The sequence below is a fragment of the Micromonospora sp. DT44 genome, from assembly GCF_049841635.1.
Lineage (GTDB): Bacteria > Actinomycetota > Actinomycetes > Mycobacteriales > Micromonosporaceae > Micromonospora.
Genome location: NZ_JBNCKS010000032.1, coordinates 38759 through 84072, shown reverse-complemented (window position 1 = coordinate 84072; position 45314 = coordinate 38759). Strand labels below are relative to the sequence as shown.

Genomic DNA, 45314 nt, shown 5'->3' with positions numbered 1-45314 from the left:
TCATCGACGCCGAACCTAGCGGCAACCAGCCGAACCGATCACCACGTACATAGAAGCGTCTTGCACTTTCTGTCGCGGTATAGGCCGCAAAAGTGACGTATCGGCAACCGAAAGCGCAAGATCGGCGGGGCTGGGCACGAGGGGCCGTTTCGCGTTGTCCGACAGGCGTGAGAGTTGCGACGTTGGAGTTGTGGGTGAGCCGGGAATGCGGGCCCACGTGCGAGACTAGGTAACCATGAGCGACCCACGGATCACCTCGTCGATCTTCACCCGCGGCGCGGTCGACCTCAGCACGCTGCGTGGCCCCGCACCAGCCAGTACCCGCCCCGGCACACCCCCGCAGGGCGGCCCGTCCGCCGGCACGCCGGGCGCACCGACCGCCGACAACGCCTCCATCGTCGACGTCACCGAAGCGACCATCCAGTCCGCGGTGCTCGAGCAGTCGATGGCACTGCCCGTCATCGTCTTCTTCGGCGCGGCCGGCTTCCCCGAGAGCGACGAGTTCGCCCCGGTGCTCGAGCGGCTGGCAGCCGAGGGCGGTGGCGCCTGGGTGCTGGCCCGGGTCGACGCGCAGGAAAACCCGCGGATCGCCCAGATGTTCCGGGTCCAGGGCATCCCGACGGTCTACGCCGTCGTCGGCGGCCAGCCGATCGACGCCTTCTCCGGTGTGGTGCCCGAGGCCCAGCTCCGCCAGTGGATCCAGGCCGTTCTCAAGGCCGGCGGCGTGACCGTCGCCGAGCCGGAGGACCCGCGCCTCGACGAGGCGGACGACGCGCTCATGAGCGGCGACCTGGACGCCGCCGAGCAGGCGTACCGCAAGATTCTCGCCGATGCCCCCGCGGACGCCGCGGCTACGGCGGGCCTCGCCCAGGTCGGCGTGGCACGCCGGGTGGCGGGCGCCGACCCGGCCGCCGCGCTGGCCGCCGCCGAGAGCGCCCCCGACGACGTCGCGGCCCAACTGCTGGCCGCCGACATCGAGGTGCTCAGCGGGCTGGCCGAGCAGGCGTACGCCCGCCTCGTCGGCCTGGTCCGGCGCACCTCCGGCGAGGACCGCGAGACGGTCCGCCAGCACCTGGTGTCGCTCTTCTCCATCGCCGGCCCGGACGATCCGGCGGTCGCCTCGGCCCGTAGGGCACTGGCCAGCGCCCTGTTCTGAGTCCGCAGCACGACTGTGAGTGCGTAGTACGCCAGCGCGGGCCGGCGGTTCGCCGGCCCGCCCGACCACCGGGGACGGGAGCTCATGATGCGCCGGATCGCCGTCCTCGACGCGCCGACAAACCTCGGCCTGCGACCGCCGACGTCCACCTCCGTGCCGGGCTGCGCCAAGGCGCCCGGCGCGCTGCGCGACCACGACCTGCTGGCCCGGCTGCGGGCCCGCGACGCCGGGTGCCTCACCCCACCCCGGTACGACCCCGGGGACTGGCGGCCCGGGGACGGTGTGTGCCACGCCCGGGAGATCGCCGACTACTCGCTCGCGCTCGCCGAGCGGATCGGCTCGATCATCGATCGGGGCGAGTTCCCGGTGGTGCTGGGTGGCGACTGTTCCGTGCTGCTCGGCTCCGCGCTCGCCATGCACCGCCTCGGTGAGGCGGTCGGCGGGCGGATCGGACTGGTCTTCGTCGACGGGCACTCCGACTTCCGGCACCCCGGCAACGCCTCCTACGTCGGCGCGGCCGCCGGGGAGGACCTGGCCCTGGTCACCGGCCGCGGGCAGGCCGACCTGGCCGCGTTGGAGGGTCGCCGGCCCTACTTCCGCGACATCGACGTGGTGGTGCTCGGCATCCGTGCGCAGGACGAGTACCGCCTCGACCTCCAGGCCGCCGGCATCACCACCCGCCCGGTTCCCGCGCTGCGCGCCGAGGGCGCCGCCCGGACCGCCCAGTGGGCACACGAGCAGCTCGCCGACTGCGCTGGCTACTGGGTGCACATCGACGTCGACGTCCTCGACCCCGCGGTGATGCCGGCCGTCGACGCCCCCGACCCGGGCGGCATCGCCTTCGCCGAGCTGGAGATCCTGCTCGCCGGCCTGGTCGACACACCACACTGCCTCGGCGTCGAACTGACCGTCTTCGACCCCGACTACGACCCGGACGGCTCGTACGCCGCCGAGATCGTCAACACCGTGGTCGCCGGTCTGGCTCCCGTCACCGCCCCGGAGGCGATGCCGCCGCGGCTGCTGTCGCCCCGGCCCACGCCCGCCGCGAGACGCGCCACCGAGCGGACGACGGCCGCCGGCCGCTCCGACCGTGCCGAGCGCCACGGCGGCCCGGCCGGGCTTGATCGTGCCGCGGGCGTGCCGGGGTCTACCGGCCCTGATCGCGGTGCGGGCACCGTCGCAGACGCTGCCCGGTTCGATGAGTACGACGGCGAGGGCCTCGACGAGGACGACACCTCCCGCGCGGCCTCTCCCGGCCTCGGCTCCGCCCGCATGCCGGTGTCGAGGAGTGAGGCGGCCGACGAGGTCACGGCCGAGGCCGAGCCATCCGTGATCCGCGACCGGTCCCCGTCCGAGCCGTCGGGTCTGGCGGCGCAGATCGCGGCGGCGGGCGAGCCGTCGGGTCTTGCGGCGCAGATCGCGGCGACGGGCGAGCCGTCGGGTCTTGCGGCGCAGATCGCGGCGACGGGCGAGCCGTCGGGTCTCGCGGCGCAGATCGCGGCCACGGTCGAGCGCGAACCGGTCGGTCCGCCCGCGTCGGCCGGCCCGGGTCTGCTGCGGCGGCCCTCTCCGCCGGTCCAGAACGGAGCCGAAGGGCCCCAGACCGACACCGCCTGACCCACTCGCGGCCCCCCGACCCGTGATCCACTCGGTATCAGCGAAACCGGGGTGCCCGGACGGCTTGGACGCCCCGGTTTCAGCGAAACCGAGTGGATCAGCGCCCTGCCCGGGTGGGTCAGGGCGTGGGGAGGGCGCGGAGGAAGCGTTCGGCGATCGGGACGGCCGAGGTGGTGCTGGCGCCGCCCTTCTCCACGAACACGGCGAACGCGACGTCACCCCGCCAGCCCACGAACCAGGCGTGCGTGTGGGCCGGGTTGTCGTCGAACTCGGCGGTGCCGGTCTTGCCGTACACCTCGCCGCCCGGAACGTCCTTGAGCGCGCTGGCGGTGCCGGCGGTGACGACCTCGCGCATCATCGTGCGCAGCGCCGTCACGGACTCGGGCTTGAGCTGCTCGCCGGGCGGGGCCGGCTTGGCCGGCGCCGGGTCGACCAGCAGTTTCGGCTGCTCGAAGCGGCCCCGGGCGACGGCTGCCGTGGCACCGGCCATGGCCAGGGGGCTGACCAGCGTGGTGCCCTGGCCGAACGACGCGGCGGCCTGCTCGGCGGGGCTGCCGCCGGTGGAGACCTTGCCGGTGAAGGCATCCACGCCAAGGTCCCACTGCCCCTCCAGCCCCAGGGACCGGCCGGCGGCGGCCAGCCCGTCGCCGCCGAGCTTCGGCGCCAGCGAGGCGAAGGCCGTGTTGCAGGACTTCGCGAAGTCGGTGCGGAACGGCACCGAGCCCAACTCGAAGTTGTCCGAGTTCTTGAAGGACCGGCCGTCGACGGTGAAGGTCTTCTTGCACTCCACCGGGCCGTCCAGAGTGACCGCGCCCCGGTCCAGCAGGCCCAGCGCGCTCACCATCTTGAAGGTGGAGCCCGGCGGTACCTGTGCGCTGAACGCCAGGTTCTCGCCGGCTGGGCCGGGACCGTTCGCGGCGGCGAGTACCGCGCCGTCGCTGACCCGTACCGCGACCAGCGCGGAGCGGCGCGGCTCGGCGCGCAGTGCCCCGTCGGCCGCGTTCTGGGTGGCCACGTCCAGGGTGGTCTTCAGCGCCTGGCCCGGCTGGGGTTCTCGGCGGAACAGCTCGGTGCCGGTGGGCGCGAGCTTGCCATCCTCGGTGGGTCGCTCGACCAGCACGGTCAGCCCGGGGGCGCCGCGCAACCGCTCGTCGTAGCGGCCCTGCAGGCCACCGTGTCCAACGAGGTCGCCGGCGACGTACCTGTCGGGGTGGGCGGTGAGGTCGTCGGCCTGCGCCTGGTCGACGCTGCCGAGCAGCGCGCGGGCGAACTCCCGGGTGGGTGCGAGGTCGAGCTTGTCGGAGATGAACTTGGTGCCGGGCAGGTCGTAGATGCGAGGTTTGATCTGCTTGTACGCGTCCTCGCGCAGGGTCACCACCTCGACGAACGCGCCCGGGTCGGCCTCGGCGACCCGCTTGGGAAGGTCGGCCAGGTCGACGCCGGGGACCAGAGCCGGACGGATCGCCTTGAAGGCGGCGTCGAGATCCTTGACCAGCTTCTTGATGTCGGTGACCTGGTTGGGCTGCACGCCCACCCGCACGATCGGGCGCGGTGACACGATCGGCGTGCCCGCCGCGTCCAACACGCCGGCACGCGGGCCGGCGTCGCGGCGCAGCGCCAGCCGGTCGCCCCTGGTGAGCTGCTCGTGGAGGACCCGCGGCTCCCACATCACCCGCCACTGGTCGTCGTCGCCCTGGATGAGCCGCAGCTCCCGGTCGTACGTCCAGTGGGTCTGGCCCGGCAGCGACCAGTCCACCCGGATGGTGGTGGTCGCGATGTTCTTCGTGATCTTCGGCTCGCCCTGCCGGGTCAGCGTGGGCGGGGTGCCGGCCAGCTCGCCGGACAGCTCCTTGATCTCCTTGCTCACCTCGGCCGCCGGTGTCTTCGCGCCGGTCGAGTCGACCATGGCGACTGCCTGCAGGTCGCCACTGCGCCAACCGGCGAGGAAGGCGTCGGCGCTGCGCTCCGGGCCGTCGTCTCCCGAGCACGCCGCCAGCACACCGGCGGTGAGCAGGGACGCGGTGAGCGCGGCCACCCGGCGGGTGCGGTTCGACCGGTTTGGGCGGGGGTAGGACAAGGTCATGAAGCGGTCCTTCCGATCTCGTGCTGCCCTGCACGGTAGTACGCGAACGCTGTCCCCAACGTCCCGGGAAGTCCTCGACGTGCGGAAAGACGGACCGAGCCGGTGTGATGAACATCGCGCGGCGGGGTATCCCGCAACCGGCCAACCTCGGACCCGCAACGGGTGAAAGGACGAAGTCCCGATCCGGACGTCCCGCCAGTGGTCCGCCGACGAAGGCGGCAAACGGCAGGCCTAGGCTGGGCGGCAGAGTGACCCACAACGCGGTGGGTCGAGGGGAGTGGCACCGATGGACCGGCGTCCGGCGATCAAACCGGAACCCGACCTCCGACCGGATGACTCCGGGCGGGACGAGGACAGCTTCGATTCGGCGACCGACGGGGACGGCTACGGCCGGCTCGACACCGGCGTCACAGGGCTGACCGGGTCGAGCATCGACACCATCTACGATCTGGGTCTGCCGACCGAGGCGTTGGCCGACGACGTGGAGGACGCCGAGCTCGACGAACCGGTCCCCAACGCGGAGCGCCTGGTGGCCCAGGCTGTCGCGCTCGCCGGGGACGACCACGACGCGGCGACCCTGGTCGGTCGCTTCTGGCGGTTCGCCCCGGACGAGGAGCTGGTCGGGTTCACGGCGGAGGAGATGCTCGACGCGGCCCGGGCGCACCGGGACCTCGCGCAGCAGCGGGTGCCCGGCGAGTTGAAGCTGCGCATCCACGAGCCGCACGCCGACCAGCACCACACCGTCGTCGAGATCGTCACCGACGACATGCCGTTCCTGGTCGACTCGGTGACCGCGCTGCTCAACTCGTACCACCTGGACGTACACCTGCTGGTGCACCCGCTGGTGGTGGTTCGGCGCGAGCCGCTGGGTCGCCTCTCCGAGGTCTCGGCGGACGTGGAGCCGGACGACGCGATCGCCGGCGACATCGTCGAGAGCTGGATGCGAATCGAGATCGACCCGGTCCGGGACGCGGCCGAGCGGGAACGGTTGGTCGGTGAGCTGCAACGGGTGCTCACCGACGTACGGGAGGCCGTGGAGGACTGGCCGAAGATGCGTCAGCGGGCCCTCGCGCTCGCCGACGAGCTGGCCTCGGCCCGTACCTCGGACAACCGCCCGCCCGTGCCGGAAAAGGACATCACCGACTCGGTGGAGCTGCTGCGCTGGCTCGCGCACGACCACTTCACGTTCCTCGGCTACCGCGAGTACCGCCTGGTCGACGCACCCGACGGAAACCCCGCGGACCCGGTGGACGGCAAGGCCCTCGAAGCGGTGCTCGGCACCGGGCTGGGCATCCTGCGCTCGGACTCCCCGGATGCCCGGTCGCTGGCCTCGATGACGCCCGAGGCACACGAGAAGGTGCTGGAGAAGCGCCTGCTCATCATCACCAAGGCCAACTCGCGGGCCACCGTGCACCGCTCGGCGTACCTGGACTACATCGGCTTCAAGATCTTCAACGAGGCCGGCGAGGTCATCGGCGAGAGGCGTTTCCTGGGGCTGTTCTCCACCGCCGCGTACCGGACCAGCGTCCGGGAACTGCCGGTGGTGCGACGCAAGGTCGCCGAGGTGCTCGACCGTTCCGGCCTGAGCCGGCGTAGCCACTCCGGCAAGGACCTGCTCCAGATCCTGGAGACCTACCCGCGCGACGAGCTGTTCCAGATCAAGACCGACGACCTGTACCACGCGGTGATCGGCGTGCTGCGGATGGCGGGTCGCCGGCAGTTGCGGGTGTTCCTGCGCCGCGACGCGTACGGGCGGTTCATCTCCTGTCTGATCTACCTGCCCCGCGACCGGTTCACGACGCAGAACCGGCTGCGCATGCAGGACATCCTGCTGCGTGAGCTGAACGGTGTCGGGGTGGACTACACGACCCGGGTCACCGAGTCGATGCTCGCCCGGATCCACTTCATCGTCCGCACCGACCCGACCCGGCCGCCCGGCGAGATCGACGCCGACCTGTTGGCCGAGGAGCTGGCCGACGCGACCCGGCTCTGGGACGACGACTACCGGCTGGTGCTGGAGCGCAAGCTCGGCGACGAGCAGGCCAAGCACCTGTTCGCCCGGTACGCCGACGCGTTCCCGGAGGGCTACAAGGACGGGCACACGCCGTACGAGGCGATGAAGGACCTGGCCAAGCTGGAGCTGCTGGAGGAGCCCGGCCAGATCGAGATGCACCTGTTCCGCAAGCAGCTCGCGCCCCGGCCGGGCACCCGCGTGCCGGGCGCCGACCTGCCCGACGACATGAACGTGCGGTTCAAGGTCTACCGGTACGGGGAGCCGATGATGCTCTCCGCCGTGCTGCCCGTGCTGCACTCGCTCGGCGTACGGGTGGTCGACGAGCACCCGTACGAGGTGGACCGGATCGACGGTCGGGTCTACCTGTACGACTTCGGTCTGATGCTGCCCGAGGGGCACCACGAGCTGGCCGAGGTCCGTCCGCACGTGGAGAACGCGTTCGCGGCGGCCTGGCGCGGCGAGGCCGAGGTGGACCGGTTCAACGAGCTGGTGCTGCGCGCCGGACTGACCTGGCGGCAGGTGGTGGTGCTGCGGGCGTACGCGAAGTACCTGCGGCAGGCCGGCACGGTCTTCTCGCAGGACTACATGGAGCAGACCTTCATCGCGTACCCGAAGCTCGCCAGCCTGTTGGTGGAGCTGTTCGAGACCCGGTTCGCGCCGGGTGAGCTGAGCGCCGAGCAGCGGCAGCAACGCAGCGGCGAGCTGGTGGAGACGATCCGGGGCGCGCTCGACGACGTGGCGAGCCTCGACCAGGACCGGATCCTGCGCTCGTACCTGACGCTGATCGAGGCGACCCTGCGGACCAGCTTCTACCAGAAGCCGGTCGGCGGGCGGCCGAAGGCGTACGTGGCGTTCAAGCTCGATCCGCAGGCCATCCCGGACCTGCCGGCGCCCCGACCGAAGTTCGAGATCTTCGTGTACTCGCCCCGGTTCGAGGGCGTGCACCTGCGGTTCGGGCCGGTGGCCCGGGGCGGGTTGCGCTGGTCCGACCGTCGGGAGGACTTCCGGACCGAGGTGCTGGGCCTGGTCAAGGCGCAGATGGTGAAGAACACGGTGATCGTGCCGGTGGGCGCCAAGGGCGGCTTCGTGCTGAAGCAGAAGCCGGGGGACCGCGACGAGGCGGTCGCCTGCTACCAGGAGTTCGTCGGCGCGATGCTCGACGTCACCGACAACATCGTCAGCGGGCAGATCGTGCCGCCCGACGACGTGGTCCGGCACGACGGCGACGACCCGTACCTGGTGGTCGCGGCGGACAAGGGCACGGCGACGTTCTCGGACATCGCCAACGAGATCTCGCTGGCGCACAACTTCTGGATGGGCGACGCGTTCGCCTCCGGCGGTTCGGCCGGCTACGACCACAAGAAGATGGGCATCACCGCCCGTGGCGCCTGGGAGTCCGTGAAGCGGCACTTCCGGGAGCTGGGCCTGGACACCCAGACCCAGGACTTCACGGTGGTGGGCGTCGGCGACATGTCCGGCGACGTGTTCGGCAACGGGATGCTGCTCTCGGAGCACATCCGGCTGGTGGCCGCGTTCGACCACCGGCACATCTTCCTGGACCCGGACCCGGAAGCCGCCACCTCGTACGCGGAGCGGCGGCGGCTGTTCGACCTGCCCCGCTCCTCCTGGGAGGACTACAACCCGGAGCTGATCTCGGCCGGCGGTGGCATCTTCCCGCGTACCGCGAAGTCCATCCCGATCACGCCGCAGGTCCGGGCGGCCATCGGCCTGGACGGCGAGGTCACGCAGTTGTCGCCGCAGGAGCTGATGAAGGCGATCGTCACCGCCCCGGTGGATCTCTTCTGGAACGGCGGCATCGGCACCTACGTCAAGGCGTCCACCCAGACCAACGCCGAGGTGGGCGACAAGTCCAACGACGCGATCCGGGTGGACGGGCGCGACCTGCGGTGCCGGGTCGCGGGCGAGGGCGGCAACCTGGGCTGGACCCAGCTCGGCCGGATCGAGTACGCGTTGACCGGCGGCCGGATCTTCTCCGATTTCATCGACAACGCGGCCGGTGTGGACACCTCCGACCACGAGGTGAACATCAAGATCCTGCTCAACACGGCGGTGGCCGACGGCGAGCTGACCACCGCCGAGCGGGACGAGCTGTTGGCCGGGATGACCTACGAGGTCGCCGAGCTGGTCCTGCGGGACAACTACGACCAGGCTCGGGCGATCAACAACGCCCAGGCGCAGGCCGCCTCGCTGCTCCCGGTGCACCGCCGGATGATCAACGAGCTGGAGCGGTCCGGCGGGTTGGACCGGGCCCTGGAGGCGCTGCCGCCGGACGAGGAGTTGGCGGTTCGCAGCGAGTCCGGGCTGACCGCGCCGGAGTTCGCGGTGCTGCTCGCGTATGTGAAGATCGTCCTGGAGCGGGAGATCCTCACCGATGGTCTGGCCGACGAGGAGTGGACGACCGATGTGCTGGTCAACTACTTCCCGACGCCCATGCGTGAGCGGTTCGCCGACCGGATGGGCCGGCACCGGCTGCGCCGGGACATCGTCACCACCGTGCTCGTCAACGAGGCGATCAACCGGGGTGGGATCTCGTTCATCTTCCGGGTGGTCGAGGAGACGGCGGCCAGCGCGGCGGACGTGATCCGCGCGTACGTGGTGGTCAGCGAGGTGTTCGGCCTGCGTGACCTGTGGGACGCGGTCGAGGCGCTGGACAACAAGGTCGCGCCCGAGTTGCAGACGAGCGTCTACCTGGACACCCGTCGGCTGCTCGACCGGGCGGTGCGGTGGCTGGTGTCCAACCGGCGCTCGCCGATCGACGTGCCGGCCGAGATCGCCCGGTTGCGGGACGGCGTCACCCGGCTGTTGCCGGGGCTGGAGGAGCTGTTCTACGGCAACGAGCGCCAGGGCATCGCCGCGCACATCGACTCGATGACCGAGCGTGGGCTGCCCCGCGAGCTGGCGGAACGCGCGACCCGGCTGATGTACAGCTTCGGTCTGATGGACGTGGTGGAGACGGCGACCCGCAGCAGACGGGACGTCGGCGAGGTGGCCTCGGTCTACTTCGTGCTCTCCGACCTGTTCCGGGTGGACTCGCTGCTGTCGAAGATCTCCCTGCTGCCGCGGGAGGACCGCTGGCAGACCCTCGCGCGGATGGCGCTGCGCTACGACCTGTACGCCGCGTTGGCCGCGCTCACCGCCGAGGTGCTCGACTCCACCGGGGACGAGTTGCCGCCGCACGAGCGGGTGCAGCAGTGGGAGCAGTCGAACGCCACGTCGATCCACCGGGCCCGCCAGGCGATGGGGGAGTTCGACGAGTCGCGGGCGGATCTCGCTGCCCTGTCCGTGCTGCTGCGCCAGATCCGCACCCTGGTGCGGACCTCCGCCGCCGTCTGAGTCACTACGCCGGACGCGGTCCGGCCGGTCGGGATGACCCGACCGGCCGGACCGCTTCGTGTACGGGTTGGTCACGCCGCCAGGGTGGCGAAGACGACCACGTTGTCGGGGTAGCTGCGCACGGTCTCGTCGAACTGGCCGCCGCACGTCACCACCCGCAGGCCGGGCCGGTCGTTCGGCCCGTAGACCAACTCGGTGGGGAAGGACGTCTTCGGGTACGACTTCACCGAGTCGACCCGGAACGTCGCCGGCTGGCCATCCGCCCGCCGCACGGTGATCGTGTCACCGGGCACGAGCGCGCCGAGGTCGAAGAAGACGGCCGGGCCGAGCTTCGCCGAGTCCACGTGCCCGACGATGACCGCGTTACCGGTCTCACCGGGGCTGGCACCCGGCTCGTACCAACCAGCCTGGTCGGCCTGCTCCAGCGGGGGGACCTGGACGGTGCCGTCCGGGTTGGTGCCCAGCGACATGATCGTCGCGTCGACGCCGATCCGGGGGATCTCGATGGTGGTCGGAGCGGACCGGGTCAGAGCGGTCGGCGCGGCTTCGCCGTCGACGGGTGGGATGTCGCTGTCGGGGACCGCCGACCCCGTGACCTCGGGGCCGGCCTGGGCCAGTGGCTGTGGGGGTCGGGCAGCGGGCGTGGTCTGCAACGAGGCGCCGATCATGCCGGCGCCGATCATGGCGAGGGTGACGACGACGGCCGCGCCGGCGGCACGCCACGGTCTCCCGTGACGGCCGCCGGCCGGTGTCGCCGTCACGTCAGGCGAGCGAACCATCGGTCCGCCGACGACGCATCAGCACGATCCCGCCGAGCGCGGCAGCGCCGAGCAGGCTCGCGCCGCCGGTGGCCAGGCCACGGTCGGTGCCGGTGCTGACGCCACCGTCACCACCGTCGACCCCGCCGTGGGGCAGGACGACCAGTTCGCCCTCGCCGCACGAGCCCTTGAGCTCGTAGCGACCCGGCTTGGCGTCCTTGTCGACCTTGGCCTCGCCGTAGTAGACGAACTCGCGCTCGTCGTCGCGGCCGCCCTTGTCCCAGCCCTTGTCCGAGCCGTAGTCGCTGTCCTCGGACTCGTGGCCCTTGGACTCCCAGCTCTTGTCCGAGCCGTACTCGTCGTCGGAGCCGTAGTCGTGGCCCTCGGACTCGTGGCCCTTGGACTCCCAGCTCTTGTCCGAGCCGTACTCGTCGTCGGAGCCGTAGTCGCTGTCCTCGGACTCGTGGCCCTTGGACTCCCAGCTCTTGTCCGAGCCGTACTCGTCGTCCGAGCCGTAGTCGTGGCCCTTGGACTCCCAGTCCTTCTTGTCTTCGTCCTTGGACTCCCAGTCCTTCTTGTCTTCGTCCTTGGACTCCCAGTCCTTCTTGTCCTCGTCCTTGGACTCCCAGTCCTTCTTGCCTTCGTCGTCCTGGGCGTCCTGGCCGTGCTCCTCGCCCTTCCAGTCCTTGCTGTCCTCGTCCTCGTAGGCGTCGGCGGCAGCGCCACCGCCCTGGCCGCCGGGCTGGGCGTCGCCGTGCTCACCCTTGCCCTTGTCGTCCTTGCCCTTGTCGTCCTTGCCCTTGTCGTCCTTGCCTTCGTCGCCCTTGCCTTCGTGGTCCTTGCCCTTGTCGTCCTTGCCGTGCTCGTCCTTGCCCTTGTCGTCGTGGTCGTAGGAGTCGTCCTCCTCGCTCCACTCGCCGCGGTCCTCGCCCCGGTCGTCGCGCGCCGGCTCGAGCTTGACCTTGCCGGTGACCTTGGACCACACGTAGGCGTGCTCCTGGCGATCCGGGCAGATCTCGAGGAGCTTGACCTCGTCGCCGGCCTTCACGATGTGCGGCTTGGCGTAGACCTTGCCGTCCTCGTCGTGGTGACCGTCAGCGAACGCGATCCCCGGCGCGAACACCAGGAGGGACGCGCCACCGAGGGCGGCGCCCGCAACGACCTTCCCGAGCATCTTCTTAGCCATGACCTGCGTCACTCCATCCCTGTTGTCCTGAGCCCGGCGACAACCGAGCTAAGACCGACGTTAGACCGTTTCACGACTTATGAAGTGAAAGATTCGCGTTTTGACCTTTGCTGGTGGTAAGAGGCGAAGGAGTGATACGCGGCTTTCTTTGCTCGCCGTGCCGCGCCGGGCGCTCACCGCCCGGCCGGGTCGGTCGCGGCATTCCCGACTCGCCGCGCGATACGAGCCGGGCTCGACCGTTAACGGATGACTGGTGCCACCCGCGTCACCTCGGGGGTATCGTCCGAGTCGAGGGTGCCGGCGCATCGAACCATTGCCATGGAAGCGCTCCCATGCAAGAATCGGCGCACGCGGTTCGGGGGAGCCACACCGCGCAGGCGGGGCGTCGAGGGCATCCGGTTCACCGGACGACATCTGGCCGCCGATCGGTCGGCCACGCGCCGGCCAATCACCACCAATCACCACCACCGCCCGTCCGGGTCGGGCACCCCAAAGAATCCCGTGGCGCCGGAGGCCGTCCGTGCAGGACGCCCGCCGGGCCGTCTCGCCGGGCCGTACGCGGGCCCGGTCTCGCCCAAGGAGATCAGTGGCATGAATGTGTGGAGAAGGCTGTCCGGCCCCCGCCGGACCCTCGCGCTCGCCGGCGCGGGCGTTCTGGTCGCCGGCGGGCTGGTGACGATCCCGGTCACCGCGGCGCAGGCCGCGACGCAGTGCGACATCGCGTACACGACCAATGACTGGCAGGGTGGCTTCACCGCCAACATCACCATCAAGAACCTCGGCGACCCGGTCAACGGTTGGACGCTGGGCTGGACCTTCCCCAACTCCAGCCAGCGCGTGCAGCAGGGCTGGTCGGCCACGTACACCCAGTCCGGCAGCCAGGTCACGGCCCGCAGCATGTCCTACAACGGCACCCTCGGCACCGGTGCGACGACGAGCATCGGGTTCAACGGCGCGTGGAGTGGCAGCAACCCGAAGCCGACCTCGTTCACCCTGAACGGTGTGGTCTGCAACGGTGGCACCGGCAACCCGACCACCCCGCCGCCCACCACGCCTCCGCCCACCACGCCTCCGCCCACCACGCCTCCCCCCACCACGCCTCCCCCCACGAGCCCGCCGCCCACGACGGGACCGCCGCCGACCACCCCGCCCCCCGGGACCAAGGTCGACAACCCGTACGCCGGTGTGCCCGGGTACGTGAACCCGGAGTGGAAGGCCAAGGCGGACGCCGAGCCCGGCGGTAGCCGCGTCTCGAACAACCCCACCGCCGTGTGGCTGGACCGGATCGCCGCGATCAACGGCACGCCGAACAGCAGCTCCAACGGTGCCTTCGGGGTGAAGGACCACCTGGACGAGGCGCTGCGTCAGGGCGCCGGTTACATCCAGTTCGTGATCTACAACCTGCCCGGCCGCGACTGCTCCGCGCTCGCCTCGAACGGCGAGCTGGGCCCGAACGAGCTGCCCCGCTACAAGTCCGAGTACATCGACCCGATCGCCGCGATCCAGAGCGACTCGAAGTACCGGAACCTGCGGATCATCAACGTCATCGAGATCGACTCGCTGCCGAACCTGGTGACCAACACGTCCGGTCAGGCTGGCGGCACGGTCATGTGTGACACGGTCAAGGCCAACGGCGCGTACGTCAACGGCGTCGGCTACGCCCTCGCCAAGCTGGGCGCGATCGGCAACGTCTACAACTACATCGACGCCGGGCACCACGGCTGGCTCGGTTGGGACAGCAACTTCGGCCCGACCGCCGACATCCTGAAGACCGCCGCCGTCGCCTCCGGCAGCACGGTCAACAACGTGCACGGCTTCATCACCAACACCGCGAACTACTCGGCGCTCGTCGAGCCGAACTTCAAGATCACCGACAACGTCAACGGCCAGACGGTGCGGCAGTCCAAGTGGGTCGACTGGAACTACTACGTCGACGAGCTGTCGTTCGCCCAGGCGTTCCGGACCAAGCTGATCTCGGTTGGCTTCAACTCCAACATCGGCATGCTGATCGACACGTCCCGCAACGGCTGGGGCGGCGCCAACCGGCCCACCGGCCCGGGCGCGACGACCAGCGTCGACACGTACGTCAACGGTGGCCGGATCGACCGCCGGGCGCACGCCGGCAACTGGTGCAACCAGGCCGGCGCTGGTCTCGGCGAGCGGCCCCGGGCGAACCCGGCCACGGGTATCGACGCCTACGTCTGGGTGAAGCCCCCGGGTGAGTCGGACGGCTCCAGCGCGGAGATCCCGAACAACGAGGGCAAGGGCTTCGACCGGATGTGCGACCCGACGTACGGCGGCAACGCCCGTAACGGCAACAACCCGACCGGGGCGCTGGCGAACGCGCCGATCTCCGGTGCGTGGTTCTCGGCCCAGTTCCGGGAGCTCATGCAGAACGCCTACCCGGCGCTCTGATCGGGTAGCTCACGCGCCAACCTGCCTCCGGCAGTAGGTGAGGCACTGCCGGAGGCAGGTTTCCCCGGGGTCCCCGGTCCGACCATCACGGTCGGGCCGGGGACCCCCTTTTCCGCGTCTGTCCCGGGTCAGGGCACGGTGCGTTCGATCGCCGCGCGGCCGTGTTCGGCCAGGTCGCGACGGGCCTTGTCCAGGTTCTCCGGGGTGAGGTCCTGCCCACGGGCCATCACCAGGTCCTCCGGTTCCCAGGGCTGCTCGGCGCCGGTACGGATGTTGTCGCCGCCCGCGCCGGTGCCCGTCCCGGTCGCGCCGGTCCCGGCGGCGTACGGGTCGCCGAGCAGGTCGTCGGTGTCCGGGGCGAGGTCCGGCTGCCGCTCGCGGGGCTCGGTGAAGGTCGGCGTGTCGCGGTCGGGGCCACCCCCGGTCCGCAGCTCCGGCACGGTGCTGTCGTCGTCCACCGCAGCGGCCGTTTGCGGGCTCTCCTCCAGCGGTCGGCGGTCGCGATCGGTCATGGTCCTGCCTCCTGTGTCCGACACGGTGCCTGATCCCCGTCGCGTACCCCGTGCGCGGGTGCCCATGCGCGGCACTGGCGCCGTCCCGGTGGACGGCGCCGGCGGCGGACCGGGGTTCAGTGGTCGGCTTGGGGCTCGTTCGCGGAAGGCGCCTCCGCCGGCCGCAGCCACTGCCAGAGCAGCATGACCAGCCCGAAGGCGAGCATCACCAGGCCGGCCCACAGGTTGATGCGGACACCCTCGGCCTTGTCGATCTCGGCTCGACTGTCGAAGATGCCGATCAGCGTCACGATGATCCCGTACGCCACGAAGAGCCCACCGATCACGCGACGGATGTCGAACAGACGGGCGGCGGCGGAGCGACGCTCCTCCGACTGTGTCTCGTCGATCAGCGGGTCCTGCGCCGGCTGGCCGTCGTTGCTCATCTGCCGACTCCTTTCCTAAAAGACCGGGATGTAGAAGAGTGCGGCCAGCGCGACCGCGACCAGGCCGAGCAGCACGGGGGAGCGGTACCAGACGGCGTCCCCGGCGAGCACGTCGCCCTTCAGGTCGACGCCGCCCATCCCGTAGACCAGTCCGCGCAGATCCTCGTCGCGCTTGGGCGCGGTGAGCGGGGTGAGGATGGCGGCGACCACCGCCACGGTGACGAACGCGATGCCGGCGCCCCAGAAGCTCTCCTCCAGGTCGGAGTTGAAGCCGATGACGCCGCCCTTGTAGAGCAGGTACGTCGCCAGCGACGCCAGGGTGCCGAGCAGCAGCGACCAGAAGCCCGCGAGGGCGCTCATCCGCTTCCAGAACATGCCGATGATGAAGGTGGCGAACAGCGGCGCGTTGAACAGGGAGAAGAGCGCCTGGATGTAGTTCATGATGTTGCTGAACCCGGAGGCGATGAACGCTGTCCCGATGCCGATCACCACGGCCGCGACGGTCGCCCACCGGCCGATCCGGAGGTAGTAGTCGTCGGAACGGCCGCGTCGGACGTACGACTGCCAGATGTCGTAGGTGAAGACGGTGTTGAAGCCGCTGACGTTGGCCGCCATGCCGGCCATGAACGACGCGAGCAGGCCGGTGACCGCCACCCCGAGCACGCCGTTGGGCAGCAGGTCCCGCATCAGCAGCGGGATGGCGTTGTTGTACTGCAGGTCGCCGCTCTCCGCACCGAGGCCCTTGACCGTCACCAGGGCGACGAGGCCGGGGATGATCGTGACCAGCGGGATGAACAGCTTCGGGTACGCGGCGATGATCGGTGTACGCCGGGCGGCGCTCATGTTCTTGGCCGACAGGGCCCGCTGCACCTCGGCGAAGTTCGTCGTCCAGTAGCCGAACGAGAGCACGAAACCGAGCCCGAAGACGATGCCGATCCACTGCGCGCCGAGGGGGTTGTCGGTGCTGGCGGTGTCCTGCCAGGCGTGCAGACCCGCCTCGCCGAGTTTCGAGTCGCGGACCGCGTCCATCAGACCGCTCACGCCGCCGACCTTGACCAGACCGATCACCGTGACCGGGATGAGGCCGGCCAGGATGACGAAGAACTGGAGCACCTCGTTGTAGATGGCCCCGGACAGGCCACCGATGGTGATGTACGCCAGCACGATCGCCGCGCCCACCACGATCGCCGTCCAGAGCGGCCAGCCGAGCAGCGCCTGCATGACCAGGGCCAGCGCGTAGAGGTTCACACCGGCGATCAGCACCTGGGCGACGGCGAAGCTGAGCGCGTTCAGCAGGTGGGTCGGTCGGTTGAAGCGCAACCGCAGGTACTCGGGGACGCTGCGGACCTTGGAGCCGTAGTAGAAGGGCATCATCACGATGCCCAGGAAGACCATCGCCGGCACCGCGCCGATCCAGTAGTAGTGGACCGTCATGACGCCGTACTGGGCGCCGTTGGCCGCCATGCCGATGATCTCCAGTGCCCCGAGGTTCGCCGAGACGAAGGCGAGGCCGGTCACCCAGGCCGGCAGGGAACGGCCGGAGAGGAAGAAGTCGACGCTGGTCCGGATCGCCCGGCGGGCGGCGAAGCCGACCCCGAGGACGGTGACGAAGTACAGCGCGAGGATCAGGTAGTCCAGCCCGTTCATGTTGAGCCGGAGGCCGCCGCCGTCCATCTCGTCACCCCTCGTCCGACGTGGGCACCGCAATCGATGCGCGCGCCCTATTACCCGCTCCGCGAGGTTTCACGCCTCTGCGTCGCGGTCGGTGTATTCACCCCCACTCGTGCGATGTCCACGCACGCGAAGGGGCGCCCCGACCCGCAGGCCGGAGTGCCCCTTGCGATCGTGTCGTCTCAGCGACCCAGAACGCGGTCCAGGAAGTCCCGGTAGTTACGGACCGCCATGCGCAGTTGCTCGGTGTCCGCCGAGCCGGCGTCCTGCCAGCCGCCCAGCGTGTTCTTCTGCGCCGCGAGCGCCGAGGCGAGTGCCTGGATGGCCTCCTCGACCAGGGCCTGCGCCTCGCCCGCCGCAGCGTGCGGGTCGTCGACGAACCGTAGTTGCACGTCCCGCCAGCGGTCCCGGAAACCCTGTGCGGTGTCCCCGTCCAGGAGCGTGGCCGCGTCGGTGGCGACGGTGGATCCGGCGGGTCGCGAGGTGCCGGCCGACTCCAGCGAGGTTGCGGCGACGACCGGTTCGCCGTCCGCGTCCGGGTCCACCAGCTCCGGCGACGCGCTGCCGTAGCCGGCCGCGCCCGCCGTGGCCGCGTCCGGATCGCCCTCCCAGTCGGTCAGGTCGCTCCGGCGCTCCGGCGCGCCCTCCGTGCTCCCCGGCACGACGACGGTTCGCGCGCTGTCGGTCCGGTCCGGTCGGTCGTCGATGTCCAGGTCGGCCGCCTCGTCGGCGTCCGGTGTCGTGTCACCGTCGGTCTCCGCGAAGCCGTCGCGGCGGTGCAGTTCGGCGGTGGGGTCGGCGCGCAGGCCCTCCCGCTCGCCGTCCTCGGCGCCGTCGCCCGGCGCGGCGGTCCGCTCGGCCCGCGGGTCGGGCTGGTCCTGCGGGCGTGGGCTGGCCAGGGCGGACGCGGCCACCGCGTCGGCGACCGTGGTGGCGCCGAACGCGGTCGGCAGCGGACCCGGCTCGTGGAAGCCACCCTCGTCGTCGGCCCGGTCATGCCGGACGTCCGGATCGGTGCCGTTGGCCCCCTCGTGGTCGGTGGTCGGGACGTCGTCGGCGCTCCGTTCGTCGCCGATGGTCGGATCGTCGAAGGTGCCCCGGTCGTCCAGGGAGTCCTCGGGTACGTCCGAGTGGGCGGCCCGGTCACCGGTCGGCGGGACCGGCACCGGCGCGGACCGGACGGCCTCCGGATGGTCGTTGCTCACCTGCTGCTCTTCGTGGCGCATCGGTGGCCTCCTCAGCGGCTCGTGGCGTCGTGCGGAGTGTCCGGGTGGGAACGCTGTTCGGGTGTGCCCTGACCGACGGGCTCCTCGCCGAGCAGGTCGGCGAAGAGGGCCCGGTAGTGCACGACCGCCTGACGCAGCTCCTCGGTGCTCGCCTCACCCCGCGAGTTGCGCAGGTGGATCTCGTGCGCGTCCCGGTAGTTGGTCAGGGTGCGGGCGTGCTCGACGGAGAGGTGGGCGATCTGGTCGGAGAAGTCACCGGTCGGGTAGCCCCGCTCCTCGATGAGTCGGGTGACCAGTTCGTCCGCGTCGCCCACGGTCTCACCCGGCGAGTCGATGAAGCGGATCTGGAGCTCCTCCCAGGCGGCGGCGTACCGCGCCCGCGACTCCGGGCTGAGCGGGGTGAGCGTGAGCTCGGCGTGCCGGCGCTCCCGGTCGCGTAGCTCACGCTCCGCGGCGGACCGGCTCTCCTGCTCCTGCACCACCCGGTCGTACTCCGGTCCGAACCGGCTCTGCAGCGCGCGGCGGCGACCGATCGTCCGGACGGCCACGGCGATCGCCGCGATGATCACCAGCACGACGAGCACGATGACGACTATCTGCGTGGGCGACATGGGCTCCTCCTTCGTCATCTGGTATTCCCTCCGCGTACTGATCGCCAATCCCGATCCGGGGGACTTTCCTTGCCGATCACGGTCCGGCGTGGCGGTAGCTGACAGAAACCTGACTCATTCCAGATAGTCCGCGTTGGCGGACTGGCCCCCGTCGTACGGCATCGCCGGCAACGTCTGATCCTTTCCCGCCCAGCACCAGCGCCCCGGGGAGCGCGACAGCGGGGCGCTTGCCGTACTCGCGAGGCGCGCTCCGCAGCCCGGACGCCGTTCGACGGCGGTAGTGCAACCGGGCGTGATTACGTATCCTGCCCAAGGCGCGCGCGCCGGTGCCCGGCCCGACGACCGGGTACGCGACCGGCGAGCGCGCTGCCCGGCGGTGCCGGCGCCCCTCCTGCCACCCTTGACGGGCGAGGTCTGATGAGAACCCGCGACTGGCCTATCCGCTCGAAGCTGACCGCATTGGTCGTCGCGCCGGTGACCGCGCTCCTCGCGCTGTGGATCTTCGCGACGACGTTGACCTTCGGCCCCGCCCTGAACCTGCTCTCCGCGCGCACCCTCCTCTACGACCTGGGACGCCCCGGCGAGGCGGTGGTCACCGAGCTGCAACGCGAGCGTCGCCTCTCGGTGGTGCAGCTCGCCGGCGACACCGAACTGCCCGCGTTGGCCGAGCAGCGCCTGCGTACCGACCGGGCGGTCGCCGAGCTGCGTCGCCGGGTCGACGGGGAGGCGTTGCGTTCCGCCGCCGACGACCTGCTGGAGGACCGCGTCGACCGGCTGGTCACCGCCCTGGCGGCGCTGCCGACCGGACGGGACTTCATCGACGACGGGATGATGGACCGCGCGGGCGCGATCGGCCTCTACAGCGGCATGGTCTCGGCGGCCTTCCAGGCGTTCTCCGCCCTGGCGAACCTGAGTGACCCCGCCATCAACCGGCAGGCGCTGGCCCTCACCACGCTGGGCCGCTCCCGCGAGCTGCTGGGCCAGACCGACGCGATGCTGGCCGGTGTGCTGACCGCCGGGAAGTTCGCCAACGGAGAGCACGCGCTGCTCGTGCAAACCATCGGCAACCAGCGATGGCTCACCGAGAGCGCGGTGGCAGACCTGCCCGAGACCGCACGCGCCGCGTACCAGCGGCTGACCGAGAGTCCCGACTTCACCAGCCTGCGGGCCATGCAGGACGCGCTGATCGGTGCCAACCGGTCCGGTCGGCCACCGGTGGACGCCGCCGTGTGGCAGGCCAGCCACGACGCCGTGCAGCAGGAGTTGCGCGACTTCGAGCTGGCCGAGGCCGACAACCTCACCGACCGCTCGGTGCCGATGGCGGTCGGGATCCTGGTCCGGCTCGCCGCCGCCGGGGTGCTCGGTCTCGTCGCCGTCGTGGTCTCGGTGCTGGTGGCGCTGCGCGTCGGCCGCACCCTGGTCCGGCGGCTCAGCGGAGTCCGTACCGCCGCCCTCGAACTGGCCGAGCACCGGCTGCCCGACGTGGTGGCGCGGCTACGTCGCGGCGAGCACGTCGACGTCGCCCGGGAGGCGCCACCCCTGGAGTACGGCCACGACGAGATCGGCGAGGTCGGGCGGGCCTTCACCGAGGTGCAGCGCACCGCCGTGCAGGCAGCCGTGGACGAGGTCACCCTGCGCCGAGGGCTCAACGAGGTGTTCCTCAACATCGCCCGCCGCAGCCAGGGCCTGGTGCACCGGCAGTTGCACCTGCTGGACCGGATGGAGCGCCGCGCCGAGGACCCGGACGAGCTGGCCGAGCTGTTCCAGGTGGACCACCTGGCCACCCGGCTCCGCCGGCACGCCGAGGACCTGGTCATCCTGGCCGGCTCCGCGCCGGGCCGGGGGTGGCGCAACCCGGTCGCGATGGTCGACCTGGTCCGCGGGGCGATCAGCGAGGTCGAGGCGTACGACCGGGTGGACATCACCGTCGTACAGCCGGCCGGTGTGCTGGGCCGGGCGGTGGGCGACATCATCCACCTGCTCGCCGAGCTGGTCGAGAACGCCACCGCCTTCTCCCCGCCGGACACGCGGGTGACCATCACCGGGGAGCAGGTCGCCGACGGGTACGTCCTGTCGGTCACCGATCAGGGGCTGGGCATGTCCGCCACCGCGCTCGAGAACGCCAACACCCGGCTGACCAGCTCGCCCGAGTTCGATCCGGCGCAGAGCGCCCGCCTCGGTCTGTTCGTGGTGGCCCGGCTGGCGGCGCGGCACTCCGTACGCGTGCGACTGCGGTCCCCCGAGGACGGCGGCGTCACCGCCGTGGTGCTGATCCCCACCGACCTGGTCACCGCCGAGCCACCGGCCGGCCCCGACCCGGCGTCGCTCGACGCCGCGCCCGGTGACCGGCGACTGACCCGACCCGTACGCCGGACGACGGCACCCCGGTCGCGCGCCGGTCGTACCACCTCGGCCCCGGTCGTCACCAGTGACCCGACCACCCTCGTCCTGCCCACGGGCCTGGCGTCCGATCTGCCGGCCGCCACGGACGAGCTGCCCTCCGACGGGACGGCGGACGACCTGGAGGGGCTGCCCCGGCGGGTACGGCGACGTACCCCCAACGCCCTGCCCCGGCCCGCCGCCGCCGACACGCCGTCGCCCCGCTCGCCGGAGGAGGTACGCCGGGTGATGGCGTCCCTGCAGGCCGGCACCGCCCGGGGTCGGGCGACCGTGGTCGCCCCGGCGGCTCCGACCTCCGCCCCCGCGCCTCCGCCCTCCGCAGCGCCGGCGATCCCGGCCGCTGCGCCGACGGCGGTCCCGGCTCAGCGATCCGCGGCGACCCCGGAGACCGGGTCCGCTGCCGATTCGGGATCCTCCGCGCCCCCGAAGGCCTTCGAACCGACAGTGACTGAGAGGGACGCCTAGTGCGGGAAACGACGAAGCAGAGCGCCAGCCTCGACTGGTTGCTCGACGAGCTGGTGCAGCGGGTGCCGGCCGCCCGGGAGGCGGTCGTGCTCTCCGCCGACGGACTACTGCTCGGCTCCTCGGCCGAGTTGGAACGCGCCGACGCCGAGCACCTCTGCGCGCTCGCCGCCGGCTTCTCCAGCCTGGCTCGGGGCGCGAGCCACCACGTGGACGGTGGTCCGGTCCGGCAGACCGTGGTGGAGATGGAATCGGCGTACCTCTTCGTCACCACCGCCGGCCAGGGCGCCTGCCTGGCCGTGGTGAGCGACGCGGACGCGGACATTGGCCTGGTCGCGTACGAGATGGCGATGCTGGTCATCCGTGTCGGGGAGAACCTGACCGCGTCGGCCCGACCGCCCGCGGGCGTCGGTGATGCGGGCTGAGCCGCCCGGCCCCCAGCACGAGTGGCTGGACGGCGACGCGGGCCCGGTGGTCCGTCCGTACACGCTCACCGGCGGCCGGGTGCGCTCCGGGGCCGACGGCTTCGACCTGGTCGCGTTCGTGTTGGCCGCCGCGGACCTCGACCCGGCGGCCCACCCGCAGTTGCCGCCGGAGCACCGGCGGTTGGTCGCGTTGGCCGGACACCCGGTGTCGGTGGCCGAGCTGGCGGCCGAGCTGGACCTCGCGGTCGGTGTGATCCGGGTGCTGCTCGGCGACCTCCTCGCGCAGGGCCTGGTCGCGGTGCACGAACCGCCGGCCAGCCGCGATCTTCCCAACGACGACATCCTCAAGGCGGTGGTCAGTGGACTCCGTGCGCTATGACCATGCGGGCTCAGCCGTCACCGTTCCGCTGGCACTGAAGATCCTCATCGCGGGGGGCTTCGGCGCCGGCAAGACGACGCTGGTGAGCGCGTTGAGCGAGGTCCGGCCGTTGCAGACCGAGGAGGTGCTGACCGACGCCGGCATCGGCACCGATGACCTCTCGGGGGTGGAGGGTAAGACCACCACCACGGTGGCGATGGACTTCGGTCGGATCACCATCAACGACGACCTCCAGGTGTACCTGTTCGGCACCCCCGGCCAGGACCGGTTCTGGTTCCTCTGGGACGAACTGGCCTTCGGTGCGCTCGGCGCGGTGGTGCTGGCCGACACCCGGCGGTTGGCCGACTGCTTCCCGTCGATCGACTACTTCGAGCAGCGTGGCATCCCGTTCGTGGTGGGGGTGAACTGTTTCGAGGACACCCGTCGCTTCGACCTGGAGACCGTACGCCGAGCGCTCGACCTGGACCCGGACGTGCCGATGGTGCTCTGCGACGCCCGGGACCGACAGTCCGGCAAGCTGGTGTTGATCTCCCTGGTCGAGCACGTGGCGCGGCAGCGCGGCGAGCCGGTGTCGGCCTCCTGAACCGCCAGCGCGTGTCCGGCGGACCGCCCCGGCGTCGAAAAGCCGGTTAGCCGGTCGGCTTCCTGGGCAGCTCTGGTTGGATCTACTCCAGGATGCCGGCGAAGGGGTGCAGCGTGACTGGTCCGGGCGAGATCGTCCACATCGGGGGTTACACCGCGCAGAGCGGCGGGCGGGCGGACGGCATCGTCGCCGCACGCCGCGACCCGGCCACCGGAGCACTGACCCCGCTCGGCACGGTGGCGGTCACGCCGTCGCCGTCGTTCCTCGCGCGGCACCCCACGCGGCCGGTGCTCTACGCGGTCAACGAGTTGACCGACGGTCTGGTCAGCGCCTGGCAGGTCTCCTCGGACGGCGCGCTGGACGCGCTCGGCAGCTTCTCGACCGGCGGCGCCGAGCCCTGCCACCTGGCGGTGCTGCCTGACGGTGGGCACCTGGTGGCGGCCAACTACGGCAGCGGAAGCGTCGCGGTCTTCCCGCTCGACGAGCAGGGCGTGCCCGGCGAGCGCACCGATCTCGTGGTGCACGAGGGCCACGGCGCCGACCCGGAACGCCAGGAGCGGGCGCACGCCCACATGGTCTCTCCCGGCCGGGACTCCGAGCCCCTGCTGGCGGTGGACCTCGGCACCGACTCGGTCTACCGGTACGACCTGGACAACGCGAGCGGGCGGCTGGTGCCACGCGGCCCGCGGATGCGTACGGCGCCGGGCGTCGGGCCCCGGCACCTGGCCCGTCACCCCGACGGTCGGCGCTGCTACCTGGTCGGCGAGTTGGACGCCACGGTCACCGCGTACGAGCTGTCCGAGGACGGGTCACTGCACCAGCGTGGCCGGGTCGACGCCAGCGGGCGGACCGGTCACGTCCAGCCCTCGGAGGTCGCTGTCGACCCGGACGGGCGTCTTCTCTACGTCGCGAACCGCGGTATCGGCACCATCGCCGTCTTCGACCTGACCGGTGAGCTGCCCGCGCTGGTGTCCGAGGTGGACACCGGCGGGGAGTGGCCGCGACACTTCGCGCTGATCGGCGAGCATCTCTACGTCGCCGACGAGCGGGCGGACATGGTCCGGGTGCTCCGACGTGACCCGAGCACGGGCGTACCGGCTCCGGTGGGCGAGCCCGTACCGCTGGCGAGCCCGACGTGCGTCCTGCCGTGAGCGGACGGAATGACGGAAGCGAATGCGAGAGCGCGACAGGTTTGGCAACGCCGTGGGGCCGATTCGTCACTCTCTGTTGCTAAATGGTGATCAACTGTTTCTCCTGCGTAACTTTAGTCCGAACGGATGTGGCAGAGACGGCACCTAATACGCAAGATGGTCAGCGTGTCTGCAGGCCGCCATCGAATGCGTTCGAAACTCCATCTAGCAGCCGCCGCCGCGATGGCGACGGTTCTCGTCGTCACCACCGGCGTCTGGTTCGGTTATAAGGAGCTGATCCAGCCAAGCTGCTCAGGGGAGATCCGACTCGCCGTGGCGGTCGCCACCGAGCTCGCGCCCGCCGTGGACGCCGCCGCCTCCCAGTGGGTGAAGGACGGCGCCGCGGTCGGCCCTACCTGCATTCGCGTCGATGTCTCGGCATCCGACCCGGTCGACGTGGCCGCCGTGGTGGCCGCGAAGCACGGTGCCGTACTCGCCGGCGTCGGCCAGGCCAGCGGCACGGCTGTCACCCCGGACGTCTGGGTGCCGGACTCCTCGACCTGGCTGCTGCGTCTCAAGAAGGACGCCACGGCATTCGCGCCGACCAACGGGGCCTCCATCGCGCGCAGCCCCGTCGTCGTGGCGATGCCCGAGCCGGTGGCGACTCGGCTCGGCTGGCCCAACGCCAAGTTCACCTGGACCGATCTGCTCAAGCAGGTCAACAGCAGCAAGCCGTTGCGTACCGGAATCGTCGAGCCGACCCGCGACGCGGCCGGGCTGTCCGGCCTGCTCTCGCTGACCACGGCCGCCAGTGGCGCGGGCGGCGACGCCCAGCGCAACACCGTGGGCGCGCTGCGGGCGCTGGCCACCGGTCGCTCCTCGCTCCGCAACGACCTCCTCGCCCGCTTCCCGACCGCCACGGACCCGACCACCATCGCGAGTGGCCTCGGTGCGGCGGCGCTGTCCGAGGAAGACGTGATCGCGTACAACAGCAAGAAGCCGCCGGTGCCGCTCGCCGCGCTCTACATGGAGCCGGCGCCGATGCCGCTGGACTACCCGTACGCGGTGCTGCCCGGCATCGAGCCGACCAAGGCGGCGGCGGCGAAGGTGCTGTTCGAGCTGCTCACCGCGCCGAAGTTCCGGGACCGCCTGGCGGCGCAGTCGCTGCGCGGGCCGGACGGCAACTGGGGTGCCGGCTTCAACGCCCCGCAGGGCGCGCCGAGCCCGGCCGGTGGCGCGTCGACCGCCCCGGCGGCCGGCGGCACCGCGGCGGGCGGCCTGGACCCGGCCGCGATACAGCGTGTCGTGTCCAGTTGGTCGATCGCCACCCAGTCCGGCCGGATGCTCGCCGTCATCGACGTCTCCGGCTCGATGAAGGACGAGGTGCCCAGCGCCAACAACCGCAGCCGGGAGGAGGTCACCGTCGACGCGGCCCGCCGCGGTCTCGGGCTCTTCGACGACTCGTGGTCCATCGGCCTGTGGACCTTCTCCACGAAGTTGGTCGGCAACCGCGACTACCAGGAACTGGTGCCGATCGGACCGCTCTCCGGCCAGCGGGCCCAGTTGGAGGGGGCGCTCGCCACCGTCAAGCCGTCCAACGGTGACACCGGCCTGTACGACACGATGCTGGCCGCGTACCAGGCGGTGCAGGAGGACTGGCAGCCCGGCCGGGTCAACTCGATCGTGCTGTTCACCGACGGCAAGAACGAGGACGACAACGGCATCAACCAGCAGCAGCTGCTCGCCAAGCTCAAGCAGATCGCCGATCCGGAGCGGCCGGTGCAGGTCATCATGATCGGTATCGGTGAGGGCGTCAGCAAGGCCGAACTTGAGTCGATCACGAAGGTGACCGGCGGGGACGTCTTCGTCACCAAGGACCCGAGCGAGATCGGCAGCATCTTCCTCACCGCCATCGCGCGGCGCCCCCCAGCCCCGCGCTGAGCCGCCACTGAGCAACAAAGAACCCGTCGTACCGGTGAGCCGGTACGGCGGGTTCCTTTTGTGGCCAGGGGATTGAAGAAAAGTGACGGCAATACGTCGGAAGCAATCGGCAGTCATAGTTGTCAGGGCAGGATGTCGACGTGTTCCGGCAATGTCGGCCCGCCTTCGGCCCGACCCGTCGGCCGGGGCCGTCCTGAGCAGAGTGGGAGGGCCGGTGACGACCGCGACACTGTTGACCCCCGCCGACACCTCGGCGCCGCCGAAGGACCGTCCGAGCGGACTGGTGGCCCGTGCCGACGAACGTTCCTACATCCGGGTGCTGGTGGTGCTGGACACCACCGTCCTCATCATCGCGCTGCTCGTGGGATACGTCGGCAGGTTCGGTGACGAGGAGCCGGTCGGCTCCAAGATCCCGTACGTGCTGGTGGCCCCCGGCCTGGTCCTGGCCTGGCTGATCTCCCTCAAGGCGCTCGGATGCTACGACGACCGGGTCGTCGGCTACGGGGCGGACGAGTACCGGCGGGTCAGCTCCGCGAGCCTGCGACTGGCCGGCGCGATCGCCATCGCCGGCTACATCGCCGACGTCGGAGTCTCCCGGGGTTTCCTCGGCATCACCTTCGCGGTTGGCACGGTCGGTCTGGAGGTGGCCCGGTTCGCGGCGCGCAAACGGCTGCACCGGGCCCGCTCGAAGGGGGCCGGCTGGTCCCGCCGGGTGCTCGTCGTCGGCGACACCGCACACGTCCTGGAACTGGTGCACACCCTGCGCCGCGAGCCGTACGCCGGCTACCAGGTGGTCGGCGCGTGCATCCCCGACGCGCTGCTGGCGCCGGTGGCGCAGCGGCTCGGTGACGTTCCGGTGGTGGGTTCGTTCCGGGGCATCCCGGAGGCGGCGACCGCGATCGGCGCGGACACCGTGGCGGTGACCGCCTCCGGTGAGCTGACCGCAACCCGACTGCGTCGACTCGGCTGGCAGTTGGAGGGCACCGGCGTCGACCTCGTCGTGGCCCCCGCGCTCACCGACGTGGCGGGTCCGCGGATCCACACCCGCCCGGTCGCCGGGCTGCCCCTGATCCACGTCGAGGCGCCCGAGTTCCGGGGTGCGCGCAAGTTGGTCAAGGGCTTCGTCGACCGGTCGATGTCGTCGGTCGCCCTGGCGCTGCTCCTGCCGCTGATCGCGGTCATCGCGTTGGCCATCAAACTGGACAGCCGCGGGCCGGTGTTGTTCCGGCAGGTCCGGGTGGGGCGGGGCGGGCAGGAGTTCGGGGTGTTCAAGTTCCGGACGATGGTCGTCAACGCCGACGCGCTGCTCGCCGAGCTGGCGGCCCGCAACGAGACCGACGGCCTGATGTTCAAGATGCGCGACGACCCTCGGGTGACCCGGGTCGGCCGGCTGCTGCGCAAGTGGTCGCTGGACGAGCTGCCGCAGCTGGTCAACGTCCTGCTGGGCCAGATGAGCCTCGTCGGGCCGCGTCCGCCGCTCCCGTCCGAGGTGGCCCGCTACGACGGCGACGTGGCCCGGCGACTGCTGGTCAAGCCCGGCATGACCGGGCTGTGGCAGGTCAGTGGCCGGTCCGACCTCAGTTGGGAGGACGGCATCCGACTCGATCTCTACTACGTCGAGAACTGGTCGCTCGCCGCCGACCTCACCATCCTCTGGAAGACCGCCGGCGCGGTGCTCAACAGTCGTGGCGCGTACTGACCGGCACGCTCACGACTGCGGGCCGGTCCAGTCCAGGCAGACCACCACGGCGTCGTCGACGAGGTCGCCGGCCACGAAGGCGCGCAGGTCGCCGAGGAGCGACCGGACGGCGTCCAGCGGCTCCATCGGGCCCGTCCGCCGCAGGAACCGGTCCAGTGCCGTCTCGCCGTAGCGGATGCTCTGCCCGGTGGCGTCCACGACGCCGTCGCTGACGACGAACAGCCGGTCACCGCGTTCCAGCGTGAACGTCTGCTCGTGGTAGTCGGTCGCCTCGAACATGCCGAGCGGGAACTGCGCCTCAAGCGGCTGTTCGGTGACCTCACCCCGGCGCAGAAGGACGAGCCGTGGTGAGCCGGCGTCCACCACGGTCACCGTCCCGGAGCGCAGGTCCAGCTCCATCAGCAGCGCGGAGAGGTGCCGCTTGCCCCGGTACTCGTCGTAGATGGCCTGGTCGGCGAGGGCGGCCTGATCGCCCAGGTTGAGGCCGGCCCGGCGGGCGTTGCGCAGCGCGTGGGTGCCCAGCGACGTGAGCAGCGATGCCGCGACACCCTCACCGCTGCCGTTGACGGTGGAGAGCCAGAGCCGTTCCCCGTCGTCGGACCAGTCGAAGCTGTCACCCCGCACGGCGTACGCCGGTTCGAGCTGCCCGGCCAGGCTGAACGAGGGACGGACCCGGCTCCGGCCGGGCAGCAGGTCCCACTGCATCTCAGCGGCCAGGGTGAGCCGCTGACTGCGTCGGGCCACGCTGTAGACGTCGGTGCCGGGGGAGACGGCGGCCACCTCGTGGGCGAGCGAGGTGGCGATGTCGGCCAGCGCGGCGAGCACCGCCGGGTCGTCGATCACCGGTGCCAGGCGCAGGACTCCCCGGCGTTCGCCGCGCATGCTGACCGGGAACCAGGCGACGCCGTCGACCAGAACGGGGGACTGGTGGTCGAAGGCACGCCAGGCGGGGTGGCCGGCGCCCCGGAGAGGGTCACCCTCGGTGAGGGGCAGCAGCTCCGCGAGGCGGTAGTCGACCTGGTACAGCTCCGCCTCGGAGATCCCGTACGCCTCGTCGAGAACCGTGCGGACCCCACCCACGAGACGGTCGGCGGGTGTCTCGTTCAGGGTGCGTCGTGCCCGATTGACCGGTTCGCTCATCAGGCCTCCTTCATCCGAGCTCGACCACCTCTGGGTTCGGAGTAGTCTCGGGCCACCATGGCCGAAAACAACGGTCCACCGGACCCTGCGACGAGTATGGCTGCCGCATTGGACGCGGCGGCGGGTGCCCTGCTGGGCGTCTGGGATTCCGCCCGCGAGGCGACCGTCAGCCGGGTGTCCGGTGCCCAACTACGGGCGGTGATGGTGGTCGAGCAGTACGACGGGATCAACCTACGCCGGCTCGCCACCCGTCTGGACATGTTGCTGAGTTCCGCCAGCCGCCTGTGCGACAGGTTGGTCGCGGCCGGCATGCTCGAGCGTGAGCCGGGGCGCTTCGACCGGCGGGAAATCTCCCTGCACCTCACCCCGGAGGCCCGTCGGCTCCTCGCGGAGCTGCGCAACGACCGTCAGGAGCGGCTGGCCGCCGTGTTGGCCGCGATGAGCCCGGCGGGTCGCGCCGCGCTGATGAGCGGGGTGCGGGAGTTCGACGAGGTCGCCCGTCGGCAGCGGGCGCGCAACGGGCCGGACGACGGGGACTCTCCGCGCGGGCGAGACGAATGGCCGCAGGACCCGGACAGGCCCGACGGCCCGGCGCGCAAGTCGTCGGAGCACCCGGACCGGCCGAGCCGAGGGGTGTGGCAGGGCGGGGGGGCAGGACCGGAGCGGATGGTGGGCCCGACCCGCGACTGGTCCGCCGGCGAGCCACCGGTGGCGCGGACCGCCTGACGGTCGAACGCAGGGTTCAGGCCGGTGTCGACGCGCACACCGCCAGCATGGCGATGTCGTCGGCGGCCTGCCCGCCCACCCACTCGTCAACCACCTGGAGCAGCCGGTCGACCAGGGCCGCCGGAGGCAGACCGGCCGCCGCGGCGAGTGCGCCGCGCAGCCGGCGTTCGCCGAACTTCTCCGCGTGGGCCGGGCCTCCGCTCGCCTCGGTTACCCCGTCGGTGTACGCGAGGAGCAGATCGCCCGGATCGAGGTGCACCCGTACCTCGGTGAACCGGGCGTCGGTCAGCGCGCCGACCGGCATACCGCCCACGGGGACATCCGTGACGGAACCGGCGGCCGTGACCAGCAGCGGCGCGGGGTGGCCGCCGCCGGCGATCCGGAGATCCACCCCCGTCGGTCCGTGCTCCATCCACCCGAGCAGCAGGGTGGTGAGCTGGCTGCGCCGGGCCGCGTCGGGCGCGTCGAACAGGGTGCGGTTGAGCAGGTGGATCAGCTCCAAAGGGCGCTGTTCGACGAGCCGTAGCGTCTGTAGCGACTGACGGACCCGCCCGGTCAGCACGGCCGCGCCGACGCCCTTGCCGGACACGTCGCCCAGCGCGAACAGCGCGCCGCGCGGGTGCGGGAACACCTCGTAGAAGTCCCCACCGATGCGCAGTGTGTCGCCCGCGGACCGGTAGCCGCCGGCCAGGCGTACGCCGGGCACCGTCGGCAGTTCCGGCGGGAGCAGGCTGGTCTGCAACACCCGGGCCAGGTGGGCCTGCTCGCCGTACAGCTCGGCGGCGGCCAGCGCCGCGCCGGCCCGCGCGGCGAATTCGCGGGCCAGCTCCCGGTCGCGGGAGTCGAAGTCGGCCCGCCCGGCACGGCGGACGAGCAGCAGGGCCCCCGCTGGGCTTCCGGGGCCGCGCATCGAGCTGACCAGCGCCGCGCCGGGCCGGCCGAAGTTGGGCGGAAGCAGGGCGGTCAGCCCGGCGACGTCGGCGTCCGGCCAGGGGGTCGGCTCGCCGAGGTCGCCGTCGAACGCCGCGCCGAGATCGGGGACGAGGTCGGTCAGCTCCTCATCGGCCACCCCGGTCACCGGGGCCGGCTCGTCGTCGGCGTACCGCGTGAAGCGGGGGTGCGGCTCGGCCGGCGCGGGCGGGCGGAGCAGCGCCACGGCGGCGTCGGCCAGGTACGGCACGGCGAGGGTCACGGTGGTACGGAGTGTCTGGTCCCGGTGCAGCGAGAGCCCGAGCCGGCTGCCGGCCTGGGCGAGGAAGGCGGTGCGGGAGCGTTCGGCCAGCAGGGCGTCGGTGCGGGCGTGCTCCTCGGTGACGTCGCGGACGTACCAGGCGTACCGGTCGCCGGCGAGCTGCCGCCGGGCGCCCCGCAGGTGGCGGCCGTGGTGCTCGGCCTCGAACGCGGCGGTGCCGTCGCGGACGGCTCGGGCCAGCGCCGCCATCGCGCAGCCGGACAGCTCGACGCCCGCGACGATCTCCGGCAGCAGCTCGACCGCCCGGGCGTTGACCAGGGTCACCCGGCCGGCCGCGTCGGTCGTCAGCACCGCCTCGGCGAGCCCGTCGAGCAGCTCGCGGGCCAGCGGTGGGTCGGCGGGCAGCCCGGTGCCGCCGTGGCGGGTCGGACGGCGCGACGTCTGCCCGTCTCCGCCGACCGGACCGGCCGAGCCGCCCCGTTGGGTCGTGGTCACCGCCCGACGCCGGCCCGCGCCCGACGACCTGTACGCATACTGCTCCCGGACTCCTCGCCTGCCGATCGTTGCTCGACGGCAAGGGTACCGAGCCGCACCGACACAAGCCCAGACCGCGTCGGCGATGGTCAGCCGGCGCGGTTCAGCCAGCCGGCCGGTCGGGCGACGATCCGCCGTACCACCGATCCGGCCGCGCCCACGGCGGCGGCCTCCGGCCCGAGGGTCGACGGGCGGACCGTGACCGGTGACCAGGCGGCGGTGAGCACCCGGGCCTTGATCTCGGCGAGCACCGGTGGGCAGAGCCACGGGGCGAGCGGGGCGTACCCGCCGCCGAGGACCACGGTGTCCAGGTCGAGCAGGTTCACCACACTGGCGACCGCCACCCCGAGGGCGGTGCCGGCGTCGTGCAGGGCGCGCAGCGCGGCCGGCTCGCCGGCCTCGGCCAACTCGGCCAGGCGGGCCGTCGCGGTGTCGGCGGGCAGCTCCGCCCGTACCAGTCCGGCGCCGGCCACGATCGCCTCCTGACCGGCGTACTGCTCCAGGCAGCCGCGCCCACCGCAGCGGCAGGGCCGCCCCTGCGGGTGTACCGGCAGGTGCCCGATCTCGCCGCTCCAGCCGCGTACGCCCCGGAACAGCGCGCCGTCCAGGACGATCCCCGCGCCGATGCCGACCTCGCCGGAGATGTGCAGGAAGCTGGCCGGGCCGGGCGGCCGGGAGTGCAGCTCGCCGAGCGCGGCGAGGTTGGCCTCGTTGTCCACCACCAGGGCCGGTACGTCCGGTACCCGATCGGTGAGGGGCGGGTGCGCGCTCAGCAGCTCGGGCACCGGCACGTCCCGCCAGCCGAGGTTCGGCGCGAGCCGGACCTGTCCGGAGCCGTCGATCAGGCCGGGTACGGCGAGCGCGGCCCCGGCGAGCGTGAGGCCCTGCCGGGCCGCGTCGACGCGGGCCTGTCGGGCGAGGTCGACGAGGCGGGCCAGGGCGTCCTCGGGCGCGACCGGGCGCAGGTCGGCGCGGTGCACGGTGCGGTGGCGGATCTGGCCGGCGAGGTCGACGACGCATACCGTCAGATAGTCGACGTTGACTTCGAGTCCGAGCCCGGCCGGGCCCTGGTCGGCCAGGACCAGTCCGCGTGCCGGGCGGCCGGCGCCGGCCCGGGGCGCCGGCTCGGCCTCGCTGACCAGTTGGCCCGCGAGCAGGTCCTCGACGACTGCGGAGACGGTGGCCCGGGTCAGCCCGGTGGCCGTGGCCAGGTCGGCGCGGGACGGGGGTCGGTCGGCGGCGGCGATCCGGCCGAGGACCAGGGCGAGGTTGAGTTCGCGCAGGCTGCCCTGACGGGCCGCGCCGACCGGGGCGTGGGTGGGGCTCACCCCTTGACACTGCCATAGGGTGGGCAAATAATTCAATCGCTGAACAAATACCTGACACCACCATCCCGGAGGCCAACCATGGCACCTCGTCCCACCCCCGCCGACAAGTTCTCCTTCGGGCTCTGGACCGTGGGCTGGCAGGCCCGCGACCCGTTCGGCGACGCGACCCGCCCCGAGCTGGACGCCGTCGAGGCGGTGCACCGGCTCGCCGAGCTCGGCGCGTACGGCATCACCTTCCACGACGACGACCTGATCCCGTTCGGCGCGGACGCCGCGACCCGCGACCAGCACATCGCGCGGTTCCGCAAGGCCCTCGACGAGACCGGCCTGGTGGTGCCCATGGTCACCACCAACCTCTTCACCCACCCGATCTTCAAGGACGGCGGCTTCACCAGCAACGACCGCGACGTCCGCCGCTTCGCGCTGCGCAAGGTGCTGCGCCAGGTCGACCTGGCCGCCGAGCTGGGTGCGAGCACCTTCGTCATGTGGGGTGGTCGCGAGGGCTCCGAGTACGACCTCGCCAAGGACGTCCAGGCCGCCCTGGACCGTTACCGCGAGGCCGTCAACCTGCTCACCCAGTACTCCATCGACAAGGGCTACAACCTGCGCTTCGCCCTGGAGCCCAAGCCGAACGAGCCGCGCGGCGACATCCTGCTGCCGACCATCGGGCACGCGCTCGGCTTCATCTCCCAGCTGGAGCACCCGGAGCTGGTCGGCCTCAACCCGGAGGTCGGGCACGAGCAGATGGCCGGGCTCAACTACGCCCACGGCATCGCCCAGGCGCTCTGGCAGGGCAAGCTGTTCCACCTGGACCTCAACGGCCAGCGTGGCATCAAGTACGACCAGGACCTGGTCTTCGGCCACGGTGACCTGATGAACGCGTTCGCCCTGGTGGACCTCCTGGAGAACGGCGGCCCGAACGGCGGGCCGACCTACGACGGTCCCCGACACTTCGACTACAAGCCGTCGCGTACCGAGGACATGGACGGGGTGTGGGCGTCGGCCGCGGCCAACATGAGCACGTACCTGCTGCTCAAGGAGCGCGCGGCGGCGTTCCGCGCCGACCCGGAGGTCGTCGAGGCGCTGGCCGCCAGCAAGGTCGGCGAGCTGAGCACGCCGACGCTCGGCGACGGCGAGGGCTACGAGGAGCTCCTTGCCGACCGGTCCGCGTTCGAGGACGTCGACGTCGACGCGGTGGCCGCCCGGGGCTTCGGCTTCGTCCGGCTCAACCAGCTCGCCGTCGAGCACCTGCTCGGCGCCCGCTGAGGCCCCGCAATGCCGCTGGTCGCGGGCGTTGACTCGTCCACCCAGTCCTGCAAGGTGGTCATCCGGGACGCGGAGACCGGTGCCCTGCTCCGGCAGGGTCGGGCACCGCACCCGGACGGCACCGAGGTCGACCCGGAAGCCTGGTGGCAGGCGCTGCGCGGCGCCGTCGACGAGGCCGGTGGGCTGGCCGACGTCGCGGCGGTCTCGGTCGCCGGCCAGCAGCACGGCATGGTCTGCCTCGACGAGGGCGGCCAGGTGGTCCGTCCGGCCCTGCTGTGGAACGACACCCGCTCCGCCGACGCCGCCGCCGACCTCGTCGAGGAGGCCGGCGGCGGCGAGGCCGGGAGTCGCTTCTGGGCCGACGCCACCGGCAGCGTGCCGGTGGCGAGCTTCACCATCACCAAGCTGCGCTGGCTGGCCCGGCACGAGCCGGAGCAGGCCGCCCGGGTGGCCGCCGTGTGCCTGCCGCACGACTGGCTGACCTGGCGGCTGGCCGGCGCGCCCGGCCTGTCCGCGCTGCGGACCGACCGGGGGGATGCCAGCGGCACCGGCTACTGGTCCCCAGCCACCGGCACCTACCGTCCGGACCTGCTGGAACGGGCGTTCGGTCGGCAGCTCGTGGTGCCCGAGGTGCTGGGCCCGGCCGAGTCGGCCGGTCGGCTGACCGGGGAGTGGGGTGACGCCCTGCTGGGGGCGGGCACGGGCGACAACGCCGCCGCCGCGTTCGGCGTCGGCGCCGGTCCCGGCGACGTGGTCGTCTCGATCGGCACCTCCGGCACCGTCTTCAGCGTGGCCGACGTGCCGGCCGCCGACGACAGCGGTGCCGTGGCCGGCTTCGCCGACGCGTCCGGTCGCTTCCTGCCGCTGGTGTGCACGCTCAACGCCGCACGCGTGCTGGACGCCGCCGCCACGATGCTCGGTGTCAGCCTGGACGAGCTCGCCGAGTTGGCCCTCTCCGCCCCCGCCGGCGCGGACGGGCTGGTCATGGTGCCCTACCTGGAGGGCGAGCGGACGCCCAACCGTCCGCTGGCCACCGGGGCCGTACACGGCCTGACCCTGCGCACCTCGACCCCCGCGCACCTGGCCCGGGCCGCCGTGGAGGGCATGCTCTGCGCCCTCGCCGACGGCTTGGACGCGCTGACCGCGCAGGGGGCCACCGTCCGCCGGGTCATCCTGGTCGGCGGTGGGGCACGGTCGGCCGCGGTCCGCCGGATCGCGCCGCAGGTCTTCGGCTGCCCGGTCGTCGTGCCACCCGCCGGGGAGTACGTCGCCGACGGGGCCGCCCGCCAGGCCGCCTGGGTCGCCCTGGGCGGTCCGACGCCACCGCAGTGGGACGTCAAGGGCACCGAGGAGTACGCGGCGGAGCCCGTCCCCGCCGTCCGTGACCAGTACGCGGCGGCTCGCGGGCTGGTGCTCGACCGGCGTTAGGGTTCGATCATCTCGTGCTATCCCGACACGTCCCCTGTCCGATGCAATGCACTTCCCAAAGGCAACCACAGCCGATAGCTTCGTTAGAGCTGCCTGATTGGTAGTGCGTGGGGGGTGTTGGCGCAGCTAGCTGCGCCAGCATCGCGCGCGCGATGGTAGTACTGCGGCGGATTGCTGCGCTGGAGGGGTAATGAATAACGCCGGACTCGACACTCAGCCCAGCGCTAAAACCTATGACCTGGAAGACCTGATAAGCGAGGCGTGGAATGGCGGAATCCGCGTTCCTCACTTTCAGCGAGATTTTCGGTGGGGTCAGCAGGATGTCATTCGCCTGTTCGACAGTATCGTCAGGGGCTATCCAGTAGGCAGCCTTCTGCTCTGGGTGCGACGGTCGCCTGCTCAAAAGATCGCACTTGGTGTATTGGAGATCGACGCGCCGTCCACTGACAATGCGCTCTGGGTAGTCGATGGGCAGCAACGTATAACTAGCTTGGCGAACGCCCTGCACCCTGAGGGCAACCGGCATCCCCCGTTCAACATCTTCTACGACCTGGTTGACCGAGATTTCGTACCGCCGCCGCTCGTCGACGATCCCCGCCTCATTCCATTGCCCGTGCTTTTCGACCTTGACAAGTTACTTGACTGGTTCGCGGGGCCGGGGCAGGCGGTTTCCGATTATTTTCCTGAAGCTCGGCGCATTGCCAAGCTGCTGAGGCAATTCAAGGTTCCGGCTTATTTGGTTAAACAAGAAGACGAAGCAATTTTGACCGATATCTTTGATCGGATGAACAATTATGGGAAGAGGTTGAGTCGAGCCGAAATATTCTCATCGCTATTTGCGGGTCCCGAAAGTGGCGCCAAAGATCGACTTTCCATTAGTCGAATTGCCGAGAGGGTAGCAGCCCGTACTGGCTTCGGGACCATTGATGATGATACAGTTCTCGCTGCCATTCTTGCACGGCGCGGTTCAGATCCCATGCGTGAGATCCGTATCGAGTTCGATGACAGTCGACGACGCTCGAGTGCTGAGTTCCCGGGTGAATCGCGAGATACTGCCTATAGTGAAGGCGAGCAAGCTCTAGTTCGGGCAATCGAGTTTCTCCAGGAAAGTGCGGGGGTTCCGCATCTTTCATTCCTGGCGTATAGATCACTTCTCGTCGTCATGGCCAGGTTTTTTGCGCATTTTCCCGATCCGAAAGAGCGAAGCCTCCAATTGCTCAGGCGGGTGTATTGGCGTGTCGCGGTCTCGGGGCCGGCTGTATTCAAGGGTAGCTTCACGCAGTTGAGTAGAGCTTTGTGCGCTCGGATTCACCCCGGTGATGAACGATCTTCGGTCCAAGGCTTAATCGACTCGATCAGCGAGGCTGGACCCACGATTCCGAATCCTGAGCGCTTCAAAACCAACGAGGCAGGGGCGAAGATCATCCTATGCTCCTGGTGGGCTTTGCGGCCACGTTCGCCCTACACTGGAGAGCGATACGATCAGCAAGAACTCACAGACCTACTCGCTGACCAGTCAACCGCTGCGTCAGCGGTTCGTCGCGTATATCCCCGTGGCCTGCCGCTTAAGCAGCAATTGTGGTCAGCAAACCGCATCTTCGTTCCCACTACGACGGATCCTGTCGACGAGTTGCTGACTCTCCTCGGTCGGCAGCCCATCGGCCTTGATGAGAAGGCGTGGGAGGCAGTTCTTAAATCCTATTGTGTCGACCGACGAGCAATAGAAGCATACAATTTGGGAGATCGGGATGGCTTCCTAAGGGCTCGCCAGGAAATCGTCAGTTTCCGCCTGCGTGGCTTCCTTCATCGGATGGCCGAGTGGGACTTCGAGGATACTCCATCCCTCGAACTCTTGGAATTTGAGGACCCTGAGGAGTTCGAGAGGGATTCGGATGAAGCAGCCTGAAAAGTATCACGCTGTTCTGCTTCACGGATATCGGATTGGTACGCTTTGTCAGCGCGGTGACCATACCCGTTTCATGCTTAACAGGGAATATATCGATAATTCCGATCGAGCCGTCTTGGGTCTTCGTTTCGAGGAGATGCTGTCAAGGCCCTATGCTGCCGCGCTTAGATTGCCCCCATGGTTTTCAAATCTGCTCCCTGAGGGTCCGCTTCGTCAGTGGATCGCAAGCGACAGGGGCGTTTCTTTGGACCGCGAGATGGAGCTTCTTGCGCAGGTCGGGCACGATCTTCCTGGCGCTGTTCAAGTTTTGCCGGCGGAAGATTGGGATGTAGATCCAGCATGGTCTGGCCGCGACTCCGGCATTGGCCGCAGACGGGGAGGCACCCTACGGGATGAAAGTCCTTGGCGATTTTCGTTGGCGGGAGTAGCACTCAAATTTTCGATGCTCGCACAAGGTGATCGGCTGACCGTCCCAGCAGTCAATGACCGAGGCGACTGGCTTGTAAAATTTCCTGACTACAGGTTTACGGAAGTTCCTGTCAATGAGTTCGCAATGATGTCGTTCGCCAGTGCTGCTGGAATTGATGTTCCAGAGGTGCGTCTGGTGCATCGAGATGAGTTGATTGGACTTCCGGCGCGAATGTGGCCGAATCGGGAGGAGTGGGCCTTCGCAATCAAACGATTTGATCGCCTGGACGGGGATCGAAAGGTCTCCGTGCATATGGAAGACCTCGCTCAGGTGCGTGACTTTTACCCTGAGGAAAAGTATCACAGCACCTACGAAACAGTTGCTGGCCTGGTCTATCGAGGGCTTGATGTCGACGGGTTATGTGAATTCGTGCGAAGGTTGGCGTTTTTTGTGCTTATCGGCAATGGTGATGGGCACCTGAAGAATTGGTCGCTGATCTATAAAGACAAGCGCACGCCTTCACTTGCGCCCGCTTATGATGTTGTGTCTACGCAAGTCTACCGTGACATGGCGGATGGTCCTGAGGACCTAGGATTAAAGTTCGGGCGCAGCAGAAGGTTCGAGGATGTCCGTCTAAGTACCTTCCAAGCGCTCGAGGATAAGCTTCGTGACCGTCTCGGTCCGATTAATCTTAGCCTGCGTGATGTGGCAGCTGAGGCGATCGAGCGCGCCCTCGACGTATGGCCAAACTTTCACTCGTTATTGCAGGAGAACAGGAGTCTCCTTGAGGGGATTGATAGTTGGATCGTGTCCAGGTCTCGGGCCCTCCGATAGGCATTTCTAGGATGGGACTTGACCCCTCCGCATCGAGCCGGCTGAACCCTGAGGTGCGTCATAACACAGCAAGTCTCAAGCGGGTCTCCAGCGCACCGGCTGTACAGCGTCGTGGTGTTCGTGGTGCTCGCCTCGTTGGACAACGTGGCGATCGGACTGGTCCCCCCGCTGTACGGGCCGATCGCCCGGACGTTCGACGTGTCGACCGGGCTGCTGGGCGTGGTCACCGCCGTCAGCTTCCTGGTCAGCGCGGTGGCCGCCGTCGGCTGGGCGTACGTCGGGGACCGCGGCAACCGTAAGCCGCTGCTCATGGTGGGCACGCTGCTCTGGGCGGTGGGCACCGGCGGCAGCGCGCTCGCCGGCGGGTACCTCACGTTTCTGGCCGCCCAGTTCGTCGCGGCGGTCGGCCTCGGCGCGGTCGGCTCGGTGGGCTTCTCGGTGGTCACCGACCTGATCTCACCGGCCCGCCGTGGGCTGGTGATGAGCTTCTGGGGGCTCTCTCAGGGCGTCGGCACGCTCGCCGGCACGCTTGTCGGTGGGCTGCTCGGTGCGACCGACTGGCGGCGGCCGTTCCTGTTGCTGACCGGGGTGGGGCTGACCGCCACCGTGGCGTACCTGTTCACGTACGACATCCGTCGCGGCCAGAGCCAACCGGAACTGGTGGACGCCCTGGACTCCGGTGCCGAGTACGACTACCGGATCAGCCGGGCCGACCTGCCGCGCATCCTGGACCGGCGGACCAACCGGTGGCTGATCCTGCAGGGGCTGACCGCGCAGGCCGCCTTCGGCTCACTGGTGTGGCTGCCGAGGCTCTTCGCCGAGCGGGCCGAGGCCCAGGGCTACTCGGAGTCGACCGCCGTGGTGGTCGGCAGCGTCTTCGCCACCCTGTTCCAACTCGGCGGGGTCCTCTCCATCGTGGGCGGCCTCATCGGCGACGCGGCGCAGCGGCGTACCCTCCGGGGCCGGGCAGTGGTCGCGGCGGTCGGCATCCTCGCCGCGCTCCCGTTCTACCTGGTGTTGTTCTTCGTGCCGGTGACCATCGACGTGCCGGACGGCGGGAGCGGCGGCGCGGTCGTCGGCGCGGTGCTGGCCAGTGTGTTCACCGAGCCGTCGGTGGGGCTGAGCCTGCTCACCGCCGTGGTGGCGCTCGCGTTGACGTCGGCCAACTCGCCGAACTGGTTCGCGCTGATCGCCGACGTGAACCCGCCGGAGCACCGGGGGACCGTCTACAGCCTCGGCAACCTGGTCAACGGCGTCGGCCGGGCGGCCGGCAACGGGCTGGTCTGGGGAGCCTTCCAGGGGCTGCGAACGGCGTTCCCGCCGCCGCTGAACTTCGCCGTCGGCCTGGCCGCGTTCCAGCTCTTCTTCATCCCCACCGGCGTCATGTACTGGCTAGCCTCCCGCACAAGCCCCAAGGACATCAAAAACGTCCACAACCTCCTGAACACCCGCGCCGACCGGCTCTGAACGCGCCCCACCCCTGCCCCGGTCGATCATGGAGTTGTGGTGCCCGGAAAGGCTCTCATCGAGCCTTTTGCCACCACCACAACGCCATGATCGACGAGGGGATCAGCCGCGGAGCCAGACTGTTACGTCGGTGGGGATGGTGTCCTCGTTCAGGGGTGCGCTGGTGGCTAGGACCTCGGCGTTGGGCGGGACCGGTACGGGGGCGTCTCCGAAGTTGGTCAGAACGGTCACGTCGCCGTTGCGGAACACCAGCGTCTCGTCACCGGAGGACAGCCACTCGAGCGTGCCCCGGCCCAGAGCGTGGGCGCGGCGTAGCCGCAGCGCCGCGCGGTACAGCTCGTACGTCGAGCCGGGCACCTCGCGCTGCCGGTCCAGCGCGTACTCCGCCCAGGACGGCGGCTGCGGCAGCCAACTGGCGTCGGTGGGTCCGAAGCCGTACGACGGGGCGTCGGCCTCCCACGGGATCGGCACCCGGCAGCCGTCCCGGCCCCGCTGGGTGTGCCCGCTGCGCGCCCAGGTCGGGTCCTGGCGGGCCTCGTCCGGCATGGTGGTGTGCTCGGGCAGGCCGAGCTCCTCGCCCTGGAAGAGGTACGCGGAGCCGGGCAGGGCGAGCATCAGCAGGGTGGCCGCCCGAGCCCGACGCAGGCCGAGCGCGGCGTCCGGCTGCGGGTCACCGATGCCGATGCCGTTGGGCCGGCCGCCACCGATCGCCAGGCCGAGCCGGGAGGCGTGCCGCACCACGTCGTGGTTGGACAGCACCCAGGTAGTCGGCGCGCCCACCGAGTCGGTCGCTTCCAGGGACCGGGTGATCACCGCGTACTGGGCCGGCGCGCTCCACGCGGCGAGCAGGTACTCGAAGTTGAACGCCTGGTGCATCTCGTCCGGGCGGACGTAGCGGGCCAGCCGCTCGGCCGGCTCGACCCACGCCTCGGCGACCAGCACCCGTTCACCGGGGTAGCTGTCCAGGACCTGCCGCCACTGCCGGTAGACCTCGTGCACGCCCTCCTGGTCCCACATCGGCGGTCGTGGCTTGTCGATCTCGTTGCCGGAGAGGATCTCCTGGGGCTCCTGCCAGTCGGGCAGGTTCGCCTGCTTGATGAGGCCGTGCGCCACGTCGACCCGGAAACCGTCCACCCCCCGGTCCAGCCAGAACCGCAGGACGCCCAGGAACTCCTCGTGCACCTTCGGGTTGTCCCAGTTGAGGTCCGGCTGGCCGGTGTCGAACAGGTGCAGGTACCACTGGCCGGGCTGGCCGTCCGGGTCGACCGTGCGGGTCCACGCCGGACCGCCGAAGACGCTCTGCCAGTCGTTCGGCGGCTGCTCCCCGGCCGGGCCGAGGCCGTCGCGGAAGATGTACCGGGACCGCTGGGCGCTGCCCGGGGCGGCGGCCAGGGCCTCCTGGAACCAGCGGTGCGCCGAGGAGGTGTGGTTGGGCACCAGGTCGACGATCACCCGAAGGCCGCGCGAGCGGGCCTCGGCGATCAGCTTGTCCGCGTCGGCGAGGGTGCCGAACAGCGGGTCGACGTCCCGGTAGTCGGCCACGTCGTAGCCCGCGTCGGCCTGCGGCGACGGGTAGAACGGGGACAGCCAAACCGCGTCCACCCCCAGCTCGACCAGGTGGTCGAGGCGGGAGGTGATGCCCGGCAGGTCACCGATCCCGTCGCCGTCGGAGTCGGCGAACGAGCGCGGGTAGATCTGGTAGATGGCGGCCTCGGTCCACCAGCCGGTGGCGGTCTGCTGCGTCGGGTCGGTGTTCAGGGTCGTCTCCCGTGTCGTGCCGTGGTTGATGTTTCAGTGTGCCCGGGGCGGTGCGGTGGACTCCCGGACGACCAGCCGAGTGGGCAGGATCACCGGCGAGTCGCCCTCGGGGGTCCGTTGACCGACGATCGGGCCCAGAGTGCGGGCCCCGAGCGGATCGAGCAGTATCCGGGCGGCCAGCCGGCCCTGTTCCGCGGCCGGCTGGGCCACGGTGCTGAGGCCCAGCACGCCGGCCAGGTCGTGGTCGTCGATGCCGACCACGCTGACGTCCTGCGGTACGCGCAGACCGGCATCGCGCAGCGCGGTCATCGCGCCCATCGCCATCTCGTCGCACGCCGCGACGATCGCCGTCGGCGGCTCGCCGCGGGCCAGTAGCTCGGCGGCGGCCCGGTTGCCACCGTCGATGGTGAACGACGACTCGACGTCGAGGCTCGGATCGGGTCGCAGGCCGGCCGACCGCAGTTCGGCCTGGTAGCCCCGGCGTCGGTCGAGGTGGGTGGTGTAGGCCAGTTCGTCGTCGGGGTCGCCCGAGATGTGCGCGATCCGACGGTGGCCGAGGTCGAGCAGGTGCCGGGTGGCCATCCGGGAGGCGGCCACGTCGTCGATGCGTACGCAGGGCCAGTTCGGGACCCGGCTCCCCGAGCTGATGGTCACACCGGGCAGGTCCAGGGCGGCCAGGGCGGTCAGGTCGGCCGGGCGCAGCGGCGTGGCGACCAGCATGATGGCATCCACCCGCTTGTGGAGGTTGGCGGTACGCAGCACCCGCTGGCGGATCTGCTCCCGACCGCCGAGGTTGTAGAGCAGCAGGTCGTAGCCGGAATGGTGGAGGTGCTCCTCGACGGCCTCGACGACGGTGCTGAAGAACCAGCGCGTGATCCGGGGAACGACCACCGCGACCGTGCCGGTGCGACCACCGGCGAGCCGGGACGCGCTCGGCGAGACCGCGTAGTCGAGCTGCTCGGCGGCGGCCAGCACGCGGCGTCGGGTGGCGGCCGAGACCGTCGGCAGCCCGCGCAGGGCCCGCGAGACGGTGGCCGTGGAGACCCCGGCCAGGCGGGCGACATCATCTATCTTCGTCACGGTTCCCCCGCTCGGTACCCGTCGCCCGCCGCCGCCCTTCAGAGGCCGGCGGCGGCGGGCAAGCGGGTCAACCCTTGACGCTGCCGGCGAGCAGACCTCGCACGAAGAAGCGCTGCAGGGACAGGAATACGACGAGCGGTACAACGATCGAGACGAACGCGCCAGCGGTGAGCCGCTGCCACTCGTTGCCCCGGGTGCCGGCCATCTCGGCCAACCGGACCGTGAGCGGCGCGGTCTCGTTGCCGCCACCGGCGAAGATCAGCGCGACCAGCAGGTCGTTCCAGACCCAGAGGAACTGGAAGATGCCGAACGCGGCCAGCGCCGGGGTGATCAATGGCAGCACGATGGTGCGGAAGATCTTCGGGTGCGTGGCCCCGTCGACCCGGGCCGCCTCCATCAGGTCTCCGGGGAGCTGCGAGATGAAGTTGTGCAGCAGGAAGACCGCGAACGGAAGCGCGAAACAGGTGTGCGCGAACCACACCTGGGCGAACTTCTGTTCGTCCACCAGGTCCCACGCCGGCATCAGGGTGACGCCACCGAGGCTGACGCCGGTGGAGAAGAACTTCAGCAGCGGCACCAGGGCCATCTGCAGCGGGACGATCTGCAACGCGAAGATCGCGATGTAGAGCCAGTCCCGCCCGCGGAAGTTGATCCACGCCAGCGCGTACGCGGCCAGGGAGGCGAAGGCCAGCGGGAAGAGCACCGACGGGATGGTGATCGCCAGCGAGTTGATGAAGTAGCTGGCGAGCTGCCCCGACGACGAGGACCGCCCGAAGAGGACCTGTTGGTAGTTCTCGAGCGTGAACTGCGGGTTGGTGAACGCCGTCCACCAGCCGGTCGTCTTGATCTCGTCCTCCGGTCGGAGGGAGGAGACGAGCAGGCCGAAGGTCGGGATGGTCCAGACCACCGCGATGACGATCGACACGAGTGTCGCGGTACGGCTGTTCAACCGCTTGCGAACCCGGCCGGCGGTGCTGGACGGGGTGCCGGCGGTCTTCTGGGCGCCGGCGGCGACGGTGGGCGTTGCGGTCGTCATCTCAGCCCTCCCGCTGACGACGGAGGTTGCGGATCTGGTAGATCACGACCGGGATGACCAGGATGAAGAGGAAGACCGCGAGCGCGGAGCCCTGCCCGTTCTGGCCGTACCGGAAGGCCTGGTTGTACATCTCGCTGGCGATCACGCTGGTGTCGTAGTTGCCGTTGGTCGAGGTCCGGACGATGTCGAAGACCTTGAGCGTGGCGATCGTGAGCGTCACCGCCACGACGATCAGCGCCGGCCGGATGCTCGGCATGGTGATCTGCCAGAACATCTGCCACGGGCTGACGCCGTCGAGCCGGGCGGCTTCGACGATGTCGCCGGGGATGGCCTTGATCGCGGCGGAGAGCACCACCATGGCGAAGCCGGCCTGGATCCAGACCATGATGACGATCAGCAGCAGCGTGTTCAGCGGTGACTCGAGCAGCCACTGCTTCGGCTCACCGCCGAGGCTGACGACGATCTGGTTGAGCAGACCGATCTGGTCGCCGTCGCCGCGGTACGCGTAGACGAACTTCCAGATGATGCTCGCGCCGACGAACGAGATGGCCATCGGCAGGAAGATCAGTGACTTGGCGATCGCCTCGAAGCGGGCCTTGTCCACGAGTACGGCGTAGATGAGGCCGAACGCGGTGGCCACCAGCGGGACCAGCAGCACCCAGACCAGGGTGTTGATCAGAACCCGGACCATGGAGTTGTCGGAGAACATCCAGCTGTAGTTGCGCAGCCCCACCCATTCGGTGCTGCCCCCGTTCATCAGCGAGAGCAGCATGGTGCGGATGGCCGGTACGACAAGACCGATGGTGAGCAGCAGCAGCGTCGGCAGCAGGAAGAACAGAGCGAAGAGCCCTTCCCGCTGCTTGGGTCGCCGGGTCAGCGGCGTGCCGCTGATGGAGGCGGCGACGAGCTGGGCCTCCCGCCGTCGGGCGAACCAGGCAGGCACCACGTCGAGCAGCAGGAGCAGACCACCCACCACCACCACGAAGGCGACCAGCCCGTACATCAGCATGAGGAGCTTCGGCTGCTCGTCGGCGAAGTCGAACTCCATCAACCCTCCCTCTCGGGTCCGGATCGGCCGGTGGCCCCCCGCGCGGGCGCCGGGCCGGGCCCCCCCCGGGAGAAAAAGGCCCCCCGGGAAACGAGGCCCGGAGCCCCCGGGGCGT

31 protein-coding genes and 1 pseudogene are annotated in these 45314 nt (G+C 70.4%); 17 read left to right on the top strand and 15 right to left on the bottom strand.

The annotated features are described in order from the left end of the window. Positions 1 to 235 precede the first annotated feature (235 nt). On the top strand, positions 236 to 1156 hold the full coding sequence (locus ACLQ25_RS19485) for a tetratricopeptide repeat protein (RefSeq protein WP_425732249.1): 921 nt from the start codon (positions 236 to 238) through the stop codon (positions 1154 to 1156). An 84-nt stretch (positions 1157 to 1240) separates the two neighbouring features. Further along, positions 1241 to 2222: pseudogene (locus ACLQ25_RS19480) on the top strand (arginase family protein); the annotation flags it as partial. 669 nt (positions 2223 to 2891) lie between these two features. Here the strand turns inward: ACLQ25_RS19480 and ACLQ25_RS19475 are convergent. Beyond that, a complete protein-coding gene (locus tag ACLQ25_RS19475; protein ID WP_425732248.1) occupies positions 2892 to 4856 on the bottom strand; it encodes a penicillin-binding transpeptidase domain-containing protein in 1965 nt (654 codons plus the stop codon). A 286-nt stretch (positions 4857 to 5142) separates the two neighbouring features. On the opposite strand from ACLQ25_RS19475, the gene ACLQ25_RS19470 reads away from it, so the two are divergent. Then, on the top strand, positions 5143 to 10224 hold the full coding sequence (locus ACLQ25_RS19470) for an NAD-glutamate dehydrogenase (RefSeq protein WP_425732247.1): 5082 nt from the start codon (positions 5143 to 5145) through the stop codon (positions 10222 to 10224). Positions 10225 to 10295: 71 nt separating this feature from the next. On the opposite strand, the gene ACLQ25_RS19465 is transcribed toward ACLQ25_RS19470, so the two are convergent. Together ACLQ25_RS19465 and ACLQ25_RS19460 are read right to left on the bottom strand one after the other, a co-directional pair. Further along, positions 10296 to 10985: a class F sortase gene (locus tag ACLQ25_RS19465; RefSeq protein WP_425732246.1), complete on the bottom strand. Its 690-nt coding sequence runs from the start codon at positions 10983 to 10985 to the stop codon at positions 10296 to 10298. Position 10986: 1 nt separating this feature from the next. Next, positions 10987 to 12168, bottom strand: a complete 1182-nt coding sequence (locus ACLQ25_RS19460; RefSeq protein WP_425732245.1) for a hypothetical protein — start codon at positions 12166 to 12168, stop codon at positions 10987 to 10989. Positions 12169 to 12759: 591 nt separating this feature from the next. Here ACLQ25_RS19460 and ACLQ25_RS19455 point away from each other — a divergent pair. Beyond that, positions 12760 to 14583 (top strand): glycoside hydrolase family 6 protein, encoded by a 1824-nt coding sequence (locus ACLQ25_RS19455; protein WP_425732244.1) that lies wholly within the window; start codon positions 12760 to 12762, stop codon positions 14581 to 14583. Positions 14584 to 14711: 128 nt separating this feature from the next. Here ACLQ25_RS19455 and ACLQ25_RS19450 read toward each other — a convergent pair whose 3' ends face one another. The 5 genes from ACLQ25_RS19450 to ACLQ25_RS19430 form a co-directional block, all read right to left on the bottom strand. Continuing rightward, a complete protein-coding gene (locus ACLQ25_RS19450; protein WP_425732243.1) occupies positions 14712 to 15095 on the bottom strand; it encodes a hypothetical protein in 384 nt (127 codons plus the stop codon). Between the two features lie 116 nt (positions 15096 to 15211). Then, entirely contained in the window at positions 15212 to 15520 is a 309-nt protein-coding gene (locus ACLQ25_RS19445; protein ID WP_357134217.1) for a hypothetical protein, read from the bottom strand. Positions 15521 to 15535: 15 nt separating this feature from the next. Continuing rightward, positions 15536 to 17194 carry a sodium:solute symporter family protein gene (locus ACLQ25_RS19440; RefSeq protein ID WP_357174641.1) on the bottom strand — a complete coding sequence of 553 codons (1659 nt, stop codon included), beginning with the start codon at positions 17192 to 17194 and terminating at the stop codon, positions 15536 to 15538. A gap of 179 nt (positions 17195 to 17373) precedes the next feature. After that, a complete protein-coding gene (locus ACLQ25_RS19435; protein WP_425732242.1) occupies positions 17374 to 18417 on the bottom strand; it encodes a hypothetical protein in 1044 nt (347 codons plus the stop codon). An 11-nt stretch (positions 18418 to 18428) separates the two neighbouring features. Beyond that, positions 18429 to 19028 (bottom strand): hypothetical protein, encoded by a 600-nt coding sequence (locus ACLQ25_RS19430; protein WP_425732253.1) that lies wholly within the window; start codon positions 19026 to 19028, stop codon positions 18429 to 18431. Positions 19029 to 19445: 417 nt separating this feature from the next. Between ACLQ25_RS19430 and ACLQ25_RS19425 the strand changes: the two genes are divergently transcribed. The 7 genes from ACLQ25_RS19425 to ACLQ25_RS19395 all read left to right on the top strand — a co-directional run bounded on the left by ACLQ25_RS19425 (position 19446) and on the right by ACLQ25_RS19395 (position 28047). Beyond that, positions 19446 to 21893, top strand: coding sequence for a sensor histidine kinase (locus ACLQ25_RS19425; protein ID WP_425732241.1), 2448 nt, complete (start codon positions 19446 to 19448; stop codon positions 21891 to 21893). Continuing rightward, positions 21893 to 22315, top strand: a complete 423-nt coding sequence (locus ACLQ25_RS19420) for a roadblock/LC7 domain-containing protein (RefSeq protein WP_425732240.1) — start codon at positions 21893 to 21895, stop codon at positions 22313 to 22315. Before ACLQ25_RS19425 ends, ACLQ25_RS19420 begins: the two co-directional genes overlap by 1 nt. Further along, positions 22305 to 22694 carry a DUF742 domain-containing protein gene (locus ACLQ25_RS19415; protein WP_425732239.1) on the top strand — a complete coding sequence of 130 codons (390 nt, stop codon included), beginning with the start codon at positions 22305 to 22307 and terminating at the stop codon, positions 22692 to 22694. Before ACLQ25_RS19420 ends, ACLQ25_RS19415 begins: the two co-directional genes overlap by 11 nt. Next, complete coding sequence (locus ACLQ25_RS19410) at positions 22675 to 23277, top strand: GTP-binding protein (RefSeq protein WP_425732238.1); 603 nt, start codon at positions 22675 to 22677, stop codon at positions 23275 to 23277. Before ACLQ25_RS19415 ends, ACLQ25_RS19410 begins: the two co-directional genes overlap by 20 nt. A 113-nt stretch (positions 23278 to 23390) precedes the next feature. Further along, positions 23391 to 24428, top strand: coding sequence for a lactonase family protein (locus ACLQ25_RS19405; protein ID WP_425732237.1), 1038 nt, complete (start codon positions 23391 to 23393; stop codon positions 24426 to 24428). A 165-nt stretch (positions 24429 to 24593) separates the two neighbouring features. Continuing rightward, positions 24594 to 26348 (top strand): substrate-binding domain-containing protein, encoded by a 1755-nt coding sequence (locus ACLQ25_RS19400; RefSeq protein ID WP_425732236.1) that lies wholly within the window; start codon positions 24594 to 24596, stop codon positions 26346 to 26348. A 214-nt stretch (positions 26349 to 26562) separates the two neighbouring features. Then, positions 26563 to 28047, top strand: a complete 1485-nt coding sequence (locus ACLQ25_RS19395; RefSeq protein ID WP_425732235.1) for a sugar transferase — start codon at positions 26563 to 26565, stop codon at positions 28045 to 28047. Between the two features lie 9 nt (positions 28048 to 28056). On the opposite strand, the gene ACLQ25_RS19390 is transcribed toward ACLQ25_RS19395, so the two are convergent. Beyond that, a complete protein-coding gene (locus tag ACLQ25_RS19390; RefSeq protein WP_425732234.1) occupies positions 28057 to 29187 on the bottom strand; it encodes a PP2C family protein-serine/threonine phosphatase in 1131 nt (376 codons plus the stop codon). A gap of 96 nt (positions 29188 to 29283) precedes the next feature. Here ACLQ25_RS19390 and ACLQ25_RS19385 point away from each other — a divergent pair, with 96 nt between their 5' ends. Next, the gene (locus ACLQ25_RS19385; protein WP_425732233.1) at positions 29284 to 29913 is read left to right on the top strand and encodes a MarR family winged helix-turn-helix transcriptional regulator; all 630 of its coding nucleotides are present in this window, start codon (positions 29284 to 29286) and stop codon (positions 29911 to 29913) included. A gap of 16 nt (positions 29914 to 29929) precedes the next feature. Here the strand turns inward: ACLQ25_RS19385 and ACLQ25_RS19380 are convergent, their stop codons facing one another. Further along, the gene (locus ACLQ25_RS19380) at positions 29930 to 31600 is read right to left on the bottom strand and encodes a SpoIIE family protein phosphatase (RefSeq protein ID WP_425732232.1); all 1671 of its coding nucleotides are present in this window, start codon (positions 31598 to 31600) and stop codon (positions 29930 to 29932) included. 128 nt (positions 31601 to 31728) lie between these two features. Then, positions 31729 to 32967 carry an ROK family protein gene (locus ACLQ25_RS19375; protein ID WP_425732231.1) on the bottom strand — a complete coding sequence of 413 codons (1239 nt, stop codon included), beginning with the start codon at positions 32965 to 32967 and terminating at the stop codon, positions 31729 to 31731. 78 nt (positions 32968 to 33045) lie between these two features. Here ACLQ25_RS19375 and xylA point away from each other — a divergent pair, with 78 nt between their 5' ends. The 5 genes from xylA (at position 33046) to ACLQ25_RS19350 (ending at position 40277) form a co-directional block, all read left to right on the top strand. Then, positions 33046 to 34233, top strand: coding sequence for a xylose isomerase (gene xylA / locus ACLQ25_RS19370; RefSeq protein WP_425732230.1), 1188 nt, complete (start codon positions 33046 to 33048; stop codon positions 34231 to 34233). A 9-nt stretch (positions 34234 to 34242) separates the two neighbouring features. Beyond that, positions 34243 to 35661, top strand: coding sequence for a xylulokinase (gene xylB / locus ACLQ25_RS19365; RefSeq protein ID WP_425732229.1), 1419 nt, complete (start codon positions 34243 to 34245; stop codon positions 35659 to 35661). Between the two features lie 190 nt (positions 35662 to 35851). Further along, entirely contained in the window at positions 35852 to 37567 is a 1716-nt protein-coding gene (locus ACLQ25_RS19360; protein WP_425732228.1) for a DUF262 domain-containing protein, read from the top strand. Next, entirely contained in the window at positions 37554 to 38810 is a 1257-nt protein-coding gene (locus ACLQ25_RS19355) for a type II toxin-antitoxin system HipA family toxin (RefSeq protein WP_425732227.1), read from the top strand. The genes ACLQ25_RS19360 and ACLQ25_RS19355 overlap by 14 nt, the downstream gene beginning before the upstream one ends. A gap of 60 nt (positions 38811 to 38870) precedes the next feature. Beyond that, positions 38871 to 40277 carry an MFS transporter gene (locus ACLQ25_RS19350; protein WP_425732252.1) on the top strand — a complete coding sequence of 469 codons (1407 nt, stop codon included), beginning with the start codon at positions 38871 to 38873 and terminating at the stop codon, positions 40275 to 40277. Positions 40278 to 40379: 102 nt separating this feature from the next. Here the strand turns inward: ACLQ25_RS19350 and ACLQ25_RS19345 are convergent, their stop codons facing one another. The 4 genes from ACLQ25_RS19345 to ACLQ25_RS19330 form a co-directional block, all read right to left on the bottom strand. Further along, on the bottom strand, positions 40380 to 42035 hold the full coding sequence (locus ACLQ25_RS19345; protein ID WP_425732251.1) for a glycoside hydrolase family 13 protein: 1656 nt from the start codon (positions 42033 to 42035) through the stop codon (positions 40380 to 40382). A gap of 33 nt (positions 42036 to 42068) precedes the next feature. Then, positions 42069 to 43115, bottom strand: coding sequence for a LacI family DNA-binding transcriptional regulator (locus tag ACLQ25_RS19340; RefSeq protein WP_425732226.1), 1047 nt, complete (start codon positions 43113 to 43115; stop codon positions 42069 to 42071). A gap of 67 nt (positions 43116 to 43182) precedes the next feature. Next, the gene (locus ACLQ25_RS19335; protein ID WP_425732225.1) at positions 43183 to 44151 is read right to left on the bottom strand and encodes a carbohydrate ABC transporter permease; all 969 of its coding nucleotides are present in this window, start codon (positions 44149 to 44151) and stop codon (positions 43183 to 43185) included. Between the two features lies 1 nt (position 44152). Beyond that, positions 44153 to 45199 (bottom strand): carbohydrate ABC transporter permease, encoded by a 1047-nt coding sequence (locus ACLQ25_RS19330; RefSeq protein ID WP_355052210.1) that lies wholly within the window; start codon positions 45197 to 45199, stop codon positions 44153 to 44155. Positions 45200 to 45314: the final 115 nt, after the last annotated feature.

Excerpts from the sequence above, each read along its gene's own strand:
- ACLQ25_RS19485 (WP_425732249.1), top strand. The coding sequence starts at position 236 with ATGAGCGACCCACGGATCACCTCGTCGATCTTCACCCGCGGCGCGGTC.
- ACLQ25_RS19475 (WP_425732248.1), bottom strand. The coding sequence starts at position 4,856 with ATGACCTTGTCCTACCCCCGCCCAAACCGGTCGAACCGCACCCGCCGG.
- ACLQ25_RS19470 (WP_425732247.1), top strand. The coding sequence starts at position 5,143 with ATGGACCGGCGTCCGGCGATCAAACCGGAACCCGACCTCCGACCGGAT.
- ACLQ25_RS19460 (WP_425732245.1), bottom strand. The coding sequence starts at position 12,168 with ATGGCTAAGAAGATGCTCGGGAAGGTCGTTGCGGGCGCCGCCCTCGGT.
- ACLQ25_RS19455 (WP_425732244.1), top strand. The coding sequence starts at position 12,760 with ATGAATGTGTGGAGAAGGCTGTCCGGCCCCCGCCGGACCCTCGCGCTC.
- ACLQ25_RS19450 (WP_425732243.1), bottom strand. The coding sequence starts at position 15,095 with ATGACCGATCGCGACCGCCGACCGCTGGAGGAGAGCCCGCAAACGGCC.
- ACLQ25_RS19445 (WP_357134217.1), bottom strand. The coding sequence starts at position 15,520 with ATGAGCAACGACGGCCAGCCGGCGCAGGACCCGCTGATCGACGAGACA.
- ACLQ25_RS19440 (WP_357174641.1), bottom strand. The coding sequence starts at position 17,194 with ATGGACGGCGGCGGCCTCCGGCTCAACATGAACGGGCTGGACTACCTG.
- ACLQ25_RS19435 (WP_425732242.1), bottom strand. The coding sequence starts at position 18,417 with ATGCGCCACGAAGAGCAGCAGGTGAGCAACGACCATCCGGAGGCCGTC.
- ACLQ25_RS19430 (WP_425732253.1), bottom strand. The coding sequence starts at position 19,028 with ATGTCGCCCACGCAGATAGTCGTCATCGTGCTCGTCGTGCTGGTGATC.
- ACLQ25_RS19425 (WP_425732241.1), top strand. The coding sequence starts at position 19,446 with ATGAGAACCCGCGACTGGCCTATCCGCTCGAAGCTGACCGCATTGGTC.
- ACLQ25_RS19415 (WP_425732239.1), top strand. The coding sequence starts at position 22,305 with ATGCGGGCTGAGCCGCCCGGCCCCCAGCACGAGTGGCTGGACGGCGAC.
- ACLQ25_RS19390 (WP_425732234.1), bottom strand. The coding sequence starts at position 29,187 with ATGAGCGAACCGGTCAATCGGGCACGACGCACCCTGAACGAGACACCC.
- ACLQ25_RS19385 (WP_425732233.1), top strand. The coding sequence starts at position 29,284 with ATGGCTGCCGCATTGGACGCGGCGGCGGGTGCCCTGCTGGGCGTCTGG.
- xylA (WP_425732230.1), top strand. The coding sequence starts at position 33,046 with ATGGCACCTCGTCCCACCCCCGCCGACAAGTTCTCCTTCGGGCTCTGG.
- xylB (WP_425732229.1), top strand. The coding sequence starts at position 34,243 with ATGCCGCTGGTCGCGGGCGTTGACTCGTCCACCCAGTCCTGCAAGGTG.
- ACLQ25_RS19360 (WP_425732228.1), top strand. The coding sequence starts at position 35,852 with ATGAATAACGCCGGACTCGACACTCAGCCCAGCGCTAAAACCTATGAC.
- ACLQ25_RS19355 (WP_425732227.1), top strand. The coding sequence starts at position 37,554 with ATGAAGCAGCCTGAAAAGTATCACGCTGTTCTGCTTCACGGATATCGG.
- ACLQ25_RS19335 (WP_425732225.1), bottom strand. The coding sequence starts at position 44,151 with ATGACGACCGCAACGCCCACCGTCGCCGCCGGCGCCCAGAAGACCGCC.
- ACLQ25_RS19330 (WP_355052210.1), bottom strand. The coding sequence starts at position 45,199 with ATGGAGTTCGACTTCGCCGACGAGCAGCCGAAGCTCCTCATGCTGATG.